We start from the raw sequence: 57,671 nt of genomic DNA on the forward strand, positions 1-57,671 counted from the left end.
ATCGCGAGCAGGCTCGCTCCCACAGGGATTGTGCTTGAGGGCGCGAGCCTAGCAGACGGTTGGTATAAGCGACAGCTTGCGCGAATGACGATGTCTGGTAGAATCCGCGGCCTAATTACGTGCGGTATTCAACAATAGTGTTGGGTGGCGGCACGCTAGCCTGAGGAAAACACCATGAAAACCGATATCCATCCGGAATACCCAGCAATTGCCGTGACCTGCAGCTGCGGCAATAAGTTCGAAACTCGTTCGACCTACGGCAAAGCCCTGTCGATCGACGTTTGCAACGAATGCCACCCGTTCTACACCGGTAAGCAAAAGACTCTGGATACCGGCGGCCGCGTTCAGAAGTTCGCCGATCGTTTCGGTGCTTTTGGCGCTACCAAAAAAGCCTGAGGCTAATCATTTTGGAAGGTCGTTTCGGCTGCTCCAGATTGATGAAGAAGGCGTCCCATGCGGGCGCCTTTTTTGTGTCCGCGATTTGGCTGAGCGGCGCCCAGGCCTTTTGCCCGGCGCCATCTGATCTGGCCCAGGTGACGGTCCAGCGGGTGGTGGACGGCGATACCTTGCGCCTGGCTGATGGCCGCAGCGTGCGCATGATCGGTCTCAACAGTCCTGAACTGGGTCGTCGGGGGCGTTCCGATGAGCCGTTCGCCGTCGCTGCACGCCGGCGCCTTGAGGCATTGGTGGACGCCAGTGCGGGACGTGTGGGGTTGGTGCCTGGCAAGGAAGGCAAGGATCGCTACGGTCGCACGCTGGCCCATCTCTACAGCGCCGACGGTCGGAATCTGGAAGCGCAGTTGCTCGCCGAGGGCTTGGGATTTCATGTGGTGGTCGCGCCGAATGTCGATCTGGCGCATTGTCAGCGCGCTGCCGAACGCCAGGCGCGGGAAGCGGGCGTCGGGGTGTGGAAGCGTTCGCCTGTGCTTGAGGCGCACAATATCAAGGCATCAGGCTTTGCCGTGCTCACTGGCCGCGTGATCGACGTCTCGCGCAATCGCGGCGGTATTTGGCTCCAGTTGGAGGCGCCGGTTGTATTGCGCGTTGCCCCCAATCTGGTGAGTCGCTTCGATATGGCGTCGCTCGAGAGACTTAAAGGCAAGCGGATCGAAGCGCGTGGCTGGGTGGTCGACCGTTCGCGTCGCGGTGGGCTTGAGCCGGGGCAGGCGCGCTGGTTATTGCCGTTGACCGATCCGGGGATGCTGAGTCGCGTGTCTCGATAAAAAATTGTAGACATTTAAGGGGCGGATTGTATGCATGTAGGCCTTGTGTTCTGCGGCTCTTGGCCCAAAGTCGTAGGGCAGTGCGCTTGACAGGGGTGACTGGTCAGTCTTGTAGGGACTTTGCGAGGCGCGTATCCTCGGCGGTCCGTCTGTCCAACACAGTAAAAAGCGGAATGCCCACATGTCTGATCTGAAAACTGCCGCTCTCGAATATCACGCTAATCCTCGTCCAGGGAAGCTGAGTGTCGAGCTCACCAAGGCCACCGCTACTGCCCGCGATCTGTCGCTGGCCTACAGCCCCGGCGTAGCCGAACCGGTACGCGAAATTGCTCGCGACCCTGAACTGGCCTACAAATACACCGGCAAGGGCAACCTGGTGGCAGTCATTTCCGACGGCACCGCGATTCTCGGCCTGGGCAACCTCGGCCCATTGGCCTCCAAGCCGGTCATGGAAGGCAAGGGCGTTTTGTTCAAGCGTTTCGCCGGTATTGACGTGTTCGACATCGAAGTCGACTCCGAAAGCCCGCAAGCCTTCATCGACACCGTCAAGCGTATCTCCATTACCTTCGGTGGCATCAACCTGGAAGACATCAAGGCACCTGAGTGTTTTGAGATCGAACGTGCCCTGATCGAGCAGTGCGACATTCCAGTGTTCCACGATGACCAGCACGGTACCGCGATCGTGACCGCGGCCGGCATGATCAATGCCCTGGAAATCGCTGGCAAAACCCTGCCGCAAGCCAAGATCGTCTGCCTGGGCGCCGGCGCTGCGGCCATCTCCTGCATGAAGTTGCTGGTGAGCATGGGCGCCAAGATCGAAAACATCTTCATGGTTGACCGTACCGGCGTGATCCATTCCGGCCGTGACGACCTGAACCAGTACAAGGCCGTGTTTGCCCACGCCACTGACAAGCGCTCCCTGGCCGACGCGCTGGACGGTGCCGACGTATTCGTTGGCCTGTCGGGTCCGAACCTGCTGAGCCCGGAAAACCTGCTGCGCATGGCGCCGAACCCGATCGTGTTCGCGTGCTCGAACCCGGACCCGGAAATTTCCCCGGAGCTGGCCCACGCCACCCGCAACGATGTGATCATGGCCACTGGCCGTTCGGACTACCCGAACCAGGTCAACAACGTACTGGGCTTCCCGTTCATTTTCCGTGGTGCCCTGGACGTTCGCGCCAAGCGCATCAACGAAGAAATGAAAGTCGCGGCCGCCAACGCCCTGCGCGAACTGGCCAAGCTGCCAGTGCCTCAGGAAGTGTGCGATGCCTACGGCGGCATCAAGCTGGAATTTGGTCGTGAGTACATCATTCCCAAGCCAATGGACGCCCGCCTGATCACCCTGATCTCCGACGCCGTGGCCAAGGCCGCGATCGAGACCGGCGTGGCTACCCTGCCGTATCCGAAGAACTACCCGCTCAAGAGCGTGGATGACGTGTTCAACGGTTAAGCCGTTGTAGCGTTTAATAAAAAGCCCCGGCTCTCTTTGAGTAGGGGCTTTTTTGTACCTGCCGATTTTGTGTGACCACCGCAAATCCCTGTGGGAGCCGAGCTGGCGCGCGATTGCAGCCTGGTACTCAACATGGACGCAAGCTGACCCACCGCCATCGCGAGCAAGCTCGGCTCCCACAGGGATGTGTGTAATTTGAGGGCCTGAAAAAAAGCCCCGCGCTTCTTTCAAAGGCGGGGCTTTTTGCGCGATGCCCGGTCAGAACAAATCGATCGGCGCTGCCTCATCCGCCGGTAGCGGGCTGCCTGGCGCTACGCCGTTGCCCAGCTCGTTGACTGACGGTGGGGTGTCTTCGCTCTTGAACAGCTCGAAGTACGCTCCAGGAGTGCCTGGGGTGGCTGCGCGGCCGCTGACCGGGTCAACCCGCAGGCTGAGGATGCCTTCGGGTTCCGGTTGGGTGTGTGGCGGTTTGTCCTTGAGGGCAGCGCCCATGAAGCTCATCCAGATCGGCAGCGCCACGGTGCCACCGTATTCGCGCCGGCCCAGGCTTTCAGGCTGGTCGAACCCGGTCCAGACGGTGGTGACGTAATCGCCGTTGTAGCCCGAGAACCAGGCGTCCTTGGATTCGTTGGTGGTGCCGGTCTTGCCAGCCAGGTCGGTACGGCCCAGGGCCAGGGCGCGGCGGCCGGTGCCGAGCTTGATCACGTCCTGCAGCATGCTGTTGAGAATGTAGGTGGTACGGCCATCGATGATGCGCTCGGCAATGACCGGCGCTTGTGGCACGGCTGGCGCTGTCGTGGCTTCACCCGGTGTTGCCTCTACCGTGAACGTCTCGCTGGCCGGTGCGGCGACGCCGTCGCTGGCCTGTTCGCCTGAAGGCACCCGTGGCGGGTTGGCGAGGAACAACGTGTCGCCGTTGCGGCTTTCGATCTTGTCGATGAGGTACGGGGTGACTTTGTATCCGCCATTGGCGAACGTGCTCCAGCCCGTGGCGATTTCCATCGGGGTCAGGGTTGCCGTGCCCAGGGCCAGGGACAGGTTGCGCGGCAAGTCCTGCTTGTTGAAGCCGAACTTGCTGATGTAGTCGATGGTGCGGTCCACACCTAGCGCCTGCAGCAAGCGGATCGATACCAGGTTACGCGACTTGTACAGCGCTTCGCGCATGCGGATCGGACCCAGGAAGGTGTTGGTGTCGTTCTTCGGGCGCCAGACCTTGTCCAGGTATTCGTCGACAAACACGATCGGTGCGTCGTTCACCAGGCTGGCGGCGGTGTAGCCGTTATCCAGGGCGGCGCTGTACACGAACGGTTTGAAGCTTGAACCCGGCTGGCGCTTGGCCTGCATCGCGCGATTGTAATTGCTCTGCTCGAAGGCGAAGCCACCGACCAAGGAGCGGATGGCCCCGTCCTGTGGGTCAAGAGACACCAGGGCGCCTTGGGCGGCCGGGATCTGGCTGAACTTGAGGGTGTTGTCCGGCTGGCGCTGTACCCGGATCAGATCGCCCACTTGAGCGACGTCCGATGGTTGTCGGGGGTTGGCGCCCATGCTGTTGGTGTTGAGGAATGGGCGGGCCCATTTCATGGTCTCCCAACTCACGTGTTCTTCCTGCTCGCCATTGCGAGTCAGCACCATGATGCCGTCTTTGTCCACCTGGGTGACGATCGCCGGTTCCAGGCTGCTGATGGTGCGCTGCTTGGTCAATTCCTCGGCCCAGGCTTCTTTGGTCTTGCCTGGCAGGCGCGATTCAGGCCCGCGGTAGCCGTGGCGCTGATCGTAGGTGATCAGGCCCTCATGCAGCGCGGTGTTGGCCATCTCCTGCAGATTGCTCGGCACCGTGGTGACCACGCGGAAACCCTCGGTGTAGGCGTCGCTGCCATAACGCCCGACCATCTCGGCACGGGCCATTTCGGCAATGTACGGCGCGTTCACCTCGGGGGTCGGCACGTGGTAACTGGCGTTCAGAGGCTCGTTGATCGCGGCGGTGTATTCGGCCTCGCTGATCTTGCCCAGCTTGTACATGCGCCCCAGGATCCAGTCGCGACGTTCCTTGCTGCGCGCCGGGTTGGCCAGTGGATTGAAGCGTGACGGTGCCTTGGGCAGGCCGGCGATCATCGCCATCTGCGCCAGGCTCACATCACGAATCGACTTGCCGTAATACACCTGCGCTGCCGCCTCGATACCGTAGGCGCGGTTGCCCAGGTAGATCTTGTTGACGTACAGCTCGAGGATCTCGTCCTTGGTCAGCTGTCGCTCGATTTGCAGGGCCAGGAGGATCTCGGTGGTCTTGCGCGAGAAGCTGCGTTCACTGGTCAGGAAGAAGTTTTTCGCCACCTGCATGGTGATGGTGCTGCCACCGGACTGGATGTGGCCGCTTTTGATCAGTTGGCTCGCCGCCCGCATCAGGCTACCCGGATCGACGCCGTAGTGATTGGCGAAGTTGTCGTCTTCAGCACTTAGTAACGCATTGATGAAATTGGGGGGAATGTCGGCGAAACGGATCGGCGTGCGGCGCATTTCGCCAAACTCTGCGATCAACTTGTCGTCGCTGCTGTACACCCGCAGCGGAATCTGCAACTGAATACTTCTCAGCGCCTCCACGGACGGCAATCCCGGACTAAGGTAAAGAAACGCACCGCTCAGACCCAGGAGCAGTCCGCAGAAAACGGCGAGGATGGACCATCCGAAAAATTTCAGCAGACGAATCAAGGCTTTTGGATATCCAGGCAAAGAATGAAAAGGCGCCAGGTGCAGGGAAGGACCCGTGCTTGCAACAAAGCGAAAAAAACGCTGGGCATTATAAGCATTTTTTTTCGTCGGTAACGCCACCCGGACGTCCGTCGGGCCGGAGTGATTGAACGCAACGCATATTAGAGAGTCCGTAACTCACGGATAGTCATAGGGAATTGGTAGTGCTACGACTCTTCAATAAAAAAGCCCATACGCTTTTGGGGATAGACATCAGTTCCACGTCGGTGAAGCTGCTCGAGTTGAGCCGCCAGGGTGACCGCTACCGTGTCGAGTCTTACGCGGTCGAGCCGTTGCCGGCCAACGCCGTGGTCGAAAAGAACATCGCCGAGCTCGAGGGCGTGGGCCAGGCATTGTCACGGGTGCTCGCCAAGGCCAGAACACCCTTGCGCAACGTGGCGGTGGCTGTAGCGGGGTCGGCGGTGATCACCAAGACCATCGAGATGGACGCCGGACTTTCCGACGACGACATGGAAAACCAGCTCAAGATCGAAGCCGATCAATACATTCCTTATCCGCTGGACGAGGTGGCCATCGACTTCGAGGTTCTGGGCGTTTCACCGCGCAGCGCCGAGCGGGTCGAGGTCCTGTTGGCCGCCTGTCGCAAGGAAAACGTCGAAGTTCGCGAGGCTGCGCTGGCGCTCGCGGGGCTGACGGCCAAGGTGGTCGATGTGGAGGCCTACGCGCTGGAGCGCGCCTTTGGCCTGCTCGCGACGCAACTGGCCGCGTCCCAGGAGCGGTTGACGGTGGCGGTGATCGACATCGGCGCCACCATGACCACCCTGAGCGTGCTGCATAACGGGCGCATCATCTATACCCGCGAACAGTTGTTCGGCGGTCGCCAGCTCACCGAGGAAATCCAGCGCCGCTATGGCCTGTCACCCGAACAGGCCGGGCAGGCCAAGAAACAGGGTGGCCTGCCGGATGATTACCTCGGTGAGGTCCTGCAACCTTTTCGCGAGGCCCTGGTGCAACAGGTATCGCGGTCCTTGCAGTTTTTCTTCGCCTCGGGCCAGTACAGTGCGGTGGACCACATCCTTTTGGCCGGAGGCACCGCCTCGGTCGCGGGCCTGGACCGGCTGATCGAACAGCGCCTGGGCACCCCAACCCAGGTGGCCAACCCGTTTTCCAACATGGCCCTGGGCAGCAAGGTCAATGCCGGTGCCCTGGCCAGTGACGCACCGGCCTTGATGATTGCCTGCGGGCTGGCCCTCAGGAGCTTTGACTGATGGCGCGGATCAACCTTCTTCCCTGGCGAGAGGAGCTGCGTGAGGAGCGGCGCAAACGCTTTTTGCTGGCATTGGTAGGCGCATTGGTCGGTGCGACGGGCCTGACGCTGATTGCGGTCCGCTACCTGGACAGTGCCATTGACCACCAGCTGGCCCGCAACAGTCATATCAGCGAGCAGATTGCCGTGCTGGACGAGCGCATCAAGCAGATCAGCGAACTCAAGGCCCGCCGCCAGCAACTGCTGGAGCGCATGCGCATCATCCAGGACTTGCAGGGTAACCGGCCGGTGAGTGGGCGCATCTTCGATCAACTGGCCCGCACCCTACCTGATGGGGTGTATTTCACCGAAGTGAAGATGGAAGACAAGACCCTCTCCATCAAGGGCGCGGCGGAGTCGAACAACCGGGTCTCGGACCTGATGCGTAACCTGGACTCATCGGACCTGTTCGATGCGCCCAGCCTGACGGAAGTCAAGGCCACCACGGCCGGTCAGCTAGATCAGGCCAACGTCTTCCAGCTGACGGTTCGCCAGACCCGTCCGGCCACTGTCGAGGACGCCCAATGAAGCCGGGAGAGTGGTTCGAAGCGCTGCGCAAGATCGACATCAGTGACCTGGATACCAACAACATTGGCTCCTGGCCGATGCCGGTCAAATGGTTGACCGGCATCCTGCTGGTCATCCTGGTGTTGGGGTTGGGCTATAACTTTGCCTTGAGTGACCTGGAGAACCAGCTGCAACAAGTACGCGGGGAAGAAAGTACCCTCAAGGCACAGTTTGCGGGCAAAGCTCACATGGCCGCGAACCTGGAGCGTTACACCGAACAGATGAAGCAGATGGAAGCCTCCTTCGGCGTGCTGTTGCGGCAATTGCCCAGTGACACCGAAGTGCCAGGCCTGCTGGAGGACATCACCCGCACCGGTCTGGGCAGTGGCCTGGAGTTCGAGGAGATCAAGCTGTTACCGGAGGTCACCCAGCCGTTTTACATTGAACTGCCGATCCAGATCACCGTGACCGGCGACTACCATGACCTGGCAACCTTCGTCAGCGGCGTTGCCGGACTGCCACGGATCGTCACGCTGCACGATTTCGACATCGCCCCGATGGAGCCCGACGCAGGGGCGAAACTGCGCATGAGCATCCAGGCCAAGACCTACCGGTACAACGAGCAGGAGGTGCAGCCATGAACCCGGCCTGTCGCATTTTCCTGCTGGCAGGGCTGGTCGTGCTGGCGGGCTGCAACAACGATAACGGCTTCGGTGACCTGGACGCCTACATGAACGAAGTGCGGCTGCGCCCGCCCGGCAAGATCGAGCCAACGCCGACGTTCCGGCCCTACGAAACCTTCACTTACCGCGCCGCGGACCTGCGCAGCCCGTTTTCACGGCAGGTCAGGGTGGATCAGGCCGGTCGCCAGAAGGGCGCACGCAACGTCCGGCCCGACCCGACCCGGGTCAAGCAATACCTGGAAGGCTTCAACATTGAGCAGTTTGAAATGGTCGGGACGATTTCCAACGTCAGCGGCTCCTTCGCGCTGCTGCGCGGCGCGGGCGGGGTGCACCGGCTCAAGGTCGGTGACTATCTGGGACGCAACGACGGGCGGATCGTCGGCATTAGCGCCACCCAGGTCGATGTGGTCGAAATCGTTCCTGATGGCGAGGGCACCTGGCTGGAACGGCCACGGACCATTCCTCTGAAAGAGCACTCAATAGTGGAACTCGAACAATGAACAGGTTTTTTTCAGCCCTCGGTATTTCGCTATGGATAGCGCTGTTGTCGCCGATGGTTCATGCGGCCAATCTGAAAACGCTGGATGTCGCGGCGCTGCCGGGGGACCGCATCGAGTTGAAACTCACCTTCGACGGGCCGCCCCCCGAGCCTCGGGGCTACACGACCGAGCAGCCGGCCCGGATCGCTCTGGATCTGCCGGGGGTGACCAGCCAGCTGGCCCGCAAGAGGCATGATCTTGGTGCTGGAAATGCGCGAAGCGCCACGGTGGTCGAGGCGGCTGATCGTACCCGTCTGATCATCGGCCTTACCCAGCTTGCGCCCTATACCGCGCGGGTCGAGGGCAACAGCCTGCTCGTGGTGGTCGGCAAGGGAGCTGTTGCCAGCGCTACTGCCCAGGCGCCACGCCCGGCGGCTCCCAGCGCTGTGCCCGCCAGAGCCAGTGCACCGGTGGGCAAGGCGATCCGCGGGGTAGATTTCCAGCGCGGCACCCAGGGCGAAGGCAACGTGGTGATCGACCTGTCGGACCCCTCGATCGCCCCGGACATCCAGGAGCGTGAAGGCAAGATCATCCTCAACTTCGCCAAGACCCAGTTACCCGAACCGCTGCGAGTGCGTCTGGACGTCAAGGACTTCGCCACCCCGGTGCAGTTCGTCAATGCCAGTGCCGGCGCCGACCGGGCCACCATCAGCATCGAACCCAGCGGTACTTTCGATTACTCCACCTACCAGACGGACAACAAACTGACCGTCAGTGTCCGCCCCATGACTGTCGAGGATCTGCAAAAACGCGATGCCAGCCGCGAAGCCTACAGCGGTGAAAAGCTGTCCCTCAACTTTCAGGACATCGAGGTGCGCTCGGTCCTGCAACTGATTGCCGATTTCACCAATCTCAACCTGGTGGCCAGTGACACCGTGCAGGGCGGCATTACCCTGCGCCTGCAAAATGTGCCTTGGGACCAGGCGCTGGACCTGGTGCTCAAGACCAAGGGGCTGGACAAGCGCAAGGTCGGCAATGTGCTGCTGGTCGCCCCCGCCGACGAAATCGCGGCCCGTGAGCGCCAGGAACTCGAATCCCAGAAGCAGATTGCCGACCTGGCGCCGCTACGGCGTGAGCTGTTGCAGGTCAACTATGCGAAGGCTGCGGACATTGCCAAGCTGTTCCAGTCGGTGACCAGTGCCGAAGCCAAGGCCGATGAGCGCGGCACGATCACGGTCGATGAGCGAACCAACAACATCATTGCCTATCAGACCCAGGACCGGCTCGACGAACTGCGCCGGATCGTGGCGCAGTTGGATATCCCGGTGCGGCAGGTCATGATCGAGGCGCGGATTGTCGAGGCCAACGTCGACTACGACAAGAGCCTGGGCGTGCGCTGGGGTGGGTCGATACAAAAGGGCAACTGGAACTCCTCCGGGGTCACCAGCGGCGACTCCACCACCATCGGCACGCCGGGCAGCACCAGCACCAACCAGCCGTTTGTCGATCTGGGCGCGTCGGGCAATACCTCCGGCATCGGCATCGCCTTCATCACCGACAATGTACTGCTGGACCTGGAATTGACGGCCATGGAGAAAACCGGCAACGGGGAAATCGTCTCCCAGCCCAAGGTGGTGACGTCCGACAAAGAGACGGCAAAAATCCTCAAGGGCACGGAGATTCCTTATCAGGAAGCCAGTTCCAGTGGTGCCACCTCGGTGTCGTTCAAGGAAGCCTCGCTGTCCCTGGAGGTGACCCCGCAGATCACGCCGGACAACCGCATCATCATGGAGGTCAAGGTCACCAAGGATGAGCCGGACTACCTGAACAAGGTGCAGGATGTGCCGCCGATCAAGAAAAACGAAGTCAACGCCAAGGTGCTGGTCAATGACGGCGAGACCATTGTGATTGGCGGGGTTTTCTCAAATACTCAGAGCAAGGTCGTAGATAAGGTGCCATTTCTTGGCGATGTGCCGTATCTTGGCCGCCTTTTCCGGCGTGATGTGGTTTCGGAGAAAAAATCCGAGCTGCTGGTGTTCCTCACTCCGCGTATCATGAATAACCAGGCGATTGCTGTGAGTCGTTGATTCTGTGCGAAATTTGATTCTTGTTGGGCCGATGGGCGCTGGAAAAAGCACCATCGGCCGTTTGCTGGCCAAAGAGTTGCGCCTGCCATTCAAAGATTCCGACAAGGAAATTGAATTGCGCACGGGTGCCAATATCCCATGGATCTTCGATAAGGAAGGCGAGCCCGGCTTTCGTGACCGCGAGCAGGCGATGATCGCCGAATTGTGCGCGTTCGACGGTGTGGTGCTGGCCACCGGTGGCGGCGCGGTGATGCGCGAGGCCAATCGTCGGGCATTGCATGCCGGTGGACGAGTGGTCTATCTGCATGCCTCCGTCGAGCAGCAGGTGGGTCGCACTGCCCGGGATCGTAACCGTCCGCTGTTGCGCACCGCCGACCCGGCCAAGACCTTGCGCGACCTGCTGGAGCTGCGTGACCCGCTGTACCGGGAGATCGCTGATCTGGTGGTGGAAACCGACGAGCGGCCGCCGCGGATGGTGGTGCTGGACATTCTTGATCGCCTCCAGCAACTGCCACCCCGTTAATGCGTCGCGGGAAATGCGCTATCCTCGGCGTCCCGTCATGGCCCGCCGGGACGTGGCTGATGGCCATCGATTGACATCACAACAGGCACCGTGGACTTTCGTTAATTGCAGGCAGGACGCCTGATTCCATCTTCACTGTGGGGACACATGCAGACACTTAAGGTCGACCTGGGCGAGCGCAGCTACCCGATTCACATTGGCGAAGGTTTGCTGGACCGGCCCGACTTGCTGGCGCCGCATATCGCCGGACGGCAAGTGGCGATTATCTCCAACGAAACCGTCGCACCTTTGTATCTGGAGCGTCTGACCCGCAGCCTGTCGGCTTTCTCGGTCATTTCCGTGGTGCTGCCTGACGGCGAAGCCTTCAAGAATTGGGAAACCCTGCAGCTTATTTTCGATGGCCTGCTGACCGCGCGGCACGACCGCCGCACCACGGTGGTGGCCCTGGGCGGCGGGGTGATCGGCGACATGGCTGGTTTCGCCGCCGCTTGCTATCAGCGCGGTGTTGATTTCATCCAGATCCCCACAACCCTGTTGTCCCAGGTGGACTCGTCGGTGGGCGGCAAGACCGGGATCAACCATCCGCTGGGCAAAAACATGGTGGGCGCTTTCTACCAGCCCAACGTGGTGCTGATCGACACCGCGACCCTCAATACATTGCCCGCCCGCGAGCTGTCTGCTGGGCTGGCTGAAGTCATCAAGTACGGGCTGATCTGCGACGAACCGTTCCTGGGCTGGCTGGAAGAAAACGTCGACCGCCTGCGTGGGCTGGATCAGGCTGCGCTGACCTACGCTATCGAACGTTCCTGTGCGGCCAAGGCTGCGGTGGTCGGTGCCGATGAGCGCGAGTCGGGCGTGCGCGCCACGCTCAACCTGGGCCATACCTTTGGCCACGCCATCGAAACCCACATGGGCTATGGTGTCTGGCTCCATGGCGAAGCGGTTGCGGCCGGTACGGTCATGGCCCTGGAGATGTCCGCGCGTTTGGGCTGGATCAGTGAACAGGAGCGCGATCGCGGTATTGCTCTGTTCCAGCGCGCCGGGTTGCCGGTGATCCCGCCCGAAGAAATGACCGAAGCCGATTTTCTCGAACACATGGCAATCGACAAAAAAGTGATCGACGGTCGCCTGCGTCTGGTGCTGCTGCGCCGCATGGGCGAAGCTGTGGTGACCGACGATTATCCGAAAGAGGTTCTACAGGCCACGCTGGGGGCGGATTATCGCGCCCTGGCTCAGCTTAAAGGTTAATAAGATTCCGATGACTAGTTTGCATGCCGACGAGGCTTTCCTCGGCCATTTCCAGTTGAGTCATGACCCTTTCGCGCCACGGGTTCCAGGCTTCAAGTTTTTCCCCGCCCAACGCAAACCGGTTCTGGGCCAGTTGCATCACCTGGCGCGTTACAGCCAGTTGTTGCTGGTGGTTACCGGCCCGCAAGGCAGCGGCAAGACCTTGCTGCGCCAGGCCCTGGTGGCCAGCACCAACAAACAGTCGGTGCAAAGCGTGGTGGTGTCGGCCCGCGGCGCCGGTGATGCAGCCGGGGTGTTGCGTCAGGTGGCCCAGGCACTGAATGTCGCCCAGGCTGAAGTCGGTGCGATTCTTGATCAGATCGTGCAACTGGCGCTGACCGGGCAGGAAGTCTATCTGCTGGTGGACGATGCCGAGCAACTCGACGAGTCGGCCCTGGAAGCCTTGCTGGCCCTGGCTGCCGGTGCGCCGGAAGGTCGTCCCCACGTCTTCCTGTTTGGTGAGTCGTCGCTGATCGCCGATCTGGACCAGCTGAATCTTGAGCAAGAGCGCTTCCACGTCATTGAGCTGGCCCCCTACACCGAAGAAGAAACCCGTGAATACCTGGCCCAACGCCTTGAAGGCGCCGGTCGGGGCATCGAACTTTTCACCGCGGATCAGATCTCTGAGATTCACGAAAGCTCCGATGGCTGGCCTGGAAATATCAACCAGGTGGCCCGCGATGCTCTCATCGAAGTCATGATTGCCAGCCGCTCAGCGGTAAAGCGTCCAAGTATGGGGTTCAACATGCCGAAGAAACACGTATTGGCGATTTCCGCCGTCGTCGTGGTCGCGATTGCCGCCGCCTGGCTGATGCCGGGTCGCAGCAAGGCGCCGACCACCGGCGCACCCGCCAACGAGCAGGCACAACTGCCTCTGGGCCAGGACGCAGCGCAGCCCAATGGCGGCGCTCCGGAGGTGGAGTTCGCCGGTAACACCCAGCCGATGCCGCTGCCGCTGGTCGGCCAGTCGCAACCGGTCATGCGCAGTCCCTTGGCGGAGGCCGCTGGCGGTATCACCGAGGGTGATGACGGCGCGCCACCACCGATCGATGACACCAGCGATACGCCGCCAACCGTGACCACCAGCGCCCCACCGGCGGGTGTGCCGGCTGGCCCGGCCCCAACTCCAGCCCCAACTCCAGCCCCAACCCCCGCGCCCGCTCCGGCTGCCAAGCCTGCGCCGGCCCCCGCCCAGGTGGCCACGGCCAAGCCTGCTCCAGCCCCGGCAACCAAGCCGGCAACCCAGGCCGCTGGCGGTAGCTGGTACGCCGGTCAGGCTCCAGGCAGCTACGTGGTACAGATCCTCGGCACCAGTTCCGAAGCGTCTGCGCAAAAATTCGTCAAGGAGCAGGGCGGCGAGTACCGTTATTTCAAGAAAATGCTTAACGGCAAACCGCTTTATGTCATCACCTACGGCAATTTCGCCAACCGTGATGCAGCCGTTTCCGCCATCAAGGCCTTGCCAGCGAAGGTTCAGGCTGGTAAACCTTGGCCTCGCACTGTCGCCAGCGTCCAACAGGAACTGGCAGCAACTCGCTGAAGATTCGGCGGCCTTACCCAGGCCGCCTCTCCCGGCACCTCAAAATTTCCGCAAGGGCGAGCGACCTTTCAGGCCGCGCGCCTTGTGGTGTCTGCGTCACAGTAGCGTTTGAGTCGCAGCGGTCGAACCCAAAAAAGTTTTGACTAGCACAGCGTATAGCTTTAAACCTTTCACAAATGCGACATGGATTTGCGACGTTTCGTCGTCAAATTTGTGAGCCCTTGTGTCGGTGTGTACAATGACCTCCCTTTTGCCCCCGCAAAGCTGGCGTACGTTCGGCGCGGCACGCAACTGGCTGAATTGAAAAGAAATTTGCCTCGATAAGAGGCAGCCTGGTGAGAAAGTGTCTATGAAAGCAGGTCTGTACCAACCAGATGAATTCAAGGATAACTGCGGTTTCGGCCTGATTGCTCATATGCAGGGCGAACCCAGCCATACCCTTTTACAAACGGCCATTGAGGCCCTGACCTGCATGACCCACCGCGGTGGGATCAACGCCGACGGCAAGACCGGTGACGGTTGTGGCTTGCTGATTCAAAAGCCTGACGAGTTTCTGCGTGCCGTTGCCCAGGAAACGTTTGGTGTGACCCTGCCCAAGCAGTACGCGGTGGGCATGGTGTTCTTCAATCAGGACCCGGTGAAGGCCCAAGCGGCTCGCGAAAACATGAATCGCGAGATCCTGGCCGCCGGCCTGCAATTGGTGGGCTGGCGCAAGGTGCCGATCGACACCAGCGTCCTCGGCCGCCTGGCCCTTGAGCGTCTGCCGCAGATCGAACAAGTGTTCATCGCGGGCGAAGGCCTGAGCGATCAGGACATGTCGATCAAGCTGTTCAGCTCCCGTCGTCGTTCGTCCGTGGCCAACGCCGCCGACACCGATCACTACATCTGCAGCTTTTCCCACAAGACCATCATTTATAAAGGCCTGATGATGCCGGCGGACCTGACCGCCTTCTATCCGGACCTGAGCGACGAGCGCCTGAAAACCGCGATCTGCGTGTTCCACCAGCGTTTCTCCACCAACACCCTGCCGAAATGGCCGCTGGCCCAGCCATTCCGCTTCCTCGCCCACAACGGCGAGATCAACACCATCACCGGCAACCGCAACTGGGCGCTGGCCCGTCGCACCAAGTTCGCCAACGATCTGATGCCGGATCTGGAAGAGCTCGGCCCGCTGGTCAACCGTGTGGGCTCGGACTCCTCAAGCATGGACAACATGCTGGAACTGATGGTCACCGGTGGCATCGACCTGTTCCGTGGCGTGCGCATGCTGGTGCCGCCGGCCTGGCAGAACGTCGAGACCATGGACCCGGACCTGCGTGCGTTTTACGAATACAACTCCATGCACATGGAACCGTGGGACGGCCCGGCCGGTATCGTCATGACCGACGGCCGCTACGCCGTGTGCCTGCTCGACCGTAACGGTCTGCGTCCGGCGCGCTGGGTGACCACCACCAACGGGTTCATTACCCTGGCTTCGGAAATCGGTGTCTGGAACTACCAGCCCGAAGACGTTATCGCCAAGGGCCGCGTGGGGCCGGGCCAGATCTTTGCCGTGGACACCGAAACCGGCCAGATCCTCGACACCGACGCCATCGACAACCGTCTCAAGTCTCGTCATCCGTACAAGCAATGGCTGCGCAAGAACGCCCTGCGCATTCAGGCGACCATGGAGGACAACGATCACGGTTCGGCTTTTTACGACGTCGATCAGCTCAAGCAGTACATGAAGATGTACCAGGTGACGTTCGAAGAGCGTGACCAGGTGCTGCGTCCGTTGGGTGAGCAGGGCTACGAAGCGGTCGGCTCCATGGGCGACGACACGCCGATGGCCGTGCTGTCCCAGCGCGTGCGCACACCGTATGACTATTTCCGCCAGCAGTTCGCTCAGGTGACCAACCCACCGATCGACCCGCTGCGCGAAGCGATCGTGATGTCGCTGGAAATCTGCCTCGGTGCCGAGCGCAACATCTTCCAGGAGTCGCCGGAACACGCCTCGCGTGTGATCCTCAGTTCGCCGGTCATTTCCCCGGCCAAATGGCGCTCGCTGACCAACCTCGACCGCCCGGGCTTCCAGCGTCAGGTCATTGACCTGAACTACGACGAAAGCGTCGGCCTTGAAGCGGCGATCCGCAACGTGGCCGATCAGGCTGAAGAAGCCGCGCGCGCCGGTCGCACCCAGATCGTGCTGACCGACCGTCACATTGCCCCGGGCAAGTTGCCGATCCACGCTTCGCTGGCCACCGGTGCGGTGCACCATCGCCTGACCGAAAAAGGCCTGCGTTGCGACTCCAACATCCTGGTGGAAACCGCCACCGCTCGCGATCCGCATCACTTTGCGGTGCTGATCGGTTTCGGTGCCTCGGCGGTGTATCCGTTCCTGGCCTATGAAGTGCTGGGTGACCTGATCCGTACCGGTGAAGTGCTGGGCGACCTCTATGAGGTGTTCAAGAACTACCGCAAAGGCATCACCAAGGGCCTGCTCAAGATCCTCTCGAAGATGGGAATCTCGACCATCGCTTCGTACCGCGGTGCGCAACTGTTCGAGGCCATCGGTCTGTCCGAAGAAGTCTGCGAGCTGAGCTTCCGTGGCGTGCCGAGCCGCATCAAGGGTGCGCGTTTCGTCGACATCGAAGCCGAACAGAAAGCCCTGGCGGCCGAAGCCTGGAGCCCGCGCAAGCCGATCCAGCAGGGCGGCCTGCTGAAGTTCGTCCACGGTGGCGAATACCACGCCTACAACCCGGACGTGGTCAACACCTTGCAAGCCGCCGTGCAGCAGGGCGACTACGGCAAGTTCAAGGAATACACCTCGCTGGTGGACAACCGTCCGGTGTCGATGATTCGCGACCTGCTCAAGGTCAAGACCCTGGATACGCCGCTGGACATCAGCGAAATCGAGCCGCTGGAATCGGTGCTCAAACGCTTCGATTCCGCCGGTATCTCCTTGGGCGCCCTGTCTCCGGAAGCCCATGAAGCCCTGGCTGAAGCCATGAACCGCCTCGGCGCGCGTTCCAACTCCGGCGAAGGTGGTGAAGACCCGGCGCGCTACGGCACCATCAAGAGTTCGAAAATCAAGCAGGTGGCTACCGGCCGCTTTGGTGTGACGCCGGAGTACCTGGTCAACGCCGAAGTGCTGCAGATCAAGGTTGCCCAAGGCGCCAAGCCTGGCGAAGGCGGTCAACTGCCCGGCGGCAAGGTCAACGGCCTGATCGCCAAACTGCGCTACGCAGTACCCGGCGTGACTCTGATCTCACCGCCGCCTCACCACGACATCTACTCGATCGAAGACTTGTCGCAACTGATCTTCGACCTCAAGCAGGTGAACCCGAAGGCGCTGGTCTCGGTGAAACTGGTGGCAGAAGCCGGCGTTGGCACCATCGCCGCCGGTGTGGCCAAGGCCTATGCCGACCTGATCACCATCTCCGGCTATGACGGTGGCACTGGTGCATCGCCGCTGACCTCGATCAAATACGCCGGCGCGCCGTGGGAACTGGGCCTGGCCGAGACCCACCAGACCCTGCGCGGTAACGACCTGCGCGGCAAGGTCCGGGTACAGACCGATGGCGGCCTGAAAACCGGCCTGGACGTGATCAAGGCGGCCATCCTCGGCGCCGAGAGCTTCGGTTTCGGCACCGCGCCGATGATCGCCCTGGGTTGCAAGTATTTGCGTATCTGCCACCTGAACAACTGCGCTACCGGTGTGGCGACCCAGAACGAAAAGCTGCGCAAGGACCACTACATCGGCACCGTCGACATGGTGGTGAACTTCTTCACCTACGTCGCCGAGGAAACCCGCGAGTGGCTGGCGAAGCTGGGCGTGCGCTCGCTCGAAGAGCTGATCGGCCGTACCGACCTGCTGGAAGTGCTCGAGGGCCAGACCGCCAAGCAGCATCATCTGGACCTGACGCCGTTGCTGGGTAGCGATCTCATCCCAGCGGACAAACCACAGTTCTGCCAGGTTGATCGCAACCCACCGTTCGACAAGGGCGAGCTGGCCGAGAAGATGGTCGATATGGCCATTTCGGCGATCAACGACCTGAGCGGTGCCGAGTTCGATCTGGCTATCTGCAACTGCGACCGTTCCATCGGCGCGCGGATCTCCGGTGAAATCGCGCGCAAGCACGGCAACCAGGGCATGGCCAAGGCGCCGATCACTTTCCGCTTCAAGGGCACGGCAGGCCAGAGCTTCGGCGTCTGGAACGCCGGTGGCCTGAACATGTACCTGGAAGGCGATGCCAACGACTACGTGGGCAAGGGCATGACCGGCGGCAAACTGGTCATCGTTCCGCCCAAGGCCAGTGTCTACAAGACTCAGGACAGTGCGATCATCGGCAACACCTGCCTGTACGGCGCCACTGGCGGCAAGCTGTTCGCCGCTGGCACCGCGGGCGAGCGTTTCGCCGTGCGTAACTCCGGGGCCCACACTGTGGTGGAAGGCACCGGTGATCATTGCTGCGAGTACATGACCGGTGGTTTCGTCTGTGTCTTGGGCAAGACCGGTTACAACTTCGGCTCTGGCATGACCGGCGGTTTCGCCTACGTGCTCGACCAGGACAACACCTTCGTTGACCGGGTCAACCACGAACTGGTGGAAATCCAGCGGATCAGCGGCGAGGCGATGGAAGCCTACCGCAGCCACTTGCAGCGAGTGCTGGACGAATACGTCGAGGAAACCGACAGCGAGTGGGGTCGTGAACTCGCCGAAAACCTCGATGACTATCTGCGCCGTTTCTGGCTGGTCAAGCCCAAGGCTGCCAACCTGAAGTCGTTGCTTTCCAGCACCCGTGCCAACCCGCAGTGATATGCGCCTGAAGAGTTTGATGAGGTTTTAACAATGGCTGAACGTCTGAGTAACGACTTCCAGTTCATCGATGTCGGGCGCAAGGATCCGAAGAAGAAACTGTTGCGTCAACGCAAGAAAGAGTTCGTGGAAATCTACGAGCCTTTCAAACCCCAGCAGTCGGCCGATCAGGCCCACCGCTGCCTGGGTTGCGGTAACCCATACTGCGAATGGAAGTGCCCGGTGCACAACTTCATTCCCAACTGGCTGAAGCTGGTGGCCGAGGGCAACATCCTCCAGGCCGCCGAGTTGTCCCACCAGACCAACACCCTGCCAGAAGTCTGCGGCCGGGTGTGCCCACAGGATCGCCTGTGTGAAGGTGCATGCACCCTCAACGACGGTTTTGGTGCGGTGACCATCGGTTCGGTGGAGAAATACATCACCGACACCGCGTTCGCCATGGGCTGGCGCCCGGACATGTCCAAGGTCAAGCCGACCGGCAAGCGTGTCGCCATCATCGGTGCCGGCCCGGCGGGTCTGGGCTGCGCCGATGTGCTGGTGCGCGGTGGCGTGGCCCCGGTGGTGTTCGACAAGAACCCGGAAATCGGTGGCCTGCTGACCTTCGGTATCCCCGAGTTCAAGTTGGAAAAGACCGTGCTGAGCAATCGTCGCGAAGTCTTCACCGGCATGGGCATCGAGTTTCGCTTGAACACCGAAGTGGGCAAGGACGTGACCATGGAGCAACTGCTCGAAGAGTACGATGCCGTATTCATGGGCATGGGCACCTACACCTACATGAAGGGCGGCTTTGCCGGCGAAGACCTGCCGGGCGTCTACGACGCGCTGGACTTCCTGATCGCCAACGTCAACCGCAACCTGGGCTTTGAAAAGTCGCCGGAAGATTTCGTCGACATGAAAGGCAAGAAGGTCGTGGTGCTCGGCGGCGGTGACACGGCGATGGACTGCAACCGCACTTCGATTCGCCAGGGCGCCAAGTCGGTGACCTGCGCCTACCGTCGTGACGAAGCGAACATGCCCGGCTCGCGCAAAGAAGTGAAGAACGCCAAGGAAGAGGGCGTGAAGTTCCTCTACAACCGCCAGCCGATCGCCATTGTCGGTGAAGACAAGGTCGAGGGCGTGAAGGTGGTCGAGACCCGTCTCGGCGAACCGGACGCCCGCGGTCGTCGCAGCCCCGAGCCGATCCCGGGTTCCGAAGAGATCATCCCGGCCGATGCCGTGGTCATCGCCTTCGGCTTCCGCCCAAGCCCGGCGCCGTGGTTCGAGCAGTTCAGCATCCAGACCGACAGCCAGGGCCGCGTCGTGGCTCCGGAACAAGGCCAGTACAAGCACCAGACCAGCAACCCGAAGATCTTCGCCGGCGGCGACATGGTCCGAGGTTCCGATCTGGTGGTGACGGCGATCTTCGAAGGCCGCAATGCGGCTGAGGGGATTCTGGATTACCTGCAAGTCTGACTCGGTCCCGAGCTGAAATGCGGTAAAAATGTGGGAGCGGGCTTTGTGGGAGCAAAGCTTGCTCGCGATTCAGGCGCCTCGGTACCCAAGAGACCGCAGTGTTTTCATCGCGGGCAAGCCTTGCTCCCACAAAATGGCTCCCACAGTTGTTTTGTAGTGTCGGGGAGGCTGTGCTGCACCGCGACAAATTGCCCCGATAGATAAAAGGCACGGCTCTTGCCGTGCCTTTTGCGTCGCGCTCTGAGAAAATGCCCGCACTTTTTTTCCGGATGCCGACATGACTGCCCTGAAGAACGACCGTTTCCTCCGCGCCCTGCTCAAGCAACCCGTAGACGTCACCCCCGTGTGGATGATGCGTCAGGCCGGTCGCTACCTGCCGGAATACCGCGCCAGTCGGGCCAAGGCCGGCGACTTCATGAGCCTGTGCATGAATCCCCAGTTTGCCTGCGAAGTCACGATGCAGCCGCTGGATCGTTACCCACAGCTCGACGCAGCGATTCTGTTTTCCGACATTCTCACCATTCCCGACGCCATGGGCCAGGGTCTGTACTTCGAGACAGGCGAAGGCCCGCGCTTCAAGAAAGTCGTCAGCACCCTGGCCGACATCGAAGCCCTGCCGATTCCCGATCCGCAGAAGGACCTGGGTTATGTCATGGACGCGGTCAGCACCATCCGTCGAGAACTCAACGGTCGCGTGCCGCTGATCGGCTTCTCCGGCAGCCCCTGGACCCTGGCTACCTACATGGTCGAAGGCGGCTCGTCGAAAGACTTCCGCAAGACCAAGGCGATGCTCTACGACAACCCGCAAGCCATGCACCTGTTGCTGGACAAGCTGGCCCAGTCGGTGACGTCCTATCTCAACGGGCAGATCCTGGCCGGCGCGCAAGCGGTACAGATCTTCGACACCTGGGGCGGCAACCTCTCGGCGGCGGCGTACCAGGAGTTCTCCCTGGCCTACATGCGCAAGATTGTCAGCGGCCTGATCCGCGAACATGAAGGTCGCAAAGTCCCGGTGATCCTGTTCACCAAGAACGGCGGCCTGTGGCTGGAAAGCATCGCCGATGCCGGTGCCGACGCTTTGGGCCTGGACTGGACCTGCGACATTGGCAACGCCCGCGAGCGTGTTGGCAGCAAAGTCGCGCTGCAAGGCAACATGGACCCGACCGTGCTTTACGCCAAGCCCGAGGCCATCCGCACCGAAGTCGGGCGCATCCTCGCCAGCTACGGCAAGGGCAGCGGTCATGTGTTCAACCTCGGCCATGGCATTACGCCGGAAGTCGATCCGGAACACGCCGGTGCTTTCCTGCGCGCGGTGCATGAGTTGTCGGCCCAATACCACGACTGATCGTAGCTCGCTCATCCAGCCTGTCGGGATTCGTTCCAGACAGGCTTTTTTTTGCCTGCTAATTATTCAATGAAACAAGTTGGCTATCTTTATCGGTTTGCCTGTTTTCGTTTGTTTAATAACTAACTTTGCCTGTAAGAAGTTTTTCTTCTGAGCTCGGAAAAATAGATTCAGGGATTGTTCCTTCTATTTTGAGAGATTTTCCCTACATAGCGATTGCCCAAGTTTCCATTAATGTTTCGGCGCTTGCCAGGTACAGCGCTGTGCGATCCAGTGCGCCTTCCAAGATGAAGTTTGTTAAATCTCCCAATCTCGATGAGTAGTCTGGAATTTATATGAAAACCAACTTCCACCAGCACAAGGTGCTGACGGGTTTTGCTTGCTCGTTAGTTATGCTGTCCACCGTGGGGACATCCCAGGGTGCATTTGCCCATGGTTATCTTGAAGTACCGCCCTCACGTGCCTTGTTGTGCCAGCGAGGTGAAAACAAGAACTGTGGCGGCGCGCAATATGAGCCCCAGAGCACGGGCGAAACCTTCCAGGGGTTCCCCAATGGCGCAGGCGGTGCGCCCCTCCAGGGCCCTGTCGATGGCAAGATCGCCAGCGGTGGCAACCCCTTGTTTTCCGCCCTCGATGCCCAGTCGGCCACGCGTTGGAACCTGACTGAACTCAGGGACCGCAACATCGCCTTTCAATGGCAATACACCGCTGCGCATCCGGCGACCAGGCATGAGTATTTCATTACCCGCGACGATTGGAAGCCAAACGAGCCGCTCAAGCGCGCGTCGTTCGACAGCACGCCATTCTGTACGGTAGAGGGCGCCCATCAGCTTCCGGAGGCAGGCGCCAAGCACCATTGCGTGATTCCCGACAGCAAGTCGGGCCATCACGTCCTCCTGGCGGTGTGGACGGTTGGCGACACCGATAACGCGTTCTATGACCCGGCGGATGTGAACATCCTCGCCGAAGCGGCCTTGCCGGGTGGCTGGTTACCAGTGGGCAGCATTGCGCCCGCCGCGCCGTTGCTGGTGGGCGACAAGGTCAAGGCCCGAGCCTTTTCAGCCGCTGGCGAGAATGCTGAGTACAGCGTGGAGATCGGCATCGATCACGCTGAAGAAGGTCGACCGGAAAACTGGTCGTTCAAGCTGGCCGATGCCATCAACCGGGCCCATACCCTGGTTCGTGCCGGTATCCGCGATGAGCAGGGCGACATCACCCCGATCAAAGGCATCAACAAACTGTATGCCCAGCAAGAGACCGGCGTGAGCCGGTATGAAGTGCAGTTGCAAATGCAGGAAGACCCTGACGCCAGCATGACCATCTCCTCTTTGCAGCCGGAGTATGTGCTCGACAAGGGCCGGGTCGACATGACGTTCACGGTGTCGACCAACCGCAGGATGAACCTTGAAGCCACCCTGTTCGATGAAAAGAACAAGCCGGTCGGCGTCGTAACCCAGGCAGTGGGCGAAGGCAGCAGTGGCCTGAGCATGGCGGTCCGTAGCGCGCCGGGTGCCCATACCCTGACGCTGGTGGGCACCACCGCGGACGGCAGGACCACACGCCAGGAAACCCGGCAGGTCCCCCTGACCGGTGAAGGCGCGGGGATCGAGTACGACTTCGTATTTCCCGAAGGCATCAGTGACTACGCCGCCGGTACGAAGGTATTGCAGCCGAAGACGGATGAAGTCTTCCAGTGCAAACCATTCCCCGCGTCTGGCTATTGCAAGCAATACAGCCCTTCGGCGAACGGTTACGAGCCTGGGGTCGGTGCCCATTGGCACATGGCCTGGGAAAAGCTCTAAGACATGAGGCTCAGGGCTTCAGGTCATCCTGGGGTCCTGCAAGGGTGAGCAGGCAAATGAAGGCTTTTTTCCGGGCCGACGGTGGCCTGCCGAAGGCGGTACTGGTGTCGGTGACTTTGCTCTACGGCACTTTCCTGGCGGGGCAGGAGTGGCGTTTTCGACAGGAGCTCAGGCGCGAAGTGCCGATGAGTGCGGCGCCGGTCGTGGTTCAGGGCGGCGCTGTGCTCAACGTCCAGGCGGTGGCCAGTGTGCTCGGCCTGGCCGCTCGAGAGGCCACGGCCCTCAGCGCCGAACCGATCACCCTGCAGGCCAGCTTCGTCAACGGCGCAGGATTGTCACGGGCATTGCTGGCCGATGTCACGGGGTCGCGCATTTATCAGGTCGGTGAGCGCCTGCCCGGCGGCAGCGTGTTGCGCCGGGTCGATGCGACTCATGTGGTGTTGTGGCGCAACGGACGGGAGGAGCGGGTGGCCTTGCAGCGCACGGGCGAGTCGTTCCTGCGTCGACTGTCTCCTGGAACCGGAGGGCAGCCTCCGTCTGGTTCCTCGCAATACCTACACCCGGTCGCCGGGTTATCAGAGTGATTTGAATCGATGAATAGTTTGATCCGGGGCCGTGCGTTGCACGCCCTGTTGTGTCTCGGGCTGTTTGCCGCGCGGGTGCCGTCGTGGGCGCAGGAGGCTCAATGGCAGTTGGCGATGAACAATGCGGAACTGCGCGATGTCGTCGAGGAGATGTCGGCGATTCTCGGCCAGACCGTGGTACTCGACCCGCGCGTCTCGGGACGCATCACTGTCATGTCCCGCCAGGCGCTGGATCGCGAGGGCGTGCGGCGGCTGTTCTATTCGGTGCTCGATGCGCACAACTTCACCGTGATCGACGAAGGCGAACGGATCCTGATCACGCCGGTCGCCGATGCGAGGACACGTGCCGGTCTCGACGACGCCAAGGACACCACCCCGTCCCAGTACGTCACCCGGGTTCTCGAGTTGCAATCGAGTATCGCCGCCGATATCGCCGGGTTGGTCCGGCCCCTGGTGTCGAACAATGGTTACATCGGCCCTTCGGTCTCTTCCAACGCCTTGGTGGTGACCGACACGGCCGCCAATGTGCGACGTATCGCCCAAGTGGTGCGTCAGTTGGACTCGGGGCGCAACCGCAGTCATGTCGTGCTGCGCTTGCGTCATGCCCAGGCCGTGGATATCGCGCCGGTCCTGGAAGCATCCGGCGGCAAGCGCGAGGGGGATGCGGCGGGTTCCGTGATTGCCGATCCCCGCAGCAACCACCTGGTGATCATCGGCGCGCCGGTGGTGCGCCAGCGCCTGCTCGATCTGGCCCGGGCGCTGGATGTTCCGGCGGCTGCCTTCCAGGATAACGCGCGGGTCATTCGCCTTCACCACAGCGATGCCAGGCAGCTGGCTGAGGTGCTGGAAGCCGTCGGGCAAGAGAAAAGAACCACCGCGTCCCTGGGCGGCCAGCGGGATACCGGTGTCGCCAACCCGTTCATGATCAAGGCTGACGAAAGCCAGAACGCCTTGGTGCTGATCGCCGAGCCCGCCCAGGTGCGTACCGTCGAGAGCATCGTTCGCGAACTCGATCAGCCTCGTGCCCAGGTACTGATCCACGCGGCCATCGTCGAGATTTCCGGGGATACCGCCGAAGCGCTGGGGGTGCAGTGGAGTCTTAATACCGGCAACGCCTCAGGGTTCATCAATTTTCCGGGAACCAACATTCCGATCATGGGTGGGCTGGACGCCAATGCCCTGAAAAACGAAGCGCAAGGCGCGGTCCTGCGACTCGGAGGCGACCGTTTCAGTGCGTTGGTCTCGGCATTGGCGAGCAATACCCGCAGCAATCTGCTGTCCACGCCCAGCCTGTTGACGCTGGATAACCAGGAAGCGGAAATCATCGTGGGCCAGAACGTCCCGTTCAAGACGGGCTCCTACGCCACCAACAGCAGTGGCGCGGACAACCCGTTCACCACCGTGGAGCGCAAGGATGTCGGCATCAGCCTCAGGATCAAGCCCTACATCAATGAAGGTTCCACCCTGCGCCTCGATGTCCAGCAGGAAGTCTCGGACATTGCGCCGGCTGTCTCCGGCGTGGACTCCTCGGACCTGATTACCAACAAGCGTGCCCTCAAGAGCACGATCCTGGCGGACGATGGTGAGATCATCGTGATCGGTGGCCTGATTCGCGACAGTGTCCGTACCCAGGAAAGCGGCGTGCCGGTGTTGCGCAGCATTCCCTACCTGGGCGCGCTGTTTCGCTGGACCCGTGATACCCAGACCAAAAGCAACCTGATGGTGTTCCTGCGCCCGACCATCGTGCGCAGCAAGGAAGGCCTGGCCGATGTGAGCCGTCAGCGCTACGACGCGCTTCGAGAGCTGAGCAAACCCGGTTCACGGAAAAATAATTCGCTGTTGCTGCCTCGGGACGCCCGCGAGTTGTTCGAACCGTCCGCCGACGCGCCGCTGGCCGAGCCGCGTCAACAGAATCCGGGGGCCCTGTGAGTGATCCACAGGCCCCGTTGCCCTTTGGTTTCGCCCGACGCCTGGGCGTGCTGCTGGAAGGCGAGGGCCCGACCTTGCGCCTGGTGATGCGCCGCGACACGCCGTTGACCGCGCTGGCCGAGGTTTGGCGCTGGTGTGGTCGGGAGTTGCCCATCCAGGTGCTGGAGCCGGGGCAGTTCGCTACGCGCCTGGCTTGCGTTTATCGCCAGGGCCAGAGCGCCGCCGAGCAGGTTGCCCAAGGACTGGACGAGGAGCTGGACCTGCTCAGCCTGGCCGATCAAGTGCCGCAGACCACCGACTTGCTGGAACAGCAGGGCGATGCGCCGATCATCCGGTTGATCAATGCCCTGCTCAGCGAAGCGGTTCGCGAACACGCCTCGGATGTGCATCTGGAAACGTTCGAGCAATACCTGTCGGTGCGCATGCGTATCGACGGCCAGTTGCAGGAAATGCTACGCCCGCGCCGGGAGCTGGCGAGCCTTTTGGTGTCGCGGATCAAGGTCATGGCGCGCCTGGACATCGCCGAAAAACGTGTGCCCCAGGACGGGCGCATGGCGTTGCGGCTGGCCGGGCATGAGGTCGATGTGCGGGTCTCGACCCTGCCTTCAGCCCATGGCGAGCGAGTGGTGTTGCGCCTGCTCGACAAGCAGGCCGGGCGCCTGGATCTGATCCGCCTGGGCCTACCTGATGACACCCTGGCAAACCTGCGTCGGTTGCTCGGCAAACCCCATGGCGTCGTGCTGGTGACCGGCCCCACGGGCTCGGGGAAAACCACCAGCCTGTACGCGGCGCTGAGCAGCATCAACGATCAGAGCCGAAACATCCTCACCGTCGAAGACCCGATCGAGTATCACCTGCCGGGTATCGGCCAGATGCCGGTCAATCCAAAAGTCGACATGACCTTTGCCCGTGGCTTGCGAGCGATTTTGCGTCAGGACCCGGATGTGGTGATGGTGGGCGAGATCCGCGATCGCGAGACCGCCGAAATCGCGGTGCAGGCGTCCCTGACCGGTCATCTGGTGCTCTCGACCCTGCACACCAACACTGCCGTAGGCGCGGTTACGCGACTGAGGGACATGGGCCTGGACGCCTATCTGCTGGCCTCGTCCCTGGCGGGCATTGTGGCCCAGCGCTTGTTGCGCACCTTGTGTCCATCTTGCAAGACGCCCTATGTGGCCGACGCTGCAACCTGTCGTCGCCTTGGGCTCGACGCCGACGCCGCGCCACGGTTGTTCAAGGCCCGGGGCTGCGAGCAATGCCAGAAAGGTTTTCGCGGGCGTATAGGCATCTATGAACTGGTGAGTGTCAGCACCACGTTGTCGCTACTGATTCATCAGGGCGCCCCTGAGCAGGCGCTGACCCTTGAGGCGCGCAAAACCTCCCGCAGCCTGTTTCAGGACGGGTGCCGGCGGGTTCTGGAAGGCCTGACCAGTGTCGATGAACTGCTGCGCATCACCCAGGAGGATTAGCCCCATGCCGACCTTCGACTATCGAGCAGAGAATGCCCGGGGCCGACGCTGCAAAGGCCGCGTGGAAGCCGACAACCCTCGTCATGCCCGTCAGTTGCTGCGCGAGCGCGGCTTGCTGCCCAGCGAGCTGCACGAAGTGAAGGCGCAACGAACCCTGGGCGCCCGGCCCGTTGGGGGGCGTTTGAGCCCGGCGGATCTGGCGTTGCTGACGTTGCAGCTGTCCACCTTGATTCAGGCCGGCCTGCCCCTCGAAGAGGCCCTCGGCGCCGTCGCCCAACAAAGCCAGAAGCGGCGGGTTGCCAGCCTGCTGTCGGCGGTACGCGGTCGTGTGATGGAAGGTCACGCCCTGGCCACGGCGCTGGCGGCGTTTCCCCAGGCGTTTCCCGAGCTGTTCTGCGCCACGGTTGCCGCCGGCGAACAGTCCGGCCACTTGGGCCTGGTGCTGGAGCAGTTGGCGGCTTACACCCAGGCACGCCAGGCATCGCGCCAGCGCATTCAACTGGCTTTGGTGTATCCGCTGATTCTGATGCTGGCCTGCGTCGCGATTGTCGCCTTCCTGTTGGGTTACGTGGTGCCGGATGTGGTGAAGATATTCGTCGACAGCGGCCAATCGTTGCCCTGGCTGACCGAGGCACTGATCGTCCTGAGTGACGGATTGCGACGCTATGGCTTGTCGCTGCTCGGGTTGCTGGTCGGGTTGCTCGGGTTGTGGCGCTGGAGCCTGCGCCAACCTGCGTGGCGCCTGCGCTGGCATCGTCTGTTGCTCAAGCTGCCTGTGTTGGGTGAGGTGCTGCGGGCGATGGAAGCGGCCCGATTCGCCAGCACCCTGGCGATCCTGAGCAAAAGTGCCGTGCCGCTGGTGGATGCCCTGCGCATCGCCGCGCAGGTGATCGGCAACCTGACCATCCGCGCCCGCATGGCTGACGTCGCCCGTTCGGTCCGCGAGGGCGGGACCCTGACCCGTGGCCTGGAGCTTGGCGGGGATATTCCGCCACTGATGCTGCACATGATCGCCAGCGGCGAACGGGCCGGCGAGCTCGACAGCATGTTGGCCCGGGCCGCCGAACAACAGGAGGCCAGCCTCGCGGCGCGTATCGCGCTGGTGGTGAGCCTTTTCGAACCGGCCATGCTGGTGCTGATGGGCGGCGTCGTGCTGCTGATCGTCATGGCCATTCTGCTACCGATCCTGAGCCTCAACCAATTGGTGAATTGACCCATGAAACTTCAGCACAACCGACCTGCACGCCTTCAGCGCGGCTTTACCCTGATCGAAATCATGGTGGTGGTGGTCATCATCGGCGTCCTGGGCGCCATTGTGGTGCCACAGTTCATGAGCCGGCCCGACCAAGCCAAGGCCACGGCCGCGCGAACCGATATCCAGGCGATTGCCACGGCCCTGGAGATGTACCGCCTGGACAACTATCACTATCCATCGACCCAACAGGGCCTGGAAGCGTTGAGCAAGCGCCCCTCCGGTACACCCGCGGCCAGTAACTGGAACCCCCAGGGTTATCTGAAAAACCTGCCGGTCGATCCCTGGGGCACGCCCTATCAATACCTCAACCCGGGCCTCAAATCGACCGATGGCAGCTATGACCTGTACTCCCTGGGCGCCGATGGCTTGTCGGGAGGGGAGGGGATGGCGGCCGACATAGGCAATTGGGCGCCATGAAAATGGGACGAGATTGTCGCGGATTCACCTTGCTGGAGCTGATGATTGTCATCGTCCTGATCGGAATGCTGGCGGGCATGGTCAGCCTGGCCAGCGGTCCGAGCCCGGCGCGCCAGGCCCGACAGCAGGCCGAGGATTTCATCCGCGTGGTGCAGCAACTGCGCGAACGGGCGGTGTTGGATGCCCGTGAATATGGCCTGCGCCTGCAGTCTCGCGCCTACCAGGCAGTACGGCTCGAAGACCGGGGCTGGACGGCGGTGACGTCTTTGCATCGGCTGCCGGAAAACCTGACGCTTGGGCTTGAACAAGATGGCCAGATCCTGCCGCTCGACGATGTCCGGGACACACCGCAACTGCTGATGCTCAGCAGTGACGAAATCAGTCCGTTCAGGCTGTTCATCAAGGTTACCGGACAGACCTTGTTGCAGGTGTCGAGCGATGGCGTGGCGGAGCCGTTCGTTCATGAATAGCACCGATTGCCGAGGGTTCACGCTGCTGGAAGTCATGATTGCGCTGGCGGTTTTCGCAACGATGGCGGCGGCGATGCTGTCGGCCAGCCAGTTTGTGCTCAAGCAAAGCGTCGTGCTGGAGGAACGTCTGTTCGGTGCCTGGCTGGCGGACAACCAACTGAGCGAGCTGCGCCTGCAAACGGCGCCGCCAAAGGGGCAGCAGCGTTTGAGTCGAGACCTGGGCCAGCGCAACTGGATCCTGCAGCAACATATCGTCCCGGCCCGCGATCCGCGCCTGCTCAAGGTCGAGATCCAGGTCAGCCGTGCCGGCAGTTCGTCCGTTGCCCACCGCACCACCGGATGGATTGGCAACCGTCATGAATGAACAGTCGGGTTTCACGTTACTGGAGCTGGTTATCGCCATCGCGCTGTTTGCCTTGCTCGGCCTGGCGGGTTGGCGTCTGTTCGATAGTGTCGTGCGTACACAGCAGGGAACCGGCCAGCATGAGCGCGACATCAGGGGCCTGCAGCGTGCCGTGGGGGTGATCGAGCGAGATGCCTGGCAGGCGGTCGCCGGCTCTGTCGAACTCGCGTCGGGGCGCCTGCAATTGCACCGTAGCCATTGGCGCAATCCACTCGACCTGCCGCGCAGTGAACGGCAAGTCGTGCAGTATCGACTCGAGGGGGCCGCGTTATGGCGCGACAGTCGCGGCGAAGGTACGGCTGGCCTGCAGCAGCAGAAACTGTTGGATGACGTACGCAGCCTGAGCTGGCGACTGTTCGACCCGGAACAGGGCTGGTACACCGAAACGCGGAACGAGCAATCGCCTCTGGCGTTGGAACTGGTCGTTTCGACGGGGCGTTTCGAACAGATTCGTCGAGTGCTGCTATTGCCGGGCGCCTTGCCATGACTCGACAACGCGGCGCGGCGCTGATCAGTGTGCTGCTGGTCCTCAGCCTGGCGTTGCTCCTCACCGCTGGCATGCTACGCAGTCATCGCCTGCTGTTGCAGGGCAGTGCGCAGCAGTTGCATCAGGTTCAGTTGCGTCAACTGGGGCTGGCCGGTGAAGCCTGGGCCCAGAGCGTCCTGCAAGACAGTGCCAACGCGCCATCGGGGCAGGTGGACTTGAGCCAGGAGTGGGCACGGCAAGAGCCGGCGTTCGAAGAAGAGGCCGATATCCGCGTCGAGATCCAAGACCTCTCCGGGCGCCTGAACCTCAACGCATTGACCACCCAGGGACAGATCGATCAGCTCACGCTGGACCGCTGGCCGCGATTGCTGGCCTTACTGGATCTGCCCGAACTGTCCTTGCCCCAGGTCGGATTGATACAGGAGTTGAGTCAGTTGCGCCTGTTGCCGGGCATGGACGGCCAGACACTGCGGCGCCTGGAACCCTGGGTGGCGGTACTGCCCCGGGACGCTCGGCTGAACGTCAATACCGCGCCGCGACTGTTGTTGATGACCCTGGACGGTATGGAACAGGCGTCGGCCGATGCGCTGATCAACCAGCGTCCTCACACGCCGTACCACAGTGTGCCGGCATTCACGAATGACCCTTTGCTGGCCGGCCTGGGCATCCGCGGCCATGGGCTGGGCGTGAGCAGCCGCTGGTTCCGGATCAGGGTGGACGTGGCCTTCGCAGACCGTCACCTGCGGCTGGTCTCGGACATCGAGCGCCACCCTGATACCGGTCGCTGGACTGTGCTTCAACGTCGTTTCCAACCCCTGCTTCCCAGCGAGTTCCATTGATGAAAACCTGGCTTTACCTCACCGTCGAAGGCATGGACGCCCTCAGTCCAGACTGGCCGTGCTGTGTCTGGTCGGTCGCGGCCGAGCGCCGCTGCCTGCCCCTGCACGAAGCTGCCCAGGCGTTGCGCGGGCGAGTCGTCGACGTGCTGCTGCCGATGGAGATGTGCAGTTGGTTCCAAAGCGATCCATGGCCTTCCCGACGCCAGCCAAAACCCCAGGCACTCGCGTTCGCCATCGAAGAACAGCTGAGCGAGAACCTGGAAACGTTGCACATCTGTGCCAGTGTTCGAGACCGTCGGCAGCGTTACGCGGTGATGGTGACTCAACGGGCCAGGTTTCAGGCGCTGCTGGCGTTGCTCGCGGCGCAGCAAGTGGATATGCGCGCCATGCATGTCGATGCCGATCTGTTGCCCAATGATGCGGCCTTTGGCGTGCGCTGGTTTGGTCGCTGGTTGCTGGGTGGCGCCCTCGCGGCACGCCTGTCGCTGTCGGCCCGGGCCCTTGCCACGCTCAAGCCTGACCTGCCCGAGGACATCCATTGGCTGGACGAGGAGCGGGACCGCCCGGGTATCGATGAGTGGTTGCTGGCCGCTGATGGGCATCCCATCGACTTGTTGCAGGGGGAGTTCCGTCAACGCCGACAGCGTCTGCCATGGCGGGGCATGGCGGCTGGTGCGTTGGGATTATGCTTGCTGACCTGGGGCGCCAGCGAAGCTCGCATCGGATTTCTTGAACACGAAGCCCGGATTTTTCAGGTCCAGAGCGAGCAGCGATTCCGGTTGCTGTATCCCGATCAAGAACGGATTGTCGACCTGGCGGCGCAGCTCCAGGCGTTGCAGAGTCGTCGCGAGCAAAGACGGGAGACTCGGGTCGCGCGTCTGGTCCAACTGACGGAACAGGTCATCGGCGCCAGCGACGTCGAAGTACTGCGCATCGATTTTCGGATCGATGACGGCTGGAAAATCCGACTGTCCGCCAACAGCTTCGTCGAGCTGGAGCAACTGCGCGAACGTGGGCTTAAAAGCGGACTGCCCCTCACCCTGGTCAACGCCAGCAAGCAGAGCGATCGGGTTCAGGCCACCCTCGCACTGGAGAGCAATTGATGGGTTTCAAGGAATGGCAGCGCTGCAAACAGGTCTGGGAAAGTATGTCGCACCGTGAGCAACGGTTGCTGACGGGGCTTGTCGGACTTGTGTTGGTCATTGTGAGTTACACCTCGATCTGGCAGCCCACCCGACATCGGCTCGACCTGGCCGAGCGTCAGTATTGGCAGCAGGCCGAACTCGCTGCCCGGATCCAGCGCCTGGAGCCCACCAGCGCTACGACCGCCACGAGCTCTTTGTCCGTCAGGATCAACGACAGTGCGACGGCAGCGGGGCTGGAGCTGGCGGAGCTGGAGATCGACGGTGATTCGTTGCGGCTTGCCGTCAGTGGCGATGCCAATCGACTGCTCGACTGGCTGGACCGGCACGAGCGGGACGGCGCCACCTTGCAGGTGCTGAGCCTGGAAGTGCGCAACGGTGTCCTGGACGCCCGGATGGTGTTGGGGCAATGACTTGAACGGCGGGCCAGCGCCTGAACAGTGTCCGCTCAAACCTGAGCGTTGCCCGGCAACAACGGCAACTTCGCCAGTTTCACCGCCACCAGCAACGCCACCACCAGCAAGCCGCCAATGAACAGGCCGACACCGTTCCATCCGCCCAGATGCCAGGCTACCCCGCCAGCCGTACCTGCGACGCTGGAGCCGGCGTAGTAGCTGAACAGGTACAACGACGAGGCCTGTCCCTTGGCTTTGATTGCGCGGCGGCCGATCCAGCTGCTGGCGACCGAGTGCGCGCCGAAGAAGCCGAAGGTGAACACCAGCATGCCCAGGATCACCAGCCACAGCGGCGTGGTCATGGTCAGCGCAAGACCGGCCAGCATCAGCGCGATAGTCGCCCAGAGCATTTTGCGACGGCCGTGTTTGTCGGCCAGTGCGCCGACTTTCGCCGAGCTGTAGATACCCGACAGGTAGACCACCGAGAGCAACCCGACGAAGGCCTGGTCCAAGTGATAAGGCCCGGCCAGCAGGCGATAGCCGATGTAGTTGAACAGCGTCACGAAGGCGCCCATCAATACGAAGGCTTCGAGAAACAACAGCGGCAACCCGGCGTCGCGAAAGTGCATGGTGAAACCGTCCAGCAAGCTGCGCGGATGCAGCGAGCGAGGGCGAAAATTGCGCGACTCGGGAAGCATCCTCCAGAACACCGCCGCCGCAATCACGGCCAAGCCACCGACCACCAGCATCGCGACATGCCAGCTGACGAAGTCAATCAGTACCCCGGCGATCAAACGGCCGCTCATGCCTCCGATAGCATTGCCGGCGATATACAGGCCCATCGCCAGACCAATGTGCTTGGGATGGATTTCTTCGCCCAGATAAGTCATCGCCACCGCCGCCACGCCGCTGAGCGACAGCCCCACCAGAGCGCGTAGTACCAGCACACCCTGCCAGGTCGGCATCATCGCGCTGGCGATGGTGCACAACGCTGCGGCAAACAGTGCCGCAACCATCACTGACTTGCGGCCGATGCGATCGGAAATCGGGCCGGTGATCAGCAGCCCGACGGCGAGCAGGCCGGTCGCCACCGACAGGATCAGACTGCTCTGGGCGGCATTGATGGAAAACTCTTCGGAGAGCAGCGGCATCATCGGTTGCACGCAATACAACAGGGCGAAGGTCGCAAAACCGCCACAAAACAACGCCAGCACCGTGCGCATGAACAACGGCGTGCCTTTTTCGATGTAGATGTCTTTGCGTCCGGGGATGCCATCATCGGCAAGCGGTGGAATTTCATGGGCCAGTGGGGCGACAGCAGTTTTCACGATGGACCTCGCAGGAGCACGGCCAGGCAGGCAATGGAAAAAGCATATAGGCGGTTAATGTTTGTATCCAATATATTGTTCGACCTGTTTAAGAGTTTTTACGACCTACTGGATGACCCATGGAACTACGTCACCTGCGTTACTTCATTGCCGTTGCCGAAGAACTGCATTTCGGGCGCGCCGCGCTGGCGCTGGGCATCTCCCAGCCGCCCCTTAGTCAGCAGATCCAGGCGCTGGAGCAAGAGATTGGTGCGCGGCTGTTCAATCGCACCAATCGTCGCGTCGAACTGAGTGAAGCCGGACGTTTGTTTCTCGAAGAGGCTCGACAGGTGCTGGCCCAGGTCGACAAGGCCGCCGATGTCGCTCGCCGCGCACAGTTGGGCGAACTGGGCGAGCTGAAAATCGGCTTCACGTCATCGGCGCCTTTCAACTCCACCATCCCCCAGGCGATTTTCACGTTTCGCCAGCGCTTTCCCGCCGTCCACCTGAACCTGCGGGAAATGAGCAGCACCCAAGTGGCTGACGCCCTGGTGGACGAGGCAATCGAGGTGGGCATCATGCGCCCCTTGCCGCTGCCCGACTCTTTGCAGGAGATCGAATTGAGCCGCGAGCCGCTGGTGGCCGTGCTCAGTTCCAAGCATCCACTGGCCCAAGGCAGCGAAGACGGTCTGTTTCTCTCGGCGTTGGCCCAAGAGCCATTCGTGTTCTTCCCCCGCAGCTACGGCAGCGGCCTGTACGCGCAACTCCTGACGCTGGCCCGCGACGCCGGCTTCAGCCCGCACTTCGCCCAGGAAGCCGGGGAGGCCATGACCATCATCGGTCTGGTGGCGGCCGGGGTCGGGGTGTCGGTCCTGCCGGCGTCCTACCAGCGCATGCGTATTGACGGTGTGGTCTATAGACCGCTGCTTGACCCGGCGGCGGTGTCGGCGGTGTGGCTGGTGCAGCGCAAGGATCAGCGTTCGCCGATGGCGAGGGCGTTTGTGGCGTTGTTGACTGATAGGGGTCAATCTCTCGCGCCGGAAGAAGCCTGAATATTTGAATGAATCGGCCGATAACCCGTTGTTCGACCAACAAACCATGGAGAAACAGGATGTTCAAGCAGTTGACCTTCACCGCTTTGCTGGCAGTTGCCGCGCTGACCACAGGCTGCGCTTCGGTAAAAATGGCGGATGACACTCAGGATGCTCAGGCAAAAACATTCCAGACTGTTCCCGACAAATCCAACATTTACCTTTATCGCAACGAAAGCATGGGCGCCGGAGTAAAAATGCCGGTAACGCTCAACGGTAAACCTGTAGGCCAGACCGTCGCTAAGTCGTACTTGATGCTGTCAGTACCGGCTGGCCAGCAGACCTTGGTGTCATCAGCGGAAAACGACTCTGAGCTCAAGCTCAGCACAGAAGCCGGGAAAAACTATTTCGTCTGGCAGGAAGTGAAAGTGGGCTTCATCAAGGCACGTAACAACCTGCAGGTAGTTGATGAAGAAACCGGTCGCGCCGGGGTGGCTGAAAGCAAATTGATTCAAGCCCAGTAACTCGACTGGCTGCACCGAGCTGTTGTTGAAGGGCGCCCAATGGCGCCCTTCTTCGTTCATGGCCGCGGCATCGGCCCGGTACAAATCGGGCAGGAGAGTCGTCCACGAACAACGGTTTACTTAACCCTCCCAGACCGTCGCAGGCCTATTGACGTGATAGTCATAAAACCCTTGGAGGGTCCAGGTATCGCCCTTGCGTTCAAATGCGGCGCGCCACGCACCTCTGCCGCTCCCCGGGGATAGTTGGGCCATGTCGTACCAGTAGAATTTGTTGATTCTCTTGGTGGTGGCCCTGCCGGCGCGAATATCGTCCATGATTTCCGTTATTTTGGTTCTGGCCGCTTCCGGGAAACTGTTATACGACATCTGCGTTTCAGCCAGTATGCTGGCGCTTACCGTGAATTTTTCTTTGGTGGTCGAAGCTTCCGGTAGAGCAGAAGGCGTGCTGAGCGTGGGTGTTTTACCGGGCACTTTTTTTGACGGGACCTGCGTCACCACCTCGATATCAAAGGTGTCGTAGTTGGAGAGGTTCTTTGTAAAGTGGGTGATGTCGTCTTGGGTCACCAGTAACGTCTTTCGCAGCGACTTGCCTTTGTTGACGATGAGATAGGGAATTTTGTTGTTCCTGATTTCCGTCAGGAGGCCGGGTTTGTGTCTTTTTTTCATCTCCTCCCGGAAAATCTCGAGCTTTTTGCTTTTGTACTGCGCAAAGTTCTCAGGCGTTTTCTTGAATTTTTCCCTGGCGGCTTCTACTTCCGGTCCCTCCCCTGGAAAGTCGCTCCCCAGCTCGGCCCACACTCGGTTTTCGGCAGCGGCGACCACGTCATGGATATCATTCTGTATCCTGGTCATGGCGGCTTTCTTTTTCCCTTGTTCAGGGATGATCGTAATGAATAGCGCGCCAGTGAGATTGTCTGGCAGGGACGACATCATCATCTTGAAGTTGCCTTCGCTGTCGAAAAGTTCCCGCTTGAGCGGCAGGGTCATGTCGAAGATTTTTATTTTTTGGGCCGACGTGAACGTGGTGCCTTGGGATTCGAGATCTCGGGTGCAGAATTCTACTGCCTGCCACACGTTGTATTTGTACAGAAGGTTTTCGTGTGGAACCTTATGTTGTGCGAGGCCGTGCAGTCCTTTATTTATATAGTTCAGGCGTGATCGATAAGTGTCTATGTCACGTACGTTTATGTCGTCCATGCTTTCGCGCAGGATGCGTCCGGCCAGCTCCTCGGGCATCGCGTTAATGACTTTCCTTGCCGTTCTGAGCACTTCGCGCGAGGGCCAGTGATGATTGACCAGGACGGCCTCCACCAATGCGTTATAGGTTCTCTGTTCCGGGGTTTCCGGGGTGCGGCCGAACAGACTTTCTACGATACCGCCACCGCGCAACCGTCCCGGTTGTTCGACGTGCCAATGGCCATAGTTCCAAGTCATCCTTCGCTGATGGGTACGGTTGTCCGGTGCGTAGATGATCTGCTGGCCTTCTTGTACCGCAGTCTTGTAGTAACCGTTCCCCAGCTTCAGATACCCTTGCCCGCCGGCATCCCGATACCGGTCACGACCCTCGGGCACCAGCCCTTTGCCGTTGAAACCTTTGAGCAGGAACGGTTGCAGTGCCGGGTCCGGTATACGGGGGAGCGAAGACAACCTCGGACGCTCCGTGCCCCGGCGTCGCGCCGTGCGAGCCATGATCAGGTCTTGCCCGCCCTCTGCAAGTACTTCACCCAGCCCGCTGATAAAATCCCCCGCCCACTGGCCGAAGCTGCCGTCTTCATCCTTGATCGCCGACACCGCGACGCCGCCGGCCATTGTCGGCAGGATCGTGCGTCCCAGGACCCCGCCCAGGCGGCCCGCATAGAACATTGCCATCGCGCCGGTCAGTAACGTGACCCCTTTTCGGCGCCCTTGCTGCGCAGCCGTGCTGTCGCGCTCGGCATGGGTCACCGTCAGCGCATCAGCTGTTTTTAGGGCGTGGGTTATTTGCGTCTCGTGCAGTGTTTTAAGCAGGTTTCCTTTAACCACGGGCGAATAGACACTGGATGCAAAATCGTCCTGGACCCTGTGTTTGATCCATGAGAAGGCCGGTTGCGTGATCTTCTTGATCTTCTCGTTGAATGTCAGGGTTTCCGACGCCGGTACCAGGCTGGCAAGCTGATCGGCCTGCTCCGACAGTGGCAATTGCGAGATCAGCCATCGGGTCATTTCCAGCGTGGTGGTGAGCGTCTGCACCAGGGCCGCTTCCAACTCCCGGTCGCTTCCCGCATCTACGTCCCGGAACGTTTTGCCGTCCGGTGCGCCAGGTGTGTACAGCGTCAATGAAGGCCGGCTCGCAAGTTTCTTTACCCCGAATGCCAGCATCTCTTTGAGCACGCTGTCGCCCCACTGTATTTGTCGGACTACGACCTCGTGCCCGTTGACAGTGCGACGCCCCTCGGACTCAGGAGTGTCCAGCGCCGCCAGCACCAGGTTCAGCCCGGTATTGTCCTTGTCGTGTCTCAAGTCACCCGAGATATGGGCGGCCCAGGCCTGAGCCCGTATCTGTTTCGCTTTCACGGACATCCACTCGGCCTGCCGACGGCGCGCCGCGAGCTGCAGTTCGGCCGGTAGTCGGCCCCCTACGTTGGCTCGTTCAATGACCTCCACGATCTGCGTAAAACTCAGCGGTCCTTCTACCGTAACATGAGCGGCGTTGCGTTCGTCGGGGGTGAGGTTGGACATCGCCCACTCCGTCAGGGAGCGCCGGTCGTCAACTATCGCCTTGATCTTGTTCAGTGTGACCCCGGAGCCAAACGGGGACTCGCCCGTCGGTGCATGGGGGTCGACGATCTGCTTGCGTATGCTCAGAGAAATCTGGTCCGGGTCGGCCGGCGCGTATTTTTCCTTGATGAAGTCGGCAAGCAGCGTGCGGATCCGGTCCTGGAGAGCGTCGTGGGTAGCCAGGACCACCGGATCCGGCGGTGGTGATTTGTCTTCCACGGCTTTTTGCAGGTCCTGCACCGCCCTCCACCAGGCCACGCGCTCGCTACCGGTTACATTCGGGTTGGCGTGCAACCAGTCGTCGAGCTTTTTTTGATTCAACCGCCATTCTCGCTCGTCCATGGCCCCCGCCAGATCCAGCCTTTCCCGCAGGTTCGCCGCCGCGTCCATCCGGGCCACCCAGTTGCTGAGTTTTTCTCCCTGTGCCGGACCGCCCAGCAAAACGTTGCTCATGGCTGTTTTCTGCTCTGCCCGCAATTGAGTGACCAAGCGGGTAAGGAAGCTCTCTGCTATTGGCGCCGTGTCCACCTTGTCCTGAGCGTTGTCGTCCTTTGCCAGGCTGCGCTTCAACGTCGACAGGTCAGCATATGTTTCCAGTGGGTCGCCTGGGCGATAAAGCACCGCGCTTGCGGAGTTGTCTTGATTGTCATGCTGCGTCAGCGCAACGGCGTATGGCATCGGGACCTCGAACCCCCATCCTTCGGGAGTGATACTCAGGCTGTAGACCCCGGGTCGGAAACGCTCCGCCAGTTTGGCGCGAGACGCTGCGTCCGGCGCCGACAACCCAAGGTCCGTCAGCGCCTTGTGCATCGGCAGGCTCAGCATCCCGTCGAGCCGATGCAGATCCGCTTGCGCCCTGAGTTGTGCAGCGAACTCATCCGTCAGCCAGTCGCTGACGTTGCGGCCCTGGCTGAAGGGAGCAGGTTTGTCCCAGAAATCATCCAGCGCCTGTGTCAGGAGTTGTTCATAGGACTGCGGCGTGATGTGTAACAGCCGCTTGATCTCTTCCTTTGCGTCACGGCTATTCAGCGCCGCCGGCATTTGTGTAAGGCCGTCCTTGCCGGTGATGAGGTCGATGCTGCCTGATTCGAGAAAGAATTCGCGCGCATTCAACTGTCCAGCAACCGCACGCCAGAACAGCGTCTCGAGGGGGGCGGTATCCGTCACCGTCCGTTTGAAAACGGGTCCGTCGGCGGTGCGCTCGGAACTGGGAGTAACCTCGTCCTGTAACCTGCAAACCAGGATTTCTTCGACTGACACGCTGCCCGCCAGGGTGGGGAAGGCCCTTGTGAACCAATCCTCCAAGTGCTGCGCAGCCACCTTCGAGCCGTGTGGGACGGCGTCATTCAGGCGGATCATCTGCTGTTGCGAGGCGTCGAGTTGCTCTATCAGCTGCGCGCTAGCGGTTTGTATCGGGTTGTTCTCCTGCATGTTCTCTTCCTGAAAATAATCGGAAGGAACAACTTATTGAAGATGCACAAGGAAAGGGCGATATATAGATACCGCACATTGACGTATCCGCTGCGGTACGAAAAAGTGCCGACATTCAATACGCACACGGGTCTTTATTTGTTTCGTAAAAACGCCAGAATGGCTTCGCGGGTAAGCTGGGTTTTTTCTTCCAGTGGCCAATGCCCGGTATTGTTCAAGATCAGAGAGTGCGGTTGCGTAGTAATATGTTTGACCTGTTCGGCCAAGGTTTTGCCTCTTGAATGGTCACCACCCAGGGTGAGCACCGGCGTGGTCAACTTATGCTTGGCGAACGCCTGGTTGTCATTCACATCCTGTTCTACCCAGGCTGCATAAAGTTTGAAGGCCGCCTCCATACGTCCGGCCCGGGAATAATCCCTCACCAACGCCTCCTGAATCCAGTCAGGCACTGTAGGGTTACCAGGGAATACAAAGTCCTGAAAAAACATATTGAGATAGGTCTTTTCCCGACCTTGGATCATGTTGATGGCGGTCTTGCCGAAAAAGCGAAAGTGCCATTTGCTCGCAATACCGGCTGCGGGGTTTCCGTTGTAAGCAGTTTCCCACCCTGGGATGCCCGGAATAAATCCATCCATCAAGATAATGTGTTTGGTTTCATCCGGATAAAGCGCTGCGTAGGCATAGGCAATAATCAGCCCCATGTCATGGCCGATAATGTCAATGTGTTGAAAGTTCAAGTGAGCGATCAACCCACGCAAGTCGTGCGCCATGCTTTTTTTATCGTAGCCAGTATCCGATACCTCTGTTTTTCCAGCGCCCCGATAATCGGGAACGATAGGCGTGTAACCCGCACGCATCAGCGTCCCCATCAACGCTTCCCAATTGCACCAGCTTCCCGGAAATCCATGAACCAGCAACACCGGATGTTCGCCATCACCACCGATGAGATAGTGAAAACGGATGCCGTTGACATACGCATACTCACTTCTAAAAGTCGCCCCATCCACAACGATACTGCTGGGTGTTTTTGAAGCGGCTGACTGTTCCGGTAGTGGTTTTTTGTTCATGTGGCGTCCCACCTTGAACTCAAATAAAAGCTGAGCAGCGGCTTCCATGGCTAAGGCGATGGTATCGAAGCGTTAACCCGCCTTACTCTTTTTCAGGTTCTAAAAGATTGAAGCCATCCGAAATCTGTCGGTACTGTCAAAGATAACAGTCCCGACAAACGGCAAGAGTGCTTGTGGGGCGCGGCACCTGTGGTTACCTTCGAATCACTGCCAGCGCCGGAAAATCAACGAAGTGTTGACCCCGCCAAAAGCAAAGTTGTTATTCATCACGTACGTGTTGCTCATCGACCTGAACTCGTTGCGCAGGTAGTCGAGCTTGCCGCACTGGGGATCGACCTCATCGAGGTTGAAGGTGTGCACGTAGCGATCGCGGTTCATCATTTCGATGCTGAACCACGATTCCAGGGCTCCGCAGGCGCCGAGGGTATGCCCGAGAAAGCTCTTCTGCGAGCTGATGGGCATGTGTTCGCCAAACAGGCTGCTGGTGGCCAGGGTTTCGGCGATGTCGCCCTGTTCGGTGGCGGTGCCATGGCCGTTGACGTAGCCAATGGCAGACGGCTCGAGGTTGGCGTCCTGCAGGGCCAGTTCCATGGCCCGACGCATGGTGCTCAGTTCGGGACGGGTAGCGTGTTGACCGTCGGCGTTGCTGCCGAAGCCGACGATTTCGGCATGGATTCGCGCTCCTCGGGCCAAGGCGTGTTCCAGCTCCTCAAGTACCAGCATGCCGGCGCCTTCACCGATCACCAGACCATCGCGGTCCTTGTCATAGGGGCGCGGGCTGGTCTGCGGTGCATAATTTTTCAGGCTGGTGGCGTACAGCGCATCGAAGACCATCGCTTCGGTCGGGCAAAGTTCTTCCGCGCCACCGGCGAGCATCAGCGGCAGGCGACCGAACTTGATCGCCTCATAGGCATAGCCGATGCCATGGCTGCCGCTGGTGCAGGCGCTGGAGGTGGGGATCAGCCGTCCGGTAAGCCCGAAGAAGATACTGATATTGGCCGCCGTGGTGTGGGGCATCATCCGTACATAGGAGTTGGCGTTCAGCCCTTCGGCCACGCTGTTGAGCAACATGTTGCCGAACGCCTTGATCTCGTCGGTACTGCCGGTGGACGAGCCACAGGACACGCCCATGCGCCCGTCCTTGATCGACTCATCGCCCAACAGCCCCGCATCAGCCAGGGCCTGTTCCGCGGCGCCGACGGCCAGGCGCGATACCCGGCCCATGCTGCGCAGTTGTTTGCGCGTCCAGTGGGCCGGGACCTGGAAATCATCGACAGGTCCGGCCAGGCGAGTGTTCAGTTCGGTGAACCGGTCCCATTCATCCATGCGTCGTATGCCGCTGCGATTGGCGGCGAAGTTGGCGGCGATGGTTTCCCAGTCGCTGCCCAGAGAGGTGATGCCGGCCATGCCGGTAACGACGACGCGCTTCATCAGCACAGGCCTCCGTTGACGGCCAGGACCTGCCGGGTGATGTAGCCGGCCTCGGCGGACATCAGGAAATTCACCGCGCCCGCAACTTCTTCCGGGGTGCCCATGCGTTGGGCCGGGATCATTTTCATCAGTTCTTCCACGGGCACGTTTTCATCGAGCATGGCGGTATCGATCAGTCCGGGCGCGACGCAATTGACAGTGATCTTGCGCTTGCCCAACTCGATTGCCAACGCCTTTGCCGCGCCGATCAGGCCGGCTTTCGACGCGCTGTAATTGACCTGGCCGCGATTGCCGATCAGCCCCGAAACGGAGGTGATGCAAACGATTCGCCCAGCGGCGCGCCGACGGATCATCGGCATCATTACCGGGTGCAGGACGTTGTAGAAACCGTCCAGGTTGGTCCGCATCACCACATCCCAATCGTCCTCGCTCAAGGCGGGGAATGCGCCGTCGCGGGTCAGGCCGGCGTTGAGCACCACGCCGTAATAGGCGCCGTGGGTTTCTACATCCGCTTCGAGAATGGTTTTGCACGCGCTGCGGTCCGACACATCGAATTGCAGCACCCGGGCATTGCGGCCCAGGGCCTGGATTTCGACCTGGACGGCCTCGGCCTCGGCGCGCCCGCTGCGGCAATGCAGCACGATGTCGTGCCCGGCCTGGGCCAGGCGCAGGGCGATGGCACGGCCGATGCCACGGCTGGAGCCGGTGACCAGTACGGATTCAGTCATGGCGTATTTCCTGTTGCGGACGGTTCATGAAGGTAGTGAGCTGGCTGAGGTGGCCGGAACACATTCAACCGGGCCATGGCATGAATGCCCGGGGCGTTGATGTGGCATTCGAACACGCCCATGCCGTTGTCGTCTTCCAGCGAGCGTAAACCGTGGATGGTCAATTCGGTCCCGGCCGGGAAAAATTCGACATTGCATTCGAACTTGCGGGTGCCGAGCAAAAAACCCAGCTCCACGGCGTCGCCGCGACGGCGTGCATGACAACCGGCAAACGCGGCGACGCTTTGGGCCATCAACTCAATGCCGACCCAGGCAGGCAGCCCGCCGTCGTCGCGGCTGAACAACCCGCCGGGCTTGACGGTGGCGAGGGTGTGGATTTGCTCATCATCGAACGCCAGGACGCGGTCGATCAGAATCATGTCGCCGGCGTGGGGCAGCAGTTCGGCGAGCGGCCAGTCAATCATGGGGCGTCTCCGATAATCAGGCTGACGTTGTTGCCGCCGAAGGCGAAGGAGTTGCTCATCAGGCGGCGCGGTGCTGTCGGGTTCAGGCGGGTGCTGGTCGTTACCCACTTCAACGCCGGCAGTTGAGGATCGGCCTGGCCGTCCCAGACATGAGGCGGCAAGGCATGGGCAGTGTTTTGCGCACTCAGGCTCAACCAGCAGAACGCCGCTTCCAGCGCCCCGGCGGCCCCGAGGGTATGGCCGGTCATGGGCTTGGTCGACGAACAGGGCACTCCTGCTGGAAACAGCCCGGCCACTGCCTGGCTTTCCATGGCGTCGTTGTGTTGCGTGGCGGTGCCGTGCAGGTTCAGGTAATCGATCTGGCCGGGTTGCAGGCCGGCGCGACGCAAGGCTTTTTCCATGGCCTGGCGGGCGCCGCGACCACTGGGCTCCGGCGCTGAAATATGGTGGGCATCGGAGCTGGCGCCGTCACCCAGCAAGGCTATCGGTGCCGGATGGCCTGGCGTCCTGCTCATGAGAAACAGCACGGCGGCCTCGCCGATGTTGATGCCGCTGCGGTTGACCGAAAACGGATTACAGCGCTCGCCCGATACCGCTTCCAGGGCCGAAAAGCCGTTGAGGGTCAGTTTGCACAGGCTGTCCACGCCACCGCAAAGCACCGCATCGCACAGGCCCAGGTCGAGCAGGCGGCGGGCGCTCATCAAGGCCCGGGCGCTGGATGTGCAGGCGGTGGATATCACATAGGACGGTCCGCTCAGGTCCAGCCAGTCGGAAAGGAAGTTGGCCGGCGCGCTCAGCTCCTGTTGCTGGTAGTCGTAGCCGTCGGGGAAGTGCTGCTCACGCAGGTAATGGGCAATGCCCTGGCTGGCTTCATCGATGCCCGAGGTGCTGGTGCCCAGCACGATGCCGATGCGAGCGCGACCGTAGGTCTGGATGGCCTGATCGATCTCACCGCGAATCTGTAGCCCCGCTTCGAGCAACAACTGATTGTTGCGGCTGCGATGCGCGATCAGCGATTGCGGTATGCAAGTGAGTTCACCGGGTACCGAGGCCACCGGCAATTGGCGCTCGGCCACCCAGCCATCCTGCACGCGCACGCCGCCGCAGTCGCCGGCAAACAGGTTGCGCGCCACTTCATCTTTACCCCGGCCCAGGGCGCAAATCACCCCAAGGGCATTTAAATAAGCGGTCATGGGGTGCTCTCGGTCAACGGCATGATGCGGTAGTGCGGGCCTTCGTGCAGGCCCAGTTCAAAATTCAGCGGTTGCTTGTAGCGCACTTGCCAGCGTTGGCCCAGGGTTCGTTGCCGAGCCTCTTGCCGGGCGGTGGGGTAGTTGCCCGGCAGTTCGGTTTCGGGCGTCAGGGCAAACAGCAGCGCGGCGAAAAGCTCACGGGCTTCAGCGTTGGGTGGCAGCAGTCCGTCGGCTTGCCATTGGCCGTCCACCAGGCGTTGGCGGGCCAGGGGAATGCCCAGCGGGTCCATCATTGACCAGCGGATGCCGGCGCCTTCGCGCTGGATCACCAGCAGCCAATCCTGGCGCTGTCCGGCCAGTTGCCGCTCGACATGCAACTGCAGCGGCAGTGCCAGGGTTGGTGTGCGTTCCGGCAGCGGCGCCTGACTGGCGCAGGCGCTGAGCAACAGCAAGCAGCCAAAAAGCAGCGCACGAATCATTCGGCAGTCCCTTCAACGGGTTTACGGGCCACTACATTGATCAGGGTTTCCTCACGTTCACCAAAGGGCCGCGGGCGGCGCAGGCCGAAGCGTTCGAGAAGGCCGAAATCCTTGGCGCGGCTCCACCACAGATAGGGATACGAGACGTTGGCGGCCTCGAACTGGAAACCCTGACCGCGGATCATCTCCAGGTACTGCGCGGCACTTTTTTGCACATGCATGGGATGACGGAACAGCCAGCGGATCACCCAGGTATCGATGTAGGCCGCAGTGGACTCCGCGAACATCAGATAGCCGCCGGGCTTGAGCACGCGATAGAACTCGGCGAGGGCTCTTTCCTGCTCTACCAGGTGATGAAAGGTTTGATGGCAGAACAGCAGGTCGACGCTGTCATCAGGCACCGTCAATGTCGCGCAATCGCTGCCGACCAGTTCCACGGCCATGCCTTGGCGTGCAGCTTCCGCCAGGCTCAGGTCCAGGCTATGGGGGTCGGCGTCGACGCCGATCAGGCGTTGCGGGGCGAACACCTGGCGCAGGTATTGGAACGATTTGCCCTGGCCGCAACCGGCATCCAGCAGCACCGGGGCCACCGGCAACGGGCCGCTGAATAGGTTGCGCAGGTCATTGATCGCCACCCGCAGGACATGGTGCTGCCAGGTGTGGCTGCGCAGGAACCAGAAGCCGAAGCGGGTTTCTTCGACGTAGTTGTCGCTCAGGTAGCTCATGGCTGCTTTCTCATGGTGCCGGGCTCGCACAGATTTCCGACAGCATGCGCAGGCGCCGCTTGGGTTCGCTGACGAACGGATTGCGCTCATCCCAGGCGTACCCGGCCAGGATCGCGCTGATCATGCGGCGAATGTCTGGTGAGCCGTCGGTGTAGAAAATCACATCCTGGAAGGTGCCGGCGTACCAGCCTTCGACGTAGCAGCGGAAGGTATCGACGCCCCGTTTGAGTGGCTCGGCGAATTCGCTTTGCCAGTCCACGCGTTCGCCTTGCAACTGACGATGCAGTACACCCGCCGCCATGCTCGCTGAGCGCATGGCGATGGTCACGCCGGAAGAGAACACCGGGTCGAGGAATTCCGCGGCGTTGCCCAGCAGGGCGAACCCGGGACCATGCAGCGTTGTGACATTGGCCGAGTAACCGCCGATGGTTCTCGCCGGGGTGTCCCACACGGCATTCTTCAACACACCGGCCAGGCTTGGGGTTTCGTCGATGAAACCGCGCAGGCAGGCGTCGAGGTCGTCGGTACGCCCGGCAAAATGCTCTGCCGCCGCGACCACACCCACCGAACAGCGCCCGCCACTGAAAGGAATGGTCCAGAACCATACGTCGCGTTTGCTTGGGTGGGTGGTGATCAGGATTTTTTCCCGATCGAACGCCGGGGCGTCGATGCGATCTTCAATGTGGGTGAATACCGCTTGGCGTACCGGGAAATTCGACGGTGCCTCAAGGTCCAGCAAGCGCGGCAGGACCCGGCCATAGCCGCTGGCGTCGAGAACGAAGTCGGCTTCGACCAGGTACTCGCTGCCATCTTCGCGCTGCACGCCCAGTTGTGGGCTGGCAAGTGTGAAGTCGACGCGGGTGATGGCCTGCCCATAACGGATCTCGACACCTTGCAGCGCCGCCTGATCGGCCAGCAGCTTGTCGAAGTCGGCGCGCTGCACCTGGAAGGTGGTGGGCTTGCCTTTGCTGAAGGTATCGCCGAAATCGAAGGCGCTGTAGCGCTCGCCCCAGGCGAACGCCGCGCCGTTCTTGCGCTGAAACCCGGCGGCATTCACCGCGTCGAGCATGCCGGCCTCTTCGACGAAGTCCAGGCAATGGGACAACAGGCTTTCGCCGATGGAAAACCGTGGGAAATGCTGGCGCTCAATGACCAGCACATCGTGGCCCTTGCGCTTGAGCAGCGCGGCGGCGATAGCGCCAGAGGGGCCTGCGCCGATGACGACGACCTGTCGACGTTCCATTTCAACTGTTGGCACTGGAGCTCCTGGCCGGGACGGCAATCGAGGGAATACGGTGGAAGCCGGCCAGGGCCGGCAGCAATGTCGCGATCAGACCCATCAGCATCAGCGCAAAGTACAACGCCGGGCTGATGAGCTGTTGTTGTAGCAGCAGGTTGAGGAACACGATTTCACTCAAGCCGCGAATATTCAGCAAGACACTTTCGCGCCAGCGACTGGCGCCAGGGAACGAGGCCCCGGCCCAGCCCAGTCCCAGCCAGTTGCCCAGCAGTTTGCTGGCGATGGGTAACAACAGCAATGCGCCGATCTGCAGCCAATCGAGGCGACTCAGGGCGCTATGGACGTTGATCTGCACGATGCCGAAGGTGAGGATCAGCGGGATCGCCAGGTAGGTCTGCAAACCTTGCATCCAGTTCGCGTTGAGCGGCAACACCAGCGGCACCTTGAGCGCGGCCATGCACAGCAGATAACCGATGCCGACAATCAGCGCGTTGAGCCGGTAGTGTTCGGCCACCACCAGCAGGGCGAAAAAGATCCCGCTGTGCAGCAGCGGCTGGCGCAGGCCAAGCAGTCGCAACAGCAGCGGCACACAGGCGCCGGTCAACGGCAGCAACAGGCTGGCCAGGTGCAGGCTGCCTTGGGCCAGGGCGAACAGGCTCCAGCAAATCAAGTCGATCAGAATCGCGGTTTGCACCAGGCGCCGTGTGGCGGCGGGCGGGTAGTTGATGTGACACAGGTACAGGTACAGCACCGGGATGGCGGTGATCGCAAACAGAAGCCCCACCGCCAGGGAACTGATCCAGGGCTGTGGCGGCAGCAGCCAGAGTGCGGTCGCCAAACCGCAGGCGAAGGGAACGCCGAAGCTGGGCAGGGCGACTTTCACGCTCTGGCGGTCCAGCCGCAGGTCGATCACGTCGCTGAGGATGTGCCCCAGCAACAGGGCGAAGGCGAGGCTGTAGAGAGTGCTCAGCCACACCGGCGCCACCAGTTGCGCGCCGCTGAGCTGCCAGCCTGGCTCGATCCAGAAGTACATCAACAACGGCAGGCCAAACGTCGCCAACAGCAATTGGCTGACAATCGGGATTAGCCCGAAGCGACGGCCTATGACTGTCGCCATTGCGAACAGCCCCAGGGCCATGATCCAGAACATCAGGATGATCACTGGGCGGGCTCCGTAACCGCTGTCGCGTGGGCCTGATGCCCGGCCCACGGCGCCAGCATGAAACTGAAGGCCAGCCCCAGGCTGACCGCCAGGCCGAAGTTGCTCACCGCCGGCGTGCTGGAAACTGCCAACAGGCCGAACGACAACCAGGTGGTGACTGCCGCCAGCAGGGTGCCCAGCAGGCTCACCGCGGCGCCGCCAATCTGTTCGCGCATCAGGATCGCGTAATCGACGCCGATGGCGGTGACCAGCAACAGACCGAACAGCCCGAAAAGGGTCAGCGGCTGGCCCAGCCAGCCGAGGCTCGCCAGGCTGCACAGCGCCGCCAGCAACGGCAGGGCGACGACGCGAAGGGCGCCGCCGACGCCGAACGGCCAGGTCAATAACAGCAGGATGAGCACGCAGGAGGCCAGTTTCAATTCGGCGGCGCTGACTTGCGTGGCGGCAAAGACCCGGTTCAGGTCCCCCAGGCGATCGACCAGTTGTACGCCGGGCAGATCCAGCGTCTGGACCCTGAGTAGTGCTGCATCATTCAAACCTTGCAGGCTGACGACCGCCGCCACGCCGTCTGTCGTTGGACCGAGCCAGAGTGTGCGGTACGGTTCGGCCAGGGGGCCGGTCAGCGCGGTATCGATGTCGGTCACCGGCAAGGCCTGCAATTGTGCCAGTTCGGTTTGCAGTGCGTTGACCGGAACGCCCAGGTCCAGCAGCGGTTGCCAGAACGCCGGCAACCGGGCCAGGGCTTCACGCACTTTCTGCTGTTCGGCGGGAGGGCTGAGCAGTTGGTTCAGCGACAGGTAGCCCTCAAGCTTCTTCAGGGCAATCAACTGCTCCAATCGCTCGTTGAGCACCGTCTGACGCTCCAGTAGGTGTGACTGGTTATCGGCGCGGATCAGGAAAAACTGGCTGGTGGGTTGGAAACCGGTGATACGGGCGATGGCCTGGGCTTCGTCGGTCAACTGCTCGGGCGTGCCGATCCATTGGCGGATGTCGTTTTTCGTGGTCAGTTGCCAGAGGCCGCCGGCGCAGAAAATCAGCAAGAGACCCAACAAGACCGGTGTACGCACCCGCGCCAGCAACGCTTCGCGCGCCCTGAGCAGGTGTTCGCACAGCCGCAGCGGCCACTGGGCCGGGTGTAAGTCCACGCCCTTGAGCAGCGCCGGCAAGAGGCAAACCGCTGTCAGGTAAGCACCGATCAAACCGGCGGCGGAGAATATCGCGATCTGGGTCAGGGCCGGGAAAGGCGTCCAGGCCAGGGCTAGGTAGCCGATGCAGGTGGTCGCCAGGCTCAGGCTCAGCCCTGGCAGGGTTAGGCGCAGGGCCGACCAACTGCGCCACGGTTTGAGGCTCCAGCTTTTGGACAGGTAGTGCAGCGGGTAATCCACCGCCACACCGATCAGGCTGGAACCCAGCACCAGGGTCATGACATGCATGCGACCGAACAGCGCCACGCAGGCCACCGCCCCGAACAGAATGCCCACCAGTACCGGTACGAATGCCAGCCACGCTCGCAAGCGTCGGAAGGCCAGCAACAGCAATAGCAAAATGCCGATTGTCGCCCCGCCGCCGACCCAGGTGATTTCCCGCGAAGCCTGTTGTTGACCACTGGCGGCGTATAGCAGGCCGCTGGCCGCCAGCAATTGCCCTTGGGTCTGGCCCGCCTGAGCACGGCTGCGTTGCAGCAGGTCGGCCACTTGCAGCGGCAGGTCCATGTCGAAAGCGTTGCCATGGGTGCGGGCTCGCAACAGCACCCAGTGTTTGCCGTCGGCTTCAGCGATCAGCGCGCCGCTGCCCACGTCCAGCTGTATCGCTCCGCGTTGGGGCTGGCTGTTCTGGATGCGCCCGGTCAGGCCCAGCCAGTCGTCCTGGCTCGGCACCAGGCTGAAGCCGCTGAATGGATCGAAGAGCGCCTGCACCCGTTGCTGGATGAAAGCCTGGGGCTGATCGATCAGTTGTTGCCGATCCGCTGCCGAGAGCATTGCCAGTCGCCCTTCGAGCAATTGCGTGCGCAAGGCCGGCAGGTCGGCCTGCAACGTCCACTGGACCTTGTCGAACAAACCGCTGGCCTGCCACTGCTCGCCAAGGGTTTGCGCCAGAGTGATCGCCTGCTGGCGCTCGGTGTGCCCGACCAGTAGCAGCACCTCGCGGTTGAGGGGTTCTTGCATGCGTTGTTCGGCGATGAGTTCAAGCGCATCAGGAGCGGTACCGGGCACCAGCTCCATGAGGTTGGCCGACAGCGGCGCGCCATTGCGCCACTGCCAACCGGCCAGCGCCAGTACCGCCAACAGCAGAATCAGGAACAGCCGCGGAAGCCTGTGTTCACTCGGCAAAGTCATGTTGCTCCGCTTCGCTCAAGGCTTTCGTGTGGGTGCTGTCCTGCATGCGCAGCACGGTACGGTCACCCTGGGTTTCCAGCAGTTCGATGCGCTGCACCAGTTCGCCGCCATCGATGTTGATCTGCTTGAAGATTTGTTTGAGCAGCACCGAGCGCGGGGTCAAGGTGAGTTTCCACTGCTGCGGTTGGCCCGACAGATTGAGGTCGAAGTCCCGCTGCAGGCCGCTGCTGTCGCCCTGTAACACCGCAAGGAACAGACGATTCTGCTCGGCGCCGGCACTCTTGTTCGGCAGTGTCTGCCAGGTGCCGCCATCGCGCCGGGCGATTCCCTGGGGGGTGATGCGGTAATCCTGCTGCAGCGGGGTTTGCAGCAGCCACAGCAGGCCATGGTTTTTTGCCAATACGAAGCGGCCCTTGCTGGTGAGCGGCTGGGGCAGGGCGCGCAGGTGCTTTTCCTGGATGAACTGGCCGTGGATCACGTCCGGGCGCGCCAGTTGTTCGCTCAACTGTTGCAAGTCGAACGCCTGGGCCAAGGGCGACAGGCCCCCCAGCAGCAACCAGATGAACAGGCGCTTCACGGTAGTTTCCTCTCGACGGCTTGGACAAAGACCCGCGGTGAGGCCAATAGCATTTCGCGACTGGCGACGTCCACCGCCACTTGCACCGAGCTGGCGCGGGTCAGGCGTTCGCCGGTGCTCGCGTCGCTGATCAGGTAATTGATCTTCAGGCGGTTTTCCCATTCCACCAGGCTGGCGCGCACGGTCAGGGTCTGACCGAACACGGCGCTGCGCACGTAGCGCAGTTGCAGGTCGATCACCGGCCAGGCATGGCCGGAGGCGAGCATGTCGTTGTAGTTGTGGCCGATCAGGTCGAGCAAGGCGCAGCGGGCCACTTCCAGGTACTTGACGTAGTGACCGTGCCAGACCACGTTCATCGAATCGACATCGAAAAACGGCACCACGATCTGCGTTTCGACGTGCAACACCCCTTGGCTACGCATGCAGCCTCCAGTGTTGCTCGGCGATGCGCTGCAGGCACAGGCGCAATTCGCCTTCCAAGGCCCGGTCTTCGATGACCGGCGGGAAATCCACAGCCAGTTGTTCGTGCATGTCGGCCAGGGCCGGCGGCAGCGGTCGGGCATCTTCGGCACGGCTGCGCAACCACACGCCCTGGTTGGCGGCCAGCAGTGTCGCGGCGGCCACTTGTTCGGTCAGTTCCAGCACGCGGATCGCATCCCGGGCAGCGATGGTGCCCATGCTCACTTTGTCCTGGTTGTGGCATTCGGTGGAGCGCGAGAACACGCTGGCCGGCATGGTGTTTTTCAAGGCTTCGGCGGTCCAGGCGCTGGTGCCGATCTGCACCGCCTTGAAGCCATGGTTGAGCATCGCTCGCTCGGCGCTGGCGCCGGACAGGTTGCTTGGCAAACCGTGGTTGTAGCGTTCGTCGACCAATAGCGCGAGCTGGCGGTCCAGCAGATCGGCGACGTTGGCCACCAGATTCTTGAGGCTGTCCATGGCAAAGGCGATATGCCCGCCATAGAAATGCCCGCCGTGCAGTACGCGCTCGGCTTCGGCATCGATGATCGGGTTGTCGTTGGCGCTGTTGAGCTCGATTTCGATGAATGAACGTAACCAGTTCAGACTGTCGGCCAGCACGCCGAGCACGTGGGGGGCGCAGCGCAGGGAGTAGCGATCCTGCAGGCGATGCAGCGGCGCGGTGGGGGCGTCGATCGCCAGGTCTTTGCGCAGCCACGCGGCCACTTGCATCTGCCCCGGATGCGGCTTGGCGGCGAACAGGCGCTCGTCGAAGTGCTCCGGGTTGCCTTGCAGCGCGACCACGTTCAGCGCGGTGATGCGGGTCGCCAGTTGCAACAGGTAGTCGGCGCGGGCAAAGGCCAGGCAGGCCAGGCCGGTCATCACGGCGGTGCCGTTCATCAGCGCCAGGGCTTCCTTGGGCCGCAGCACCAGCGGCGTCCAGCCCAGTTCGCGATGCACATCGGCGGCGAGCCGACGTTCGTCGCGGTACATCACTTCCCGTTCGCCGGAGAGGGTGGCGGCGACATAGGACAGGGGCGTCAGGTCTCCGCTGGCGCCCACCGAGCCTTCTTCCGGAATCAGCGGCAGGATGTCATGTTCGAGAAAGGCCTGGAGCCGCTCCAGCAGTTCCACGCGCACCCCGGACACGCCGTGGCACAGTGACTGCAATCGCGCGGCCAGCACGGCGCGGGTGGCCTGCGGGTCCAGCAGTTTGCCCAGGCCGCAACCGTGGAACGTATACAAGTGACGGGGCAGGGCCTCGACGTGGTGCAACGGCACGGCTACCACGCAGGAGTCGCCGTAACCGGTGGTCACGCCGTAGATCACGCCTTCCTTGTCCAGCAAAGAGTCGAGGAATTGCGCACCCTTGGCGATGCGCTGGCGGAATGCCGGATCATCCTGCAACCGCGTCTGCACCTGACGATTGGCCAGGGCCAGTACGTCCTCGATGCGCAAGGGGTGTTCGCCGAAAGTTACCGGCTCAAGAGTGGGCATCGTCATCGGTCTTCCAGAAAGGGTAAAAGTTGAACCACTGTTGCGGTGCCTGGAGGCAATAGTGCGCCAGGCGCTGGGCGTAGAGGCCGGCCCAATGGGTGATGACCTGCTCGCGGTCGCTGCGTTTCCACACCACCGCCTCGGCAAAGGGTTCGAGGGTGACTCGATAGCGCCCCTCGTGCTTGAGGCACATCAGCAGGTTGATCGGGCATTTGAGCAGCCCGGCCAGCAGCCAGGGCCCTTGGGGAAATGCCGCCGGGCGCCCCATGAAGTCCACGGTCACGGTGCGTGCGCCGTGCAGCGGGATGCGGTCGCCGGCGATCGCCAGCCACTCGCCGCGCTCCAGGCGTTCGCTCAGTTGCAGCATGATCACCGGGTCCAGCTCGCTGACCTGGATCAGCCGCAGATGCGTGGCGCCGGCTTCCCCCAGCAAACGATTGAACTGTTCGGCGTGCTTGGTGTGCACCAGCACGTTCATGGTCACTTTCTCGCCCAGCTCGGCCAGGGCCCGGCACATTTCCAGGTTGCCCAGGTGCGCCCCCACCAGCATCTGCCCACGGCCATCGCGCAAGTGATTGCGCAGCAATGCCGGATCGACGATGTCGATCTGTTCCAGGCTCAGTTTGCCGTTCCAGACGTCGAGCTTGTCCAGCAGGGAGTCGGCAAACGCCATGAACTGCCCGAACACTCGCCAATGGCTGGGGCGCAGCTCGGTGCGGCCGCTCCAGTCGGCCAGGTGCTGCTGGTATTGCCAGGCTGCCTGCCGGGCGCTGCGGCCGAAAATGAAGAAGTACAGGACGATGCCGTAGAGCAACGGGCTCAATAAGCGGCGGCCCAATACCTTGGCGGCGAACGCAGTGAGTTTCATCAGCCAGAAACTGCCGCGCTCCTGGCGGTCGGCCCAGTGCTGCTTGTCTGTCTCAAGGCTCATGTTCGCCACCGTCGCCAGAGAATCAGGGGAGAGCGCACCAGCATGCCGAAGAACAACCGGGTGTGCATGCTGGAAATCAGTACGTTGTCGTGGAACAGGCGAAAGTGCGAAACCCCGTCCAAGGGGTAGTGAACCCGGGTACGCACCCAGCGCATCGGTTGATTGCGCCAGGCCAGGCGCACCAGGATGTCGGAGTCGAAATCCATGCGCTTGCCAATGTTCGCCGAATCGATCAGCGTCAGGACCGGTGGCAAGGGGTAGACCCGAAACCCGCACATCGAGTCGCGGATTTGCAGGGACAGGCTGTTGATCCAGACCATGACATGCGTCAGGTAGCGTGCATACAAGCGGCCTTTGGGCACGCTTTCATCGTATTGCGGATAACCGCAGATCAGCGCCTGCGGGTGGGCGCGGGATTGCTCGATGAAGTTCCTCACGTCGCCAAGATCGTGTTGCCCGTCGGCATCGACCTGCAGGGCGTGGCTGAAGCCCAGGCGCGACGCTTCCCGCAGACCGGTCATCACCGCGCCACCCTTGCCTTGATTGATTGCCAGCCTGACCAGATGAACCTGCTCGCCCTCGGCCAGCCGCTCCAATACCGCCGCGCAGGCCGGGCTGCTGGCGTCGTCCACCAGCACGCAGGGCAAACCGTCGGCGAGCAGTGCCTGCACCACGGTCGCGATGGCGGTTTCGTGGTTGTAGACCGGGATGACGGCGCAGGGGTTATGCATAGAACCTACCCTTTTGACGGGGGAGCTTGCTGGCACTGTAGGCGCTGCCGAAGGCTGCGATCCTTTGATCTTTCGCTTTGCACTCAATTGATAGGGACAAGATCGCAGCCTCGTTGCACTCGACAGCTCCTACGTAACCCCGCGGGAGCAAGCGCCCTCGCCACAGGAGGGCGGTGCGATTAATCATCGGCCACCCCCAGGACGATCCGCCCACTCGAACAGGCCGCCGTGTCATTGCGATAAGCGAAATACAGCTTGCCGCGCTCGCGGTCGAAACGCAGGTGCAGCTGGATTTCATCGCCGGGGCGCATCAGTTGCTGGAACTTCAGCACTTCCATGCCGACGAACCGCGGTGGCAGGTCCATCAGTTGTCGGCCCAGGCTCAAGGCCCAGTCGACCTGCACCACACCGGGCAGTACCGGTGCGGTGGGAAAGTGGCCGCTGAAATACGCCAGGTCCGGGGGCACTAGCAGTTGCAGGCTCCATTGCCCGTCGGTTTCGACCTGTTCGAGCACTTGCGGGGCTTTGGGGCGCGCAGCCATCAGCAGGGCTTCGACTTCGGCCTGGGGCAGCTTGCCTTGGGCGTTGAGCGGCAACTGCCGCAGCCAGCGCCAGCGCCGAGGCAAGGCGAGGGTTTCGCAGTGTTCGCTCAAGTGACGACGCAAGGCCTCGGTCACGGCGCGTCGACCCAGGTTGCGCAAGGCGTGCAGGCCGCTTTCGCTCAGCACCAGCAGCGCCCCGAGGGAGGCGCGATTTTCCTGGACCACCCCCATTCGGGCTTCGCTGACCCAGTCGTGGGCCATCAACGCCTGTTCCAGCATGGGCAGTGAGATGCGTTTTTCTTCAAGCTTGACGATGCGATCCAGCCGTCCGAGCAGTTCGAAGCGTCCATCCTCGGCGATCCGCGCTGCGTCGGCGGTGTGTTCCACATGTCCGGCCGGCAGATAAGGTGAGGCGATCAGCAAGGCGCCGTCACTGTCCTGGCTCAGCTTTACGTCGGCGAAGGGCTGCCATAAGCCTGCGCCCTGACGCCAGGCGATGCCGCCGGTTTCCGAACTGCCAAAGATTTCTGTCGGCCATTGCCCCAGTCGCTGGTGCAGGCTTTGGGCAGCCTCGGTCGGCAAGGCTCCTCCAGAGGAAAATACCCGGCGTACGCAGCTCAATGCTGGCCAGTCGAGGTTATCGCCCATGCGCTTGAGCAAGGCCGGGCTGGCGACCCAGGCAAAAGCCGGATACTGACGGCTGGCGCGTTGCAGGTCTTCGGGAAAGGCCAGTTGCCGGCGCACGAATGTACGCCCGGCGCACAGCGGCCACAGCACCCGAAACAGCAGGCCATAGATGTGCTGGGTAGCGACGCTGCCGATCATGCAGGCCGGGCCCAGGTCGGCACCCCACAATTGCTCCAGAGCCTGGACTTCGTTACTCAACTGACGCAGGGTTTTCTCGATGCGCTTGGGCTCGCCGCTTGACCCGGAGGTGCACAGGCTCAGGCAGCACTGATCGAGGTCCAATTCAGTGGCCTCAAGGGGGGCTAGTCGCAGATCGTCGAGACGGATGTCCGTGGGTTGATCGGTCAACCACAGGTCGACGTCCGCCGACCAGCGCTGGCGGGTCTGGGCTTGCAGGTCGGCGGGAAGCAGGACGCTGGCCCCGGCGCGCCAGGCACCGAGCAGGGCCACCGCCAGGTCGGCGGCGTCTTCCAGGTGCACCGCTAGGCGCCGTACGCCGCGGGCCTGCAGACCAGCGGCCAGGCTCAGCGCCGCGTCCCGCAGTTGCGAGTGGCTCAGCGCCGGGTCGACGGCCACAGCACGTTCCGGCTGGGCTGTGAGCAACATCTGCTCAAGTGTTATCCAATTCATGGGCGGCCTCTTACCCGTTGTCGTATAAGCCATTCAATGGCAAACAGCAGCCCCATCAATCCGTAGGAAATCAGGCCGGTGTACAACATCCACCAGCTCAGCGGCGCCCAGAGGGTCAGGGCGGCGGCGAGCAAGCCGTTACACAGGAAAAACACACTCCAGACCACCGTGACCTGGCGGGTATACACCACCGCGTTGGCCGGTAGCTGCGGTTCGCGCAGGCGCGCCAGGCGCTCGACCATCGGCGGACCGTATTTCAGGCTCAGGGTGAACAGCCCGAGCATGAAGGCGCTGATCAGCACCGGATACCAGCGCAGCAGGAGCGGGCTGTCGAACAGCGCGAGCAATACACTGAAGGCAATCGCGGTAACCGCCATCCAGCGGCTGCCGGGCCCGCCTTTGCCGAGCAAAGTCCGGGCCAGCCACAGGCTACCCAGCAGCAGGCCGAACTGCCATGGGGCGAAATACTCCATGCCGAAATACACCGCAAAGGGGTACAACAGGCCCACCAGCAGCAGGCCTAGGCCAATCAGCCGGGTCATGCGGCCGGTTGAACCAGTCGATAGACCGCCTCGACCACGTCGTTGACGGTGCGCACCGACTTGAATTCTTCGGCGGCGATCTTCTTGCCGGTCTGGCGCTTGATGTGATCGATCAGGTCGACCGCGTCGATGCTGTCGATTTCCAGGTCCTGGTACAGGTTCGACTCCAGTGTCACGCGCTCAGGGTCCAGCTCGAAAAGCTCGACCAGAGCATCGCGCAGGGTGTTGAAAATGTCGTCACGAGTTTGCATGGTCCGGTCTCAGGCTACGCGATTTGCAGTGACGAAGGCCGCAAGGCTTGCCACATTGCTGAAATGGTTGCGGGTGTCCTTGGCATCGGCATCGATCTTGATGCCGTACTCTCTTTGGATCGCCAGGCCCAGCTCCAGGGCATCCACCGAGTCCAGGCCCAGGCCTTCGCCGAAGAGGGTCTGATGGTCGCCGATATCGTCGGTGCTGATGTCCTCCAGGCCGAGGGCATCAATGATCAGCTGTTTGATGTCATGGTGCAGATCGCTCATCTTCGGCGAGCTCCTTGATGTAATAGTGATGCAGAAAATCGTTGAGCCTGCGCGAAGCCTGCGGCGCAGGGCCGAGCGCGGCGAACGCCTGTGGATCTATATCG

Annotated in this window: 51 protein-coding genes (1 of these 51 running past the window's edge); 28 read left to right on the top strand and 23 right to left on the bottom strand. The window is 61.7% G+C overall.

All coding sequences use genetic code 11. The features are described from left to right. Positions 1-174: 174 nt before the first annotated feature. The 3 genes from rpmE (at position 175) to HU811_RS03890 (ending at position 2,673) form a co-directional block, all read left to right on the top strand. Entirely contained in the window at positions 175-396 is a 222-nt protein-coding gene (gene rpmE, locus HU811_RS03880; RefSeq protein ID WP_092395516.1) for a 50S ribosomal protein L31, read from the top strand. 41 nt (positions 397-437) lie between these two features. Further along, positions 438-1,223 carry a thermonuclease family protein gene (locus HU811_RS03885; protein WP_186654082.1) on the top strand — a complete coding sequence of 262 codons (786 nt, stop codon included), beginning with the start codon at positions 438-440 and terminating at the stop codon, positions 1,221-1,223. Between the two features lie 181 nt (positions 1,224-1,404). Then, positions 1,405-2,673, top strand: coding sequence for a malic enzyme-like NAD(P)-binding protein (locus HU811_RS03890; protein ID WP_092395520.1), 1,269 nt, complete (start codon positions 1,405-1,407; stop codon positions 2,671-2,673). Positions 2,674-2,931: 258 nt separating this feature from the next. On the opposite strand, the gene HU811_RS03895 is transcribed toward HU811_RS03890, so the two are convergent. Continuing rightward, positions 2,932-5,376, bottom strand: a complete 2,445-nt coding sequence (locus HU811_RS03895) for a penicillin-binding protein 1A (protein WP_186654169.1) — start codon at positions 5,374-5,376, stop codon at positions 2,932-2,934. Between the two features lie 206 nt (positions 5,377-5,582). Between HU811_RS03895 and HU811_RS03900 the strand changes: the two genes are divergently transcribed. From HU811_RS03900 to HU811_RS04010, 23 genes are all read left to right on the top strand, one after another. Continuing rightward, positions 5,583-6,647: a pilus assembly protein PilM gene (locus tag HU811_RS03900; protein WP_047225968.1), complete on the top strand. Its 1,065-nt coding sequence runs from the start codon at positions 5,583-5,585 to the stop codon at positions 6,645-6,647. After that, on the top strand, positions 6,647-7,213 hold the full coding sequence (locus tag HU811_RS03905) for a PilN domain-containing protein (RefSeq protein ID WP_186654085.1): 567 nt from the start codon (positions 6,647-6,649) through the stop codon (positions 7,211-7,213). The genes HU811_RS03900 and HU811_RS03905 overlap by 1 nt, the downstream gene beginning before the upstream one ends. Further along, complete coding sequence (gene pilO, locus HU811_RS03910; protein WP_092395526.1) at positions 7,210-7,833, top strand: type 4a pilus biogenesis protein PilO; 624 nt, start codon at positions 7,210-7,212, stop codon at positions 7,831-7,833. Before HU811_RS03905 ends, pilO begins: the two co-directional genes overlap by 4 nt. After that, positions 7,830-8,375, top strand: coding sequence for a pilus assembly protein PilP (locus HU811_RS03915; protein WP_186654088.1), 546 nt, complete (start codon positions 7,830-7,832; stop codon positions 8,373-8,375). The genes pilO and HU811_RS03915 overlap by 4 nt, the downstream gene beginning before the upstream one ends. Continuing rightward, positions 8,372-10,441, top strand: a complete 2,070-nt coding sequence (locus tag HU811_RS03920; protein WP_186654091.1) for a type IV pilus secretin PilQ — start codon at positions 8,372-8,374, stop codon at positions 10,439-10,441. The genes HU811_RS03915 and HU811_RS03920 overlap by 4 nt, the downstream gene beginning before the upstream one ends. Before the next feature lie 4 nt (positions 10,442-10,445). Further along, entirely contained in the window at positions 10,446-10,964 is a 519-nt protein-coding gene (gene aroK / locus HU811_RS03925) for a shikimate kinase AroK (RefSeq protein WP_003196983.1), read from the top strand. Positions 10,965-11,111: 147 nt separating this feature from the next. Beyond that, positions 11,112-12,212, top strand: coding sequence for a 3-dehydroquinate synthase (gene aroB / locus HU811_RS03930; RefSeq protein WP_092395532.1), 1,101 nt, complete (start codon positions 11,112-11,114; stop codon positions 12,210-12,212). Between the two features lie 10 nt (positions 12,213-12,222). Next, on the top strand, positions 12,223-13,791 hold the full coding sequence (locus tag HU811_RS03935) for an AAA family ATPase (protein WP_186654094.1): 1,569 nt from the start codon (positions 12,223-12,225) through the stop codon (positions 13,789-13,791). A 349-nt stretch (positions 13,792-14,140) separates the two neighbouring features. After that, positions 14,141-18,589, top strand: coding sequence for a glutamate synthase large subunit (gene gltB / locus HU811_RS03940; RefSeq protein ID WP_186654097.1), 4,449 nt, complete (start codon positions 14,141-14,143; stop codon positions 18,587-18,589). 33 nt (positions 18,590-18,622) lie between these two features. After that, positions 18,623-20,041 carry an FAD-dependent oxidoreductase gene (locus HU811_RS03945; protein WP_186654100.1) on the top strand — a complete coding sequence of 473 codons (1,419 nt, stop codon included), beginning with the start codon at positions 18,623-18,625 and terminating at the stop codon, positions 20,039-20,041. Positions 20,042-20,318: 277 nt separating this feature from the next. Next, the gene (hemE, locus tag HU811_RS03950; protein WP_092395540.1) at positions 20,319-21,386 is read left to right on the top strand and encodes a uroporphyrinogen decarboxylase; all 1,068 of its coding nucleotides are present in this window, start codon (positions 20,319-20,321) and stop codon (positions 21,384-21,386) included. A 335-nt stretch (positions 21,387-21,721) separates the two neighbouring features. Continuing rightward, positions 21,722-23,188, top strand: a complete 1,467-nt coding sequence (gene gbpA / locus HU811_RS03955; RefSeq protein ID WP_186654103.1) for an N-acetylglucosamine-binding protein GbpA — start codon at positions 21,722-21,724, stop codon at positions 23,186-23,188. A 56-nt stretch (positions 23,189-23,244) separates the two neighbouring features. Then, on the top strand, positions 23,245-23,772 hold the full coding sequence (locus tag HU811_RS03960) for a type II secretion system protein N (RefSeq protein WP_186654106.1): 528 nt from the start codon (positions 23,245-23,247) through the stop codon (positions 23,770-23,772). Positions 23,773-23,781: 9 nt separating this feature from the next. Next, a complete protein-coding gene (gspD, locus tag HU811_RS03965; protein WP_186654109.1) occupies positions 23,782-25,701 on the top strand; it encodes a type II secretion system secretin GspD in 1,920 nt (639 codons plus the stop codon). Continuing rightward, positions 25,698-27,170, top strand: a complete 1,473-nt coding sequence (gspE, locus tag HU811_RS03970; RefSeq protein WP_186654112.1) for a type II secretion system ATPase GspE — start codon at positions 25,698-25,700, stop codon at positions 27,168-27,170. The genes gspD and gspE overlap by 4 nt, the downstream gene beginning before the upstream one ends. Before the next feature lie 4 nt (positions 27,171-27,174). Beyond that, entirely contained in the window at positions 27,175-28,383 is a 1,209-nt protein-coding gene (gene gspF / locus HU811_RS03975; RefSeq protein WP_186654115.1) for a type II secretion system inner membrane protein GspF, read from the top strand. A 3-nt stretch (positions 28,384-28,386) separates the two neighbouring features. Further along, the gene (gene gspG / locus HU811_RS03980) at positions 28,387-28,842 is read left to right on the top strand and encodes a type II secretion system major pseudopilin GspG (protein WP_186654118.1); all 456 of its coding nucleotides are present in this window, start codon (positions 28,387-28,389) and stop codon (positions 28,840-28,842) included. Continuing rightward, entirely contained in the window at positions 28,839-29,312 is a 474-nt protein-coding gene (gene gspH, locus HU811_RS03985; protein ID WP_367616226.1) for a type II secretion system minor pseudopilin GspH, read from the top strand. Before gspG ends, gspH begins: the two co-directional genes overlap by 4 nt. Next, positions 29,305-29,676: a type II secretion system minor pseudopilin GspI gene (gene gspI, locus HU811_RS03990; RefSeq protein ID WP_186654119.1), complete on the top strand. Its 372-nt coding sequence runs from the start codon at positions 29,305-29,307 to the stop codon at positions 29,674-29,676. The genes gspH and gspI overlap by 8 nt, the downstream gene beginning before the upstream one ends. Beyond that, entirely contained in the window at positions 29,669-30,202 is a 534-nt protein-coding gene (locus HU811_RS03995) for a type II secretion system protein GspJ (protein ID WP_186654121.1), read from the top strand. Before gspI ends, HU811_RS03995 begins: the two co-directional genes overlap by 8 nt. Continuing rightward, the gene (locus HU811_RS04000) at positions 30,199-31,041 is read left to right on the top strand and encodes a type II secretion system protein GspK (RefSeq protein ID WP_186654123.1); all 843 of its coding nucleotides are present in this window, start codon (positions 30,199-30,201) and stop codon (positions 31,039-31,041) included. The genes HU811_RS03995 and HU811_RS04000 overlap by 4 nt, the downstream gene beginning before the upstream one ends. Next, the gene (gspL, locus tag HU811_RS04005) at positions 31,041-32,144 is read left to right on the top strand and encodes a type II secretion system protein GspL (protein WP_186654125.1); all 1,104 of its coding nucleotides are present in this window, start codon (positions 31,041-31,043) and stop codon (positions 32,142-32,144) included. Before HU811_RS04000 ends, gspL begins: the two co-directional genes overlap by 1 nt. Continuing rightward, on the top strand, positions 32,144-32,596 hold the full coding sequence (locus tag HU811_RS04010) for a type II secretion system protein M (RefSeq protein ID WP_186654126.1): 453 nt from the start codon (positions 32,144-32,146) through the stop codon (positions 32,594-32,596). The genes gspL and HU811_RS04010 overlap by 1 nt, the downstream gene beginning before the upstream one ends. Before the next feature lie 35 nt (positions 32,597-32,631). Here HU811_RS04010 and HU811_RS04015 read toward each other — a convergent pair whose 3' ends face one another. Further along, positions 32,632-33,906 (bottom strand): MFS transporter, encoded by a 1,275-nt coding sequence (locus tag HU811_RS04015; RefSeq protein WP_186654128.1) that lies wholly within the window; start codon positions 33,904-33,906, stop codon positions 32,632-32,634. Between the two features lie 119 nt (positions 33,907-34,025). On the opposite strand from HU811_RS04015, the gene HU811_RS04020 reads away from it, so the two are divergent. Beyond that, on the top strand, positions 34,026-34,937 hold the full coding sequence (locus HU811_RS04020; RefSeq protein WP_092395568.1) for a LysR family transcriptional regulator: 912 nt from the start codon (positions 34,026-34,028) through the stop codon (positions 34,935-34,937). 59 nt (positions 34,938-34,996) lie between these two features. Next, positions 34,997-35,440, top strand: a complete 444-nt coding sequence (locus HU811_RS04025; protein WP_092395570.1) for a DUF2846 domain-containing protein — start codon at positions 34,997-34,999, stop codon at positions 35,438-35,440. Positions 35,441-35,560: 120 nt separating this feature from the next. On the opposite strand, the gene HU811_RS04030 is transcribed toward HU811_RS04025, so the two are convergent. The 21 genes from HU811_RS04030 to HU811_RS04130 form a co-directional block, all read right to left on the bottom strand. Further along, the gene (locus tag HU811_RS04030; RefSeq protein ID WP_186654129.1) at positions 35,561-39,628 is read right to left on the bottom strand and encodes a dermonecrotic toxin domain-containing protein; all 4,068 of its coding nucleotides are present in this window, start codon (positions 39,626-39,628) and stop codon (positions 35,561-35,563) included. Positions 39,629-39,762: 134 nt separating this feature from the next. Continuing rightward, complete coding sequence (locus HU811_RS04035) at positions 39,763-40,695, bottom strand: alpha/beta fold hydrolase (protein ID WP_186654132.1); 933 nt, start codon at positions 40,693-40,695, stop codon at positions 39,763-39,765. A gap of 204 nt (positions 40,696-40,899) precedes the next feature. After that, complete coding sequence (locus HU811_RS04040) at positions 40,900-42,126, bottom strand: beta-ketoacyl-ACP synthase (RefSeq protein WP_186654135.1); 1,227 nt, start codon at positions 42,124-42,126, stop codon at positions 40,900-40,902. Beyond that, a complete protein-coding gene (gene fabG / locus HU811_RS04045) occupies positions 42,126-42,854 on the bottom strand; it encodes a 3-oxoacyl-ACP reductase FabG (RefSeq protein ID WP_092395580.1) in 729 nt (242 codons plus the stop codon). The genes HU811_RS04040 and fabG overlap by 1 nt, the downstream gene beginning before the upstream one ends. Next, entirely contained in the window at positions 42,851-43,318 is a 468-nt protein-coding gene (locus HU811_RS04050) for a hotdog family protein (RefSeq protein WP_047225951.1), read from the bottom strand. Before HU811_RS04050 ends, fabG begins: the two co-directional genes overlap by 4 nt. After that, positions 43,315-44,511, bottom strand: coding sequence for a beta-ketoacyl-[acyl-carrier-protein] synthase family protein (locus HU811_RS04055; RefSeq protein ID WP_186654138.1), 1,197 nt, complete (start codon positions 44,509-44,511; stop codon positions 43,315-43,317). The genes HU811_RS04050 and HU811_RS04055 overlap by 4 nt, the downstream gene beginning before the upstream one ends. Continuing rightward, positions 44,508-44,990 (bottom strand): DUF3261 domain-containing protein, encoded by a 483-nt coding sequence (locus HU811_RS04060; protein WP_092395586.1) that lies wholly within the window; start codon positions 44,988-44,990, stop codon positions 44,508-44,510. Before HU811_RS04060 ends, HU811_RS04055 begins: the two co-directional genes overlap by 4 nt. Continuing rightward, on the bottom strand, positions 44,987-45,715 hold the full coding sequence (locus tag HU811_RS04065; protein ID WP_186654140.1) for a class I SAM-dependent methyltransferase: 729 nt from the start codon (positions 45,713-45,715) through the stop codon (positions 44,987-44,989). The genes HU811_RS04060 and HU811_RS04065 overlap by 4 nt, the downstream gene beginning before the upstream one ends. A 10-nt stretch (positions 45,716-45,725) precedes the next feature. Beyond that, complete coding sequence (locus HU811_RS04070) at positions 45,726-46,973, bottom strand: NAD(P)/FAD-dependent oxidoreductase (protein WP_186654143.1); 1,248 nt, start codon at positions 46,971-46,973, stop codon at positions 45,726-45,728. Beyond that, a complete protein-coding gene (locus HU811_RS04075) occupies positions 46,960-48,117 on the bottom strand; it encodes a cation:proton antiporter (RefSeq protein ID WP_186654145.1) in 1,158 nt (385 codons plus the stop codon). The genes HU811_RS04070 and HU811_RS04075 overlap by 14 nt, the downstream gene beginning before the upstream one ends. Continuing rightward, positions 48,114-50,453 carry an MMPL family transporter gene (locus HU811_RS04080; RefSeq protein ID WP_186654148.1) on the bottom strand — a complete coding sequence of 780 codons (2,340 nt, stop codon included), beginning with the start codon at positions 50,451-50,453 and terminating at the stop codon, positions 48,114-48,116. Before HU811_RS04080 ends, HU811_RS04075 begins: the two co-directional genes overlap by 4 nt. After that, positions 50,437-51,030, bottom strand: coding sequence for an outer membrane lipoprotein carrier protein LolA (locus HU811_RS04085; protein ID WP_186654151.1), 594 nt, complete (start codon positions 51,028-51,030; stop codon positions 50,437-50,439). The genes HU811_RS04080 and HU811_RS04085 overlap by 17 nt, the downstream gene beginning before the upstream one ends. Further along, positions 51,027-51,452, bottom strand: coding sequence for an acyl-CoA thioesterase (locus tag HU811_RS04090; protein ID WP_092452512.1), 426 nt, complete (start codon positions 51,450-51,452; stop codon positions 51,027-51,029). The genes HU811_RS04085 and HU811_RS04090 overlap by 4 nt, the downstream gene beginning before the upstream one ends. Continuing rightward, complete coding sequence (locus HU811_RS04095; protein WP_186654154.1) at positions 51,445-52,989, bottom strand: HAL/PAL/TAL family ammonia-lyase; 1,545 nt, start codon at positions 52,987-52,989, stop codon at positions 51,445-51,447. Before HU811_RS04095 ends, HU811_RS04090 begins: the two co-directional genes overlap by 8 nt. Continuing rightward, a complete protein-coding gene (locus HU811_RS04100; RefSeq protein WP_186654156.1) occupies positions 52,970-53,914 on the bottom strand; it encodes a lysophospholipid acyltransferase family protein in 945 nt (314 codons plus the stop codon). Before HU811_RS04100 ends, HU811_RS04095 begins: the two co-directional genes overlap by 20 nt. Continuing rightward, on the bottom strand, positions 53,911-54,645 hold the full coding sequence (locus HU811_RS04105; RefSeq protein ID WP_186654158.1) for a glycosyltransferase family 2 protein: 735 nt from the start codon (positions 54,643-54,645) through the stop codon (positions 53,911-53,913). Before HU811_RS04105 ends, HU811_RS04100 begins: the two co-directional genes overlap by 4 nt. Before the next feature lie 179 nt (positions 54,646-54,824). Further along, positions 54,825-56,504 (bottom strand): ApeI family dehydratase, encoded by a 1,680-nt coding sequence (locus tag HU811_RS04110; RefSeq protein ID WP_186654161.1) that lies wholly within the window; start codon positions 56,502-56,504, stop codon positions 54,825-54,827. Then, entirely contained in the window at positions 56,501-57,046 is a 546-nt protein-coding gene (locus HU811_RS04115; RefSeq protein ID WP_186654163.1) for a COG4648 family protein, read from the bottom strand. The genes HU811_RS04110 and HU811_RS04115 overlap by 4 nt, the downstream gene beginning before the upstream one ends. Next, a complete protein-coding gene (locus HU811_RS04120) occupies positions 57,043-57,297 on the bottom strand; it encodes an acyl carrier protein (RefSeq protein WP_030140951.1) in 255 nt (84 codons plus the stop codon). Before HU811_RS04120 ends, HU811_RS04115 begins: the two co-directional genes overlap by 4 nt. 9 nt (positions 57,298-57,306) lie before the next feature. Then, positions 57,307-57,567, bottom strand: coding sequence for a phosphopantetheine-binding protein (locus HU811_RS04125; protein ID WP_047225937.1), 261 nt, complete (start codon positions 57,565-57,567; stop codon positions 57,307-57,309). Further along, positions 57,548-57,671: the final stretch of a lysophospholipid acyltransferase family protein gene (locus HU811_RS04130; RefSeq protein ID WP_186654166.1), read on the bottom strand. The gene runs 686 nt beyond the window's last position; only the last 124 of its 810 coding nucleotides appear in the window; its start codon lies off the right edge, out of view; its stop codon occupies positions 57,548-57,550. Before HU811_RS04130 ends, HU811_RS04125 begins: the two co-directional genes overlap by 20 nt.

The sequence above is a fragment of the Pseudomonas tehranensis genome (assembly GCF_014268615.1).
Taxonomy (GTDB): domain Bacteria; phylum Pseudomonadota; class Gammaproteobacteria; order Pseudomonadales; family Pseudomonadaceae; genus Aquipseudomonas; species Aquipseudomonas tehranensis.

What these genes read in the sequence shown, in the direction of transcription:
- HU811_RS04030 (WP_186654129.1), bottom strand. Translation starts at nt 39,628, where the DNA reads ATGCAGGAGAACAACCCGATACAAACCGCTAGCGCGCAGCTGATAGAG.
- HU811_RS03890 (WP_092395520.1), top strand. Translation starts at nt 1,405, where the DNA reads ATGTCTGATCTGAAAACTGCCGCTCTCGAATATCACGCTAATCCTCGT.
- gspH (WP_367616226.1), top strand. Translation starts at nt 28,839, where the DNA reads ATGAAAATGGGACGAGATTGTCGCGGATTCACCTTGCTGGAGCTGATG.
- HU811_RS03935 (WP_186654094.1), top strand. Translation starts at nt 12,223, where the DNA reads ATGACTAGTTTGCATGCCGACGAGGCTTTCCTCGGCCATTTCCAGTTG.
- gspG (WP_186654118.1), top strand. Translation starts at nt 28,387, where the DNA reads ATGAAACTTCAGCACAACCGACCTGCACGCCTTCAGCGCGGCTTTACC.
- HU811_RS03960 (WP_186654106.1), top strand. Translation starts at nt 23,245, where the DNA reads ATGAAGGCTTTTTTCCGGGCCGACGGTGGCCTGCCGAAGGCGGTACTG.
- HU811_RS03905 (WP_186654085.1), top strand. Translation starts at nt 6,647, where the DNA reads ATGGCGCGGATCAACCTTCTTCCCTGGCGAGAGGAGCTGCGTGAGGAG.
- HU811_RS04065 (WP_186654140.1), bottom strand. Translation starts at nt 45,715, where the DNA reads ATGAGCTACCTGAGCGACAACTACGTCGAAGAAACCCGCTTCGGCTTC.
- HU811_RS04125 (WP_047225937.1), bottom strand. Translation starts at nt 57,567, where the DNA reads ATGAGCGATCTGCACCATGACATCAAACAGCTGATCATTGATGCCCTC.
- HU811_RS04090 (WP_092452512.1), bottom strand. Translation starts at nt 51,452, where the DNA reads ATGCGTAGCCAAGGGGTGTTGCACGTCGAAACGCAGATCGTGGTGCCG.
- gspI (WP_186654119.1), top strand. Translation starts at nt 29,305, where the DNA reads ATGAATAGCACCGATTGCCGAGGGTTCACGCTGCTGGAAGTCATGATT.
- HU811_RS04025 (WP_092395570.1), top strand. Translation starts at nt 34,997, where the DNA reads ATGTTCAAGCAGTTGACCTTCACCGCTTTGCTGGCAGTTGCCGCGCTG.
- HU811_RS03885 (WP_186654082.1), top strand. Translation starts at nt 438, where the DNA reads ATGAAGAAGGCGTCCCATGCGGGCGCCTTTTTTGTGTCCGCGATTTGG.
- HU811_RS04100 (WP_186654156.1), bottom strand. Translation starts at nt 53,914, where the DNA reads ATGAGCCTTGAGACAGACAAGCAGCACTGGGCCGACCGCCAGGAGCGC.
- HU811_RS04110 (WP_186654161.1), bottom strand. Translation starts at nt 56,504, where the DNA reads ATGAATTGGATAACACTTGAGCAGATGTTGCTCACAGCCCAGCCGGAA.
- HU811_RS04105 (WP_186654158.1), bottom strand. Translation starts at nt 54,645, where the DNA reads ATGCATAACCCCTGCGCCGTCATCCCGGTCTACAACCACGAAACCGCC.
- fabG (WP_092395580.1), bottom strand. Translation starts at nt 42,854, where the DNA reads ATGACTGAATCCGTACTGGTCACCGGCTCCAGCCGTGGCATCGGCCGT.
- HU811_RS04000 (WP_186654123.1), top strand. Translation starts at nt 30,199, where the DNA reads ATGACTCGACAACGCGGCGCGGCGCTGATCAGTGTGCTGCTGGTCCTC.
- HU811_RS04050 (WP_047225951.1), bottom strand. Translation starts at nt 43,318, where the DNA reads ATGATTGACTGGCCGCTCGCCGAACTGCTGCCCCACGCCGGCGACATG.
- HU811_RS04010 (WP_186654126.1), top strand. Translation starts at nt 32,144, where the DNA reads ATGGGTTTCAAGGAATGGCAGCGCTGCAAACAGGTCTGGGAAAGTATG.
- HU811_RS04120 (WP_030140951.1), bottom strand. Translation starts at nt 57,297, where the DNA reads ATGCAAACTCGTGACGACATTTTCAACACCCTGCGCGATGCTCTGGTC.
- gspF (WP_186654115.1), top strand. Translation starts at nt 27,175, where the DNA reads ATGCCGACCTTCGACTATCGAGCAGAGAATGCCCGGGGCCGACGCTGC.
- pilO (WP_092395526.1), top strand. Translation starts at nt 7,210, where the DNA reads ATGAAGCCGGGAGAGTGGTTCGAAGCGCTGCGCAAGATCGACATCAGT.
- HU811_RS04095 (WP_186654154.1), bottom strand. Translation starts at nt 52,989, where the DNA reads ATGACGATGCCCACTCTTGAGCCGGTAACTTTCGGCGAACACCCCTTG.
- HU811_RS04115 (WP_186654163.1), bottom strand. Translation starts at nt 57,046, where the DNA reads ATGACCCGGCTGATTGGCCTAGGCCTGCTGCTGGTGGGCCTGTTGTAC.
- aroB (WP_092395532.1), top strand. Translation starts at nt 11,112, where the DNA reads ATGCAGACACTTAAGGTCGACCTGGGCGAGCGCAGCTACCCGATTCAC.
- hemE (WP_092395540.1), top strand. Translation starts at nt 20,319, where the DNA reads ATGACTGCCCTGAAGAACGACCGTTTCCTCCGCGCCCTGCTCAAGCAA.
- gspD (WP_186654109.1), top strand. Translation starts at nt 23,782, where the DNA reads ATGAATAGTTTGATCCGGGGCCGTGCGTTGCACGCCCTGTTGTGTCTC.
- gspL (WP_186654125.1), top strand. Translation starts at nt 31,041, where the DNA reads ATGAAAACCTGGCTTTACCTCACCGTCGAAGGCATGGACGCCCTCAGT.
- HU811_RS04020 (WP_092395568.1), top strand. Translation starts at nt 34,026, where the DNA reads ATGGAACTACGTCACCTGCGTTACTTCATTGCCGTTGCCGAAGAACTG.
- HU811_RS03945 (WP_186654100.1), top strand. Translation starts at nt 18,623, where the DNA reads ATGGCTGAACGTCTGAGTAACGACTTCCAGTTCATCGATGTCGGGCGC.
- HU811_RS04080 (WP_186654148.1), bottom strand. Translation starts at nt 50,453, where the DNA reads ATGACTTTGCCGAGTGAACACAGGCTTCCGCGGCTGTTCCTGATTCTG.
- HU811_RS03915 (WP_186654088.1), top strand. Translation starts at nt 7,830, where the DNA reads ATGAACCCGGCCTGTCGCATTTTCCTGCTGGCAGGGCTGGTCGTGCTG.
- HU811_RS04040 (WP_186654135.1), bottom strand. Translation starts at nt 42,126, where the DNA reads ATGAAGCGCGTCGTCGTTACCGGCATGGCCGGCATCACCTCTCTGGGC.
- HU811_RS04060 (WP_092395586.1), bottom strand. Translation starts at nt 44,990, where the DNA reads ATGATTCGTGCGCTGCTTTTTGGCTGCTTGCTGTTGCTCAGCGCCTGC.
- rpmE (WP_092395516.1), top strand. Translation starts at nt 175, where the DNA reads ATGAAAACCGATATCCATCCGGAATACCCAGCAATTGCCGTGACCTGC.
- gltB (WP_186654097.1), top strand. Translation starts at nt 14,141, where the DNA reads ATGAAAGCAGGTCTGTACCAACCAGATGAATTCAAGGATAACTGCGGT.
- HU811_RS03920 (WP_186654091.1), top strand. Translation starts at nt 8,372, where the DNA reads ATGAACAGGTTTTTTTCAGCCCTCGGTATTTCGCTATGGATAGCGCTG.
- HU811_RS04055 (WP_186654138.1), bottom strand. Translation starts at nt 44,511, where the DNA reads ATGACCGCTTATTTAAATGCCCTTGGGGTGATTTGCGCCCTGGGCCGG.
- HU811_RS03995 (WP_186654121.1), top strand. Translation starts at nt 29,669, where the DNA reads ATGAATGAACAGTCGGGTTTCACGTTACTGGAGCTGGTTATCGCCATC.
- HU811_RS04035 (WP_186654132.1), bottom strand. Translation starts at nt 40,695, where the DNA reads ATGAACAAAAAACCACTACCGGAACAGTCAGCCGCTTCAAAAACACCC.
- gbpA (WP_186654103.1), top strand. Translation starts at nt 21,722, where the DNA reads ATGAAAACCAACTTCCACCAGCACAAGGTGCTGACGGGTTTTGCTTGC.